At 36.1% G+C, this 57,671-nt stretch carries 57 protein-coding genes, 1 tRNA gene and 1 pseudogene (2 of these 59 only partly in view); 14 read left to right on the forward strand and 45 right to left on the reverse strand.

The window, feature by feature from the left end; genetic code table 11:
* The 3 genes in view from FC70_RS06455 to FC70_RS06465 are tightly spaced (at most 14 nt apart) and all read left to right on the forward strand, a layout consistent with a single transcriptional unit that may run on beyond the window.
* Positions 1-405, forward strand: partial view of a TetR/AcrR family transcriptional regulator gene (locus FC70_RS06455; RefSeq protein WP_057890174.1) — the 3' portion only. It extends 111 nt beyond the left edge of the window; only the last 405 of its 516 coding nucleotides appear in the window; its start codon lies beyond the left edge, outside the window; its stop codon occupies positions 403-405.
* Positions 406-419: 14 nt separating this feature from the next.
* Positions 420-1,475, forward strand: a complete 1,056-nt coding sequence (locus FC70_RS06460) for an ABC transporter permease (RefSeq protein WP_057890175.1) — start codon at positions 420-422, stop codon at positions 1,473-1,475.
* Positions 1,476-1,479: 4 nt separating this feature from the next.
* Positions 1,480-2,169, forward strand: a complete 690-nt coding sequence (locus FC70_RS06465; RefSeq protein WP_057890176.1) for an ABC transporter ATP-binding protein — start codon at positions 1,480-1,482, stop codon at positions 2,167-2,169.
* 157 nt (positions 2,170-2,326) lie between these two features.
* Here the strand turns inward: FC70_RS06465 and FC70_RS06470 are convergent, their stop codons facing one another.
* From FC70_RS06470 to FC70_RS06490, 5 genes are all read right to left on the reverse strand, one after another.
* The gene (locus tag FC70_RS06470; RefSeq protein WP_123827730.1) at positions 2,327-2,938 is read right to left on the reverse strand and encodes a hypothetical protein; all 612 of its coding nucleotides are present in this window, start codon (positions 2,936-2,938) and stop codon (positions 2,327-2,329) included.
* Between the two features lie 76 nt (positions 2,939-3,014).
* Positions 3,015-3,452, reverse strand: a complete 438-nt coding sequence (locus FC70_RS06475) for an SRPBCC family protein (RefSeq protein WP_057890178.1) — start codon at positions 3,450-3,452, stop codon at positions 3,015-3,017.
* 1 nt (position 3,453) lies between these two features.
* Positions 3,454-3,921 (reverse strand): RrF2 family transcriptional regulator, encoded by a 468-nt coding sequence (locus tag FC70_RS06480; protein ID WP_057890179.1) that lies wholly within the window; start codon positions 3,919-3,921, stop codon positions 3,454-3,456.
* A gap of 11 nt (positions 3,922-3,932) precedes the next feature.
* Entirely contained in the window at positions 3,933-4,502 is a 570-nt protein-coding gene (locus FC70_RS06485) for an NAD-dependent epimerase/dehydratase family protein (protein WP_057890180.1), read from the reverse strand.
* A gap of 105 nt (positions 4,503-4,607) precedes the next feature.
* Positions 4,608-4,979, reverse strand: a complete 372-nt coding sequence (locus tag FC70_RS06490; RefSeq protein ID WP_057890181.1) for a MerR family transcriptional regulator — start codon at positions 4,977-4,979, stop codon at positions 4,608-4,610.
* Positions 4,980-5,044: 65 nt separating this feature from the next.
* On the opposite strand from FC70_RS06490, the gene FC70_RS06495 reads away from it, so the two are divergent.
* The gene (locus tag FC70_RS06495) at positions 5,045-6,226 is read left to right on the forward strand and encodes an MFS transporter (protein ID WP_057890182.1); all 1,182 of its coding nucleotides are present in this window, start codon (positions 5,045-5,047) and stop codon (positions 6,224-6,226) included.
* A gap of 247 nt (positions 6,227-6,473) precedes the next feature.
* Complete coding sequence (locus tag FC70_RS06500; protein WP_057890183.1) at positions 6,474-7,235, forward strand: SDR family oxidoreductase; 762 nt, start codon at positions 6,474-6,476, stop codon at positions 7,233-7,235.
* Here FC70_RS06500 and FC70_RS06505 read toward each other — a convergent pair whose 3' ends face one another.
* The 5 genes and pseudogenes from FC70_RS06505 to FC70_RS06525 all read right to left on the reverse strand — a co-directional run bounded on the left by FC70_RS06505 (position 7,236) and on the right by FC70_RS06525 (position 13,056).
* Positions 7,236-7,823, reverse strand: a complete 588-nt coding sequence (locus FC70_RS06505; RefSeq protein ID WP_123827729.1) for a TetR/AcrR family transcriptional regulator C-terminal domain-containing protein — start codon at positions 7,821-7,823, stop codon at positions 7,236-7,238.
* 212 nt (positions 7,824-8,035) lie between these two features.
* Entirely contained in the window at positions 8,036-8,653 is a 618-nt protein-coding gene (locus FC70_RS06510) for a CadD family cadmium resistance transporter (RefSeq protein ID WP_057890185.1), read from the reverse strand.
* The gene (locus FC70_RS06515) at positions 8,650-9,024 is read right to left on the reverse strand and encodes an ArsR/SmtB family transcription factor (RefSeq protein ID WP_057890186.1); all 375 of its coding nucleotides are present in this window, start codon (positions 9,022-9,024) and stop codon (positions 8,650-8,652) included. The genes FC70_RS06510 and FC70_RS06515 overlap by 4 nt, the downstream gene beginning before the upstream one ends.
* Positions 9,025-9,217: 193 nt before the next feature.
* Positions 9,218-10,825 (reverse strand): annotated as a pseudogene (locus FC70_RS06520) (ABC transporter ATP-binding protein); the annotation flags it as partial.
* A gap of 494 nt (positions 10,826-11,319) precedes the next feature.
* Positions 11,320-13,056 carry an ABC transporter ATP-binding protein gene (locus FC70_RS06525; protein WP_057890188.1) on the reverse strand — a complete coding sequence of 579 codons (1,737 nt, stop codon included), beginning with the start codon at positions 13,054-13,056 and terminating at the stop codon, positions 11,320-11,322.
* A gap of 268 nt (positions 13,057-13,324) precedes the next feature.
* Between FC70_RS06525 and FC70_RS06530 the strand changes: the two genes are divergently transcribed.
* The gene (locus FC70_RS06530) at positions 13,325-13,975 is read left to right on the forward strand and encodes an NAD(P)H-binding protein (RefSeq protein ID WP_057890189.1); all 651 of its coding nucleotides are present in this window, start codon (positions 13,325-13,327) and stop codon (positions 13,973-13,975) included.
* Positions 13,976-14,037: 62 nt separating this feature from the next.
* Here FC70_RS06530 and FC70_RS06535 read toward each other — a convergent pair whose 3' ends face one another.
* The 7 genes from FC70_RS06535 to FC70_RS06565 form a co-directional block, all read right to left on the reverse strand.
* Positions 14,038-14,700, reverse strand: a complete 663-nt coding sequence (locus FC70_RS06535) for a Crp/Fnr family transcriptional regulator (RefSeq protein ID WP_057890190.1) — start codon at positions 14,698-14,700, stop codon at positions 14,038-14,040.
* A 15-nt stretch (positions 14,701-14,715) separates the two neighbouring features.
* On the reverse strand, positions 14,716-15,240 hold the full coding sequence (locus FC70_RS06540) for a hypothetical protein (protein WP_057890191.1): 525 nt from the start codon (positions 15,238-15,240) through the stop codon (positions 14,716-14,718).
* Positions 15,240-15,470: a heavy-metal-associated domain-containing protein gene (locus FC70_RS06545; RefSeq protein WP_057890192.1), complete on the reverse strand. Its 231-nt coding sequence runs from the start codon at positions 15,468-15,470 to the stop codon at positions 15,240-15,242. The genes FC70_RS06540 and FC70_RS06545 overlap by 1 nt, the downstream gene beginning before the upstream one ends.
* Before the next feature lie 16 nt (positions 15,471-15,486).
* Positions 15,487-17,370 carry a heavy metal translocating P-type ATPase gene (locus FC70_RS06550; protein ID WP_057890193.1) on the reverse strand — a complete coding sequence of 628 codons (1,884 nt, stop codon included), beginning with the start codon at positions 17,368-17,370 and terminating at the stop codon, positions 15,487-15,489.
* 85 nt (positions 17,371-17,455) lie between these two features.
* A complete protein-coding gene (locus tag FC70_RS06555) occupies positions 17,456-18,391 on the reverse strand; it encodes a 2-dehydropantoate 2-reductase (protein ID WP_057890194.1) in 936 nt (311 codons plus the stop codon).
* A 113-nt stretch (positions 18,392-18,504) separates the two neighbouring features.
* Positions 18,505-19,176: a YoaK family protein gene (locus FC70_RS06560; protein ID WP_057890195.1), complete on the reverse strand. Its 672-nt coding sequence runs from the start codon at positions 19,174-19,176 to the stop codon at positions 18,505-18,507.
* 97 nt (positions 19,177-19,273) lie between these two features.
* The gene (locus FC70_RS06565) at positions 19,274-21,067 is read right to left on the reverse strand and encodes a heavy metal translocating P-type ATPase (protein ID WP_057890196.1); all 1,794 of its coding nucleotides are present in this window, start codon (positions 21,065-21,067) and stop codon (positions 19,274-19,276) included.
* Positions 21,068-21,306: 239 nt separating this feature from the next.
* Here FC70_RS06565 and FC70_RS09395 point away from each other — a divergent pair, with 239 nt between their 5' ends.
* The 4 genes from FC70_RS09395 (at position 21,307) to FC70_RS06580 (ending at position 24,138) form a co-directional block, all read left to right on the forward strand.
* Positions 21,307-21,447, forward strand: a complete 141-nt coding sequence (locus FC70_RS09395) for a hypothetical protein (protein WP_169787475.1) — start codon at positions 21,307-21,309, stop codon at positions 21,445-21,447.
* Positions 21,448-21,615: 168 nt separating this feature from the next.
* Positions 21,616-22,947, forward strand: coding sequence for an FAD-dependent oxidoreductase (locus FC70_RS06570; RefSeq protein ID WP_083478664.1), 1,332 nt, complete (start codon positions 21,616-21,618; stop codon positions 22,945-22,947).
* Between the two features lie 68 nt (positions 22,948-23,015).
* A complete protein-coding gene (locus tag FC70_RS06575) occupies positions 23,016-23,495 on the forward strand; it encodes a MarR family winged helix-turn-helix transcriptional regulator (RefSeq protein WP_057890197.1) in 480 nt (159 codons plus the stop codon).
* Between the two features lie 139 nt (positions 23,496-23,634).
* Positions 23,635-24,138, forward strand: a complete 504-nt coding sequence (locus FC70_RS06580; protein ID WP_057890198.1) for a DUF2798 domain-containing protein — start codon at positions 23,635-23,637, stop codon at positions 24,136-24,138.
* A 125-nt stretch (positions 24,139-24,263) separates the two neighbouring features.
* Here the strand turns inward: FC70_RS06580 and FC70_RS06585 are convergent, their stop codons facing one another.
* From FC70_RS06585 to FC70_RS06600, 4 genes are all read right to left on the reverse strand, one after another.
* Positions 24,264-24,605 (reverse strand): MmcQ/YjbR family DNA-binding protein, encoded by a 342-nt coding sequence (locus FC70_RS06585; protein WP_057890199.1) that lies wholly within the window; start codon positions 24,603-24,605, stop codon positions 24,264-24,266.
* A gap of 80 nt (positions 24,606-24,685) precedes the next feature.
* The gene (locus tag FC70_RS06590; protein ID WP_057890200.1) at positions 24,686-25,147 is read right to left on the reverse strand and encodes a universal stress protein; all 462 of its coding nucleotides are present in this window, start codon (positions 25,145-25,147) and stop codon (positions 24,686-24,688) included.
* Positions 25,148-25,160: 13 nt separating this feature from the next.
* Positions 25,161-26,543 carry an Nramp family divalent metal transporter gene (locus FC70_RS06595; RefSeq protein ID WP_057890201.1) on the reverse strand — a complete coding sequence of 461 codons (1,383 nt, stop codon included), beginning with the start codon at positions 26,541-26,543 and terminating at the stop codon, positions 25,161-25,163.
* Between the two features lie 313 nt (positions 26,544-26,856).
* Entirely contained in the window at positions 26,857-28,791 is a 1,935-nt protein-coding gene (locus tag FC70_RS06600) for an elongation factor G (protein WP_057890202.1), read from the reverse strand.
* A gap of 133 nt (positions 28,792-28,924) precedes the next feature.
* On the opposite strand from FC70_RS06600, the gene FC70_RS06605 reads away from it, so the two are divergent.
* Together FC70_RS06605 and nhaC are read left to right on the forward strand one after the other, a co-directional pair.
* Positions 28,925-29,977, forward strand: coding sequence for an FUSC family protein (locus FC70_RS06605; RefSeq protein WP_057890203.1), 1,053 nt, complete (start codon positions 28,925-28,927; stop codon positions 29,975-29,977).
* A gap of 416 nt (positions 29,978-30,393) precedes the next feature.
* The gene (gene nhaC / locus FC70_RS06610) at positions 30,394-31,779 is read left to right on the forward strand and encodes a Na+/H+ antiporter NhaC (RefSeq protein WP_057890204.1); all 1,386 of its coding nucleotides are present in this window, start codon (positions 30,394-30,396) and stop codon (positions 31,777-31,779) included.
* Positions 31,780-31,851: 72 nt separating this feature from the next.
* Here the strand turns inward: nhaC and rlmH are convergent, their stop codons facing one another.
* The 7 genes from rlmH to yycF all read right to left on the reverse strand — a co-directional run bounded on the left by rlmH (position 31,852) and on the right by yycF (position 39,878).
* A complete protein-coding gene (gene rlmH / locus FC70_RS06615) occupies positions 31,852-32,331 on the reverse strand; it encodes a 23S rRNA (pseudouridine(1915)-N(3))-methyltransferase RlmH (RefSeq protein ID WP_057890205.1) in 480 nt (159 codons plus the stop codon).
* A gap of 635 nt (positions 32,332-32,966) precedes the next feature.
* Entirely contained in the window at positions 32,967-34,250 is a 1,284-nt protein-coding gene (locus tag FC70_RS06620) for a S1C family serine protease (protein ID WP_057890206.1), read from the reverse strand.
* Between the two features lie 87 nt (positions 34,251-34,337).
* Positions 34,338-35,144: an MBL fold metallo-hydrolase gene (locus FC70_RS06625; protein ID WP_057890207.1), complete on the reverse strand. Its 807-nt coding sequence runs from the start codon at positions 35,142-35,144 to the stop codon at positions 34,338-34,340.
* 14 nt (positions 35,145-35,158) lie between these two features.
* Entirely contained in the window at positions 35,159-35,995 is an 837-nt protein-coding gene (locus FC70_RS06630) for a two-component system regulatory protein YycI (protein ID WP_057890208.1), read from the reverse strand.
* 22 nt (positions 35,996-36,017) lie between these two features.
* Positions 36,018-37,322 (reverse strand): YycH family regulatory protein, encoded by a 1,305-nt coding sequence (locus tag FC70_RS06635; protein ID WP_057890209.1) that lies wholly within the window; start codon positions 37,320-37,322, stop codon positions 36,018-36,020.
* Complete coding sequence (walK, locus tag FC70_RS06640) at positions 37,303-39,162, reverse strand: cell wall metabolism sensor histidine kinase WalK (protein WP_057890210.1); 1,860 nt, start codon at positions 39,160-39,162, stop codon at positions 37,303-37,305. Before walK ends, FC70_RS06635 begins: the two co-directional genes overlap by 20 nt.
* Positions 39,163-39,176: 14 nt before the next feature.
* Positions 39,177-39,878 (reverse strand): response regulator YycF, encoded by a 702-nt coding sequence (gene yycF / locus FC70_RS06645; protein WP_057890211.1) that lies wholly within the window; start codon positions 39,876-39,878, stop codon positions 39,177-39,179.
* 277 nt (positions 39,879-40,155) lie between these two features.
* Between yycF and FC70_RS06650 the strand changes: the two genes are divergently transcribed.
* Positions 40,156-40,228, forward strand: a tRNA-Lys gene (locus FC70_RS06650).
* Positions 40,229-40,299: 71 nt separating this feature from the next.
* Here the strand turns inward: FC70_RS06650 and gloA2 are convergent.
* A complete protein-coding gene (gene gloA2 / locus FC70_RS06655) occupies positions 40,300-40,680 on the reverse strand; it encodes an SMU1112c/YaeR family gloxylase I-like metalloprotein (RefSeq protein WP_057890212.1) in 381 nt (126 codons plus the stop codon).
* A 133-nt stretch (positions 40,681-40,813) separates the two neighbouring features.
* Between gloA2 and FC70_RS06660 the strand changes: the two genes are divergently transcribed.
* Positions 40,814-41,275: a hypothetical protein gene (locus FC70_RS06660; RefSeq protein WP_057890213.1), complete on the forward strand. Its 462-nt coding sequence runs from the start codon at positions 40,814-40,816 to the stop codon at positions 41,273-41,275.
* Positions 41,276-41,357: 82 nt separating this feature from the next.
* Here FC70_RS06660 and FC70_RS06665 read toward each other — a convergent pair whose 3' ends face one another.
* The 16 genes from FC70_RS06665 to dnaN form a co-directional block, all read right to left on the reverse strand.
* Positions 41,358-42,116: a hypothetical protein gene (locus tag FC70_RS06665; protein ID WP_057890214.1), complete on the reverse strand. Its 759-nt coding sequence runs from the start codon at positions 42,114-42,116 to the stop codon at positions 41,358-41,360.
* A gap of 2 nt (positions 42,117-42,118) precedes the next feature.
* A complete protein-coding gene (locus FC70_RS06670) occupies positions 42,119-43,003 on the reverse strand; it encodes an ABC transporter ATP-binding protein (RefSeq protein ID WP_235804083.1) in 885 nt (294 codons plus the stop codon).
* Positions 43,004-43,346: 343 nt separating this feature from the next.
* Positions 43,347-44,522 carry an MDR family MFS transporter gene (locus FC70_RS06675; RefSeq protein ID WP_057890215.1) on the reverse strand — a complete coding sequence of 392 codons (1,176 nt, stop codon included), beginning with the start codon at positions 44,520-44,522 and terminating at the stop codon, positions 43,347-43,349.
* A 72-nt stretch (positions 44,523-44,594) separates the two neighbouring features.
* Positions 44,595-45,980, reverse strand: a complete 1,386-nt coding sequence (dnaB, locus tag FC70_RS06680; RefSeq protein ID WP_057890216.1) for a replicative DNA helicase — start codon at positions 45,978-45,980, stop codon at positions 44,595-44,597.
* An 18-nt stretch (positions 45,981-45,998) separates the two neighbouring features.
* Positions 45,999-46,451: a 50S ribosomal protein L9 gene (gene rplI / locus FC70_RS06685; protein WP_057890217.1), complete on the reverse strand. Its 453-nt coding sequence runs from the start codon at positions 46,449-46,451 to the stop codon at positions 45,999-46,001.
* Between the two features lie 6 nt (positions 46,452-46,457).
* Positions 46,458-48,482, reverse strand: coding sequence for a DHH family phosphoesterase (locus FC70_RS06690; protein ID WP_057890304.1), 2,025 nt, complete (start codon positions 48,480-48,482; stop codon positions 46,458-46,460).
* A gap of 144 nt (positions 48,483-48,626) precedes the next feature.
* Positions 48,627-49,451 carry an SPFH domain-containing protein gene (locus FC70_RS06695; RefSeq protein ID WP_057890218.1) on the reverse strand — a complete coding sequence of 275 codons (825 nt, stop codon included), beginning with the start codon at positions 49,449-49,451 and terminating at the stop codon, positions 48,627-48,629.
* 10 nt (positions 49,452-49,461) lie between these two features.
* Positions 49,462-49,788: a type II toxin-antitoxin system antitoxin gene (locus tag FC70_RS06700; protein ID WP_057890219.1), complete on the reverse strand. Its 327-nt coding sequence runs from the start codon at positions 49,786-49,788 to the stop codon at positions 49,462-49,464.
* A 126-nt stretch (positions 49,789-49,914) separates the two neighbouring features.
* A complete protein-coding gene (gene rpsR / locus FC70_RS06705) occupies positions 49,915-50,157 on the reverse strand; it encodes a 30S ribosomal protein S18 (RefSeq protein ID WP_057890220.1) in 243 nt (80 codons plus the stop codon).
* A 27-nt stretch (positions 50,158-50,184) separates the two neighbouring features.
* On the reverse strand, positions 50,185-50,703 hold the full coding sequence (ssb, locus tag FC70_RS06710) for a single-stranded DNA-binding protein (protein WP_057890221.1): 519 nt from the start codon (positions 50,701-50,703) through the stop codon (positions 50,185-50,187).
* Positions 50,704-50,743: 40 nt separating this feature from the next.
* On the reverse strand, positions 50,744-51,040 hold the full coding sequence (rpsF, locus tag FC70_RS06715) for a 30S ribosomal protein S6 (protein ID WP_057890222.1): 297 nt from the start codon (positions 51,038-51,040) through the stop codon (positions 50,744-50,746).
* Between the two features lie 199 nt (positions 51,041-51,239).
* Positions 51,240-53,720: a DNA gyrase subunit A gene (gene gyrA / locus FC70_RS06720; protein ID WP_235804088.1), complete on the reverse strand. Its 2,481-nt coding sequence runs from the start codon at positions 53,718-53,720 to the stop codon at positions 51,240-51,242.
* A gap of 82 nt (positions 53,721-53,802) precedes the next feature.
* Positions 53,803-55,746 (reverse strand): DNA topoisomerase (ATP-hydrolyzing) subunit B, encoded by a 1,944-nt coding sequence (gene gyrB / locus FC70_RS06725; protein ID WP_057890224.1) that lies wholly within the window; start codon positions 55,744-55,746, stop codon positions 53,803-53,805.
* A 47-nt stretch (positions 55,747-55,793) separates the two neighbouring features.
* Complete coding sequence (gene recF, locus FC70_RS06730; RefSeq protein ID WP_057890225.1) at positions 55,794-56,912, reverse strand: DNA replication/repair protein RecF; 1,119 nt, start codon at positions 56,910-56,912, stop codon at positions 55,794-55,796.
* Between the two features lie 8 nt (positions 56,913-56,920).
* Complete coding sequence (yaaA, locus tag FC70_RS06735; RefSeq protein WP_057890226.1) at positions 56,921-57,145, reverse strand: S4 domain-containing protein YaaA; 225 nt, start codon at positions 57,143-57,145, stop codon at positions 56,921-56,923.
* Between the two features lie 244 nt (positions 57,146-57,389).
* On the reverse strand, positions 57,390-57,671 hold the end of the coding sequence (dnaN, locus tag FC70_RS06740) for a DNA polymerase III subunit beta (RefSeq protein ID WP_057890227.1). 858 nt of this gene lie beyond the right edge of the window; 282 of the gene's 1,140 nt are visible here — the last part of the coding sequence; the start codon falls outside the window, past its right edge; the stop codon is at positions 57,390-57,392.

Here is a 57,671-nt window from a genome sequence, read left to right on the forward strand (position 1 = left end):
ATTGTCACTGAAGCCAAAATTGCTCGTGGAGCTTTTTATAAATACTTTACTGATTTAAATGATGCTTATTGTTATTTATTTGAAGTGGCTATGCAAGATATTCATACTGGATTTCCGAACCTCAATTATGATGAACCAGTTGCAATAGATAATTATATAAGTGCCACTAAAGCATTTATTGAGGGGATTAATAATTCAAAATATCAACCATTAATCTTGATGCATTTTAGTAATAATGAAAGTGTTTTAGGCACTCGCCCCAGCCACATCATTTCTGGAGCTTACGGAGCTAGTCATTGGGCTGTAGAAGTTTTATGTCATCAGACATTACGTGACGCTTTACTCGATAAAGAAAACGCTGAAATCCGCTTATCACAACTCACAGACGCTATCCGACAACTATAAAAGGAGTCCTTAATATGTTTTTAGCACTCAAAGAAATTCGTAAAGAAAAGCTTCGTTCGGGTCTAATTATTTCAATGATTGTGCTCATCAGCTATTTAATCTTCATTCTTACTAGTCTAGCTTTAGGCTTAGCTAGAGAAAATACGGATGCTATTGATTCTTGGGGCATTCAAAATATCACACTTGATGCCAACGCTAATGTCGATATGCGACAATCCCTCTTAACCGCTCCTCAAGTTGGAACGTTAACTGACAAAGAGGCCTATATTGGTCAAGCATCTGTGGTTGCCAAAGCTACCGGTCATGAACGTATTTCTAGTGTCTTTATTGGATTGGATAGCCATCAATTTGTTGCTAAAAAAATTAAATTAACTACTGGTCATATGCCCCAAACTAATCATGAAGTCGTTGTCGACACATCGTTTCAGGAGTCAGGTTACCAACTTGGAGATACTTTTAAGCTGAATGCCGATAATACTAATTATAAAATTGTTGGTTTTACCAAAAATGCCAAAATGAATGTTGCCCCGGTTATTTATGGACAATTAAGTACTTGGTCATCACTGAAAGGCACATCATCATCAACGATTGCTAGTGCGATTGTTTCAAAAAACATTAACTATCGAACTTCTAGTCATGCACTTAAAACCTATTCGATTTCCAAATTCATTAATAAGATGCCAGGTTATCAAGCTCAGAACTTAACCTTTGGACTAATGATTGGATTCCTAATGGGTATCTCCCTAATTGTGATTGCCGTCTTTTTATATATTCTTACAATGCAAAAGTTACCCAATTACGCCGTTTTAAGAGCGCAAGGAATTCCAAGTAAAATTTTAGTTGGGGCCACCGTTTCTCAATCATTAATTCTAGTCCTATCTGGACTAGTTATCAGTTCTATTTTAACCATTATCACTGCAATCTCAATGCCATCAGCTGTCCCAATGGCCTTTGATATTCCAATTTTAATTGTTGTTGGCGTTGGTTTAATGATTATGTCACTTATTGGCGGACTAATTCCCGTTCGTTCGGTATTACGAGTTGATCCTATTTCAGTTATCGGAGGTTAAAACTATGTCAGTTCTTTCAATTCAACATGTTAATCAATTTTTCGGCAGTGGCACCGCCCGTGTTCACGTATTACACGATGTAAATTTCGATGCTAAACCTGGTACCTTAAGTTTAATTATTGGTCCTTCTGGTTCAGGTAAAAGTACCTTTTTAACGATTGCCGGTGGTTTATTAACTCCCACTGATGGTGATGTTTTATTTGATGGTCAAAGCTATAAAGACACATCAAAAAAAGCACGCGAACAACTACGTCTTGATTCCATCGGGTTTATTTTGCAAGCTTATCACCTACTTCCATATTTAACGGTTGCTGATCAATTTAAATTAGTTGATAAAGTTAAAAAATTGCATAATTTAACACCCATGGAACTAAATGAATTATTAAACCAACTTGGAATTCAAGATTTAATTAACAAGTTTCCAAATGAGCTTTCAGGTGGACAGCAACAACGGGTAGCGATTGCCCGGGCACTCTATCCTGATCCAAAGATTTTACTTGCTGATGAGCCAACTGCTGCACTTGATACCGCTCGGGTAAAAGTGGTTGGTAACTTGTTCCAAGAATTAGCTCACACTCGCAACAAAGCCGTAGTTATTGTGACCCATGATATTCGATTAAAAGAATTTGCTGATCAAATTTATGAACTACGTGATGGAACCTTGACTAAACAATCCACCAAGGTATTTGTTTAAACTAAATTTAATCAAAAACGACCAACTTTAAAAGTTGATCGTTTTTTGTATATCCTTAACTACAGCTGCCATTACTTCAAGATAAGTATCTAAAAGTCCATCAAGCATCGACTAGGTTTTCACTTTAACCCAATAAAATCATACTTATAATTATTTATTAGTGATTTGAATAATATTTGGTATATTCGTCGGCATCATAATCTTCCGCGTCAGGATGGTTCCAGTTATCATAGTTAGTGCCATCAATTGACTTACCTGCAAGATCAAAATCCTTGTCATCTTCATCTCCAGGATAATCATCATGATCAATTTCGCGTCGTTGAATTTCTATATCATCTTCCAAGGCATCAAATTCGTTCGGATCTTGTAAAAGTTCCGGATCAATTTCATCATATTTCATTAATGCATTAAACACGATTGTAGACTGATCATAGGTCCATTCGCTTGTGTTTAATCCTTGCCGATTTAAATCACTCATTGCTTCATCTAGAAAATCATCAGTTTCATCATCATTTAATTTTTGATAATTCGTAGTTAGAAAAATAGATGGCAATACAATGCCAATTGATCCAGATATCGGTGCCAATTCGTTAGGTATCTGCAGTTTGTTACTTTGCGTTGTCTCATTATTAGATTCAGTTTCAGAAAATTTATTCTTACCACGAAAAAATTCATTCCAAGGCCGATAATTTTTTTGGCCACGAAGCCTTTTATCATGATAAGCCTGAATAAATAATGCTATCCCGCAAGTAATTATTATAACTGTCAAAATAGTATGCACAACTATCACCTCAGTGTAATTGCAACGCTTACATATACGTAAAGATATAACAATAAATACTTGCTTATACCTTGGTTAACACCCTATTACCAGTAATTAAAATACTACTATATAGTCCTACAGCAAGCTTACCTGCTACTTGCGTGATAATTGGACCAACAATAGGAACTAGTACATCAATATCAATGGTCCACGTCACCATTGTTCCACGTGAAACTTTTTCAAATTTCATCTCAGTAAAATCTTGTTTCACCGGTGGAAATGATTTCAGCACTCGATATTGAATTCTTTTATTCCGTTCAAACACCGTAATTTTTTCTTGATACCAGCCGACTAACATAAAAATATTACGTACAGCACCCACATTATAGTTATTACTATCCCGCCATTTAGAGCTGAACACCCAGGGCGCTTTAGAAAAATTATTGGATTGGGCCATCCAGTTAAACGTTTCTTCTATTGGTGCTTCAATTAGCTTGCTAATGATAATCCGTTTTGTCATTTTATTCACCTAACTGATGTAACCAGTCAATTGCTCCATTAGAAATGGCATATGTCTCTAATAATGATGACATTTGAATTTGATTAAGGGTTTCAATAAATGCTGCATCAGCATTCTGAAGTGCCACCATTATTTTATTTTCACCTTCACGAACATGCTTGGTATCATCAAATAGCTGATCTCCCACATGATTAAATTTAATTTCATCATGATTCACTTGAATTGCCTGGTAAACATTTCCAAAAGATATCTCTTCAATTTTACGATTAAGAATAAAACCGCCCTCTTTAGAGGCCTCAGAATTAATTACATCTGCAACCACTAATTTGCGAAGAATCTTTTTCAAATATGAATCCGATACTTGTAATATTTCTGCCAATAATGCGCTTTTAATCGGTTTATGGTCTGTTTGCAAAGCCAAAATTATGACCACATAGACCCCTTGTTCCGTACTTTGATTAAGTTTCATAGTTATTCCTTTTAGTATTTAAATAATTGCACTGCTATATTATTAACCACGTCATTTACATCAACTGGTTTCATGTTTTTAGCAAAAATCCCAAAGAATTTCAAGATTGGTACCATTTTAGTCATTGAGTCTTGACGACCATTACCATATATCAATGTCGGTTCAACATAGGCTAATGGAATCGAACTAGTTTTTAACAAGTTAATTGCTTCTGCTTTAATCTTCAAGAATGGCTTAGGTCCTAAAAGTCCACCGATCATCCCCATTGCTTTAACTTGTTTTTCTTCAGCTAATCGTTTCATTAATTCCACTGGGACCATATTTATGTCGCGTAGTATAATTAGGTCTTTCTCTGGGCGACCAATAAAGTTAACAATATAATCAATGTGGTCAGGCAAGGCCAACTTAACTGATTCATAGTCATTTACATCAACTGCAATGTTTTTAATTTGTGATTTTACCAACCTATTATTTCCTGATCGAGATAATACTAATACCTCTATCTCAGGGTTAGTTTCAATAATTTTTTCAGTAAAGTTACGGCCTAAATAGCCATTCCCACCTAATAATACAATATTCATCTCAATTACCTCTATCCGTCTATTTTTTAATATCTATGGATATTTTATTGTACACGGATAGTTCTGTCAAACAATTTGCATTGCCCATCAATAATAAGTAGCTAGTTACTTGTTATCTTGATCTGCTAGCATCTTCAATTTATCCTCTAAATATTCAATACTACTATCAATTGCCTGCTGCTTTTCATGTAATGCCGCAATTTTTGCTCGCATCAACGACATTCTTACATGAATCGTATCTAAGCCCTGCTCACGAAAAGTCGTATATTCTAAAATTTCATCTAATGAAAAACCACCCATTTTCATTCGGCGAACCATCGCAACATGTTCAAGGTCATCATCATTATACAACCGTAGATTGCGATTACCTCGTTGCGGTTTAACTAGTCCTTTTTGTTCATAGAAACGTAACGTATCTGGACTTAGCCCAGTCAACTGAGCGAAATCACCAATTGTATATATATTTTTGTTTGACATGGAGTCAACTCCATTCGGTAAGATTATAAATGTTGTTTTTTAACGGGAGAAAAGGGAGATTTAATTTGAAAAGTAAAGAATCATTATTCAGTCGCGATTTTTGGTTACTCGCAGCAGTTAATTTATTCGTCATGATTAGTTACTATAGTTTAATGGTGACGATTGGACCATATGCATTAACAAAATTTCACACTGCAACCAGTATTTCCGGGTTAATTGTTGGTGTCACAGTGATTGGCATTTTAATTGCCCGCTTTAGTTCCGGTTGGTTAACCCATCATTTTGATAATAAAATATTAATGATTGTTGGTGGAATTTTACTAGTTCCAACAACTTTATTATATCAAGTTCTAACGGGTGTGGGTATGCTTTTAATTGTTCGTTTATTTCAAGGACTTGCGATTGGTTTAATTAGCACAGTGACTAACACTGCTGTTGTACTGCTATTCCCCAAAAATCGAACTGGTGAAGGAATTGGCTTTTTCAGTTTAAGTACAATTTTAGCTACTGCCATCGGTCCTTTTCTTGGACTATTGCTACAAAATAATTTTGGTTATAATTTATTGTTTGCTTCTGAAATTATTCTATCCCTTATCGCTCTTGGCTTAACCTTCATGGTCAATCGTAAAAGTATTGCATTTCACTTTACTGATACTCATAGTCGCGTAAATATCCGTGATTTCGTTGAACCTAAAGCTTTACCAATTGCCATGGTAATTTTCATCGTTGGATTAAGTTACGCTGCCATTCAAGCTTATATGAGCTTTTATACAACCGCTATTGAACTAAGCGTTTATGCTAGTTACTTTTTCCTAGTATATGCCGTTGCCATCTTACTATCACGACCACTAACCGGTCGGATTGTCGATCGTCATGGTGCAAATTGGATTGTTATCCCCGCAGCGATTATTGAAATGGTAGGTTTAATCATTCTTGCAACTGCTCATAGTGGCATTGCATTAATGTTATCTGCCTTTTTAATCGGTCTCGGCTTTGGAAACTTCCAGTCAACTGCCCAAACGGTAGTAGCTAAATGCGTTCCGATTACCCGTCTATCACAAGCAACCTCAACTTATTTTATTTTCTTTGATTTAAGTCTAGGTCTCGGACCTTACTTATTAGGATTACTAGAGCCTAGTTTAGGTTATCGCTGGTTATTCGGCGCTATGGCACTGATAGTAATCTTTGGCTTACTAGTTTATCTATTTAAAGTTAAACCCGTCGACCACAGTCAAACTATCGAATAAAACTTAATCCACCAAACCCATATTTATTCCCCAATTTATGGCAAAAGAGCTAACAACCAAGGTTGTTAGCTCTTTTATTTTATTCAAACACAAATTGATTATGATAAAGTTCAGCATAAAAGCCATTTTCAGCAACCAACTCATGATGATTACCATCTTCGACACTTTACTAGTAACTGCTGATTGAAACTTATTGATAACCAAATTATGCTGGTTGTGAAATAAATAACAAAAGGGGTAAGTAATTATGAATAAAAAAGTTGCAATGGTTACTGGTTCCACCATGGGTATTGGCTTAAGTATCGCAAAACAATTATCCGAAGATGGCTTTAAAGTAGCCGTTACTGGGCTAACTCAAGAAAGTGCAAATGAGGTTGCTCAAACTATTCCCAATGCCAAAGGATACGAATTACACGTAGAAAACAAACAACAAGTATTTGATGTCGTTCAACATGTGGTAGCAGATCTTGGTCAACTGGATGTCATTGTTAATAATGCCGGTATCACTAAGGAAGTTACCGTGGCAGAAATGAGTGAAACTGATTTTGATCAATTATGGAACGTAAATGTAAAAGGCGTTTTATTTGGAATGCAAGCAGCGGCGGCTCAATTTAAGCAACAAAACTCCAAAGGAAAGATTATTAATGCTGCATCAATTGGAGCGTATTCAGTCGCTGAAAAACATGCTGGATATTCTGCCACAAAATTTGCGGTCCGTTCACTGACCCAAGGTGCTGCTAAAGAATTTGGTGCAGACAATATTACAGTTAATGCATATTGTCCCGGATACGTGATGACTCCTATGATGGAAAACATTCTCAATCAATATGCTCAACAAAATGGGACCACTGTCGAAGAAGAAATTGCTCGTGGATCACAAAGAATTGCCCTACAACGGCCAGCTACTCCTCAAGATATTTCTAATTTAGTTTCATTTTTAGCCAGTGACAAAGCGGATTACATTACTGGTCAAGCATACGTCGTTGATGGTGGTGTTATTTACAAATAGTTATTGCTTTCTTTTAACTCTCTGATTGGGTGAAACATGTCGTGAGACTAATAATAGTCTTGCGATTTTTTGTGGGGTTAAACTGGGGTCTTTTTGAATCCAATACTGTAAAACATCTAACAATCCACTAAGAATTAATTCATGCAAGATATCACTAGAAATGTTCAAATCATCATTAGTCGTAATGATTGTTGGAGCAATATAATCAGATAGTCGTTGTCTTACCAATAAAATAAATTTTGCATCGCCATTTGACCCCATTAATCGCTGATACATGGAGAAATTAGTTTCAATAATTTGTGCAAATTTTAAATAAAACCGTTCTTCTTGCTCCTGACTATAAATTTGAATCCAATTATTTGGCACACTTTTAAAACATTCAATTAATTCATCAATTAATGTATTTTCAATATATTCAATTAACGCTGGCACATCCTGAAAATGTAAATAAAATGTTGTTCGATTAATTTTTGCCATTCTCACAATCTCAGTAACTTTGATTGTACTAATGGGTTTTGATTTCATTAATATCAGAGTAGTCTCAATAATTTTGTTTTGTGTATCTGCATACATCTGTCGTTTTTGCATGATTTTCCCCAATCGAAATTCATTATTAATCACTAAAACTTTTCCTGCTCTTCTAAAATCAACATTTTTTCTTCAAAATATTTAATCCTTGCGTTCATTGCATGATTTTACCTACCATCAAGGTTAAACGAGTTAGAGTATTGTCCACTTCTTAATCATGAATTATGATATATTCCATCAAAGTCATCATGAAAATTTAATTAGCTGGTTTATTAGTGGAATATCAATTTAACAAGATAATTAATCGTACCACTTTGCAAAATTATCATAATTCCCAAGCCAATATAAATAATCGCCATAATCCAATCACCAAACTTAGCTAGAAAAGTTTTAACAAAACTAACTTGTGATGATTTATCACCAATCCAAACCAGTAAATAGATACAAATCGTGAAAACAACTATTGTAACAATTATTTGACTCATAGTTAGTGAAACAAAATAAGGTACAAATAATCCAATATTATCAGCCCCACAAGACGCCACCGTAATTAATGCAACCGTTGTAATAAGATTTTTATCCTGCCGATCTTCAATCTTTTGGCTGACCTCACTGGCCTCATCTTCATCACCAAAAATGTATTTCAGCCCAAAGATAATAGGAATGATTCCTAAAAATCCAAGCATCCATTTAGCCGGTACATAGTGTAAAACAAATGCAAAGAACACACTAATTGCAATTAAGGTATATGATCCTAAAAATTGGCCAATATATATTTGTCGACGATGCTTATCTGAGCGATATTTAGAAAACAAGAGCATCAGTATCACAACTAAATCAATTGCCGTCGAAGTATAGATAACAATATCAGTTAAAATTAATTCAATCACTGAGCAACCTCGCTAGAAATGGCAATTTTACCTGTATCTTCAGCTAGGCACCAAGCACGTTCAAGCAAGATTGCGGTACAGTCATCAACAATTTGATATTTAATAAAATTACCATCTCGATTTGGTTTGATGATATTTTGATTGACTAACATTTGCAATTGATTTGAAACTGCCTGAACTTTCATTTGCAATAAAGTCGCAATATCCCCAACAGATAAGTTAGGTTCTCTGACTAATGCATGTAATATTTTTAGCCTTGTATCATTTGACAAAACTTTAAACAGTGACACCACTGCCACAGCTTGATTTTCATTAATTAAATCGCGTTCAGCTAACGTAGGTTTTTCGGGACAACAATTTTCATATGTCATTTTAAAATTTCCTTTCTTTTCAACTATTACACTATAACATGTAATAGTTTGATAGTCGATTACTTTTTTAAAATAATTACCTAGGAAATATATCTTTGCATTATTAAAATCTAAAAATATCGCCAATCCAAGTTCAGGATTAGCGATATTTTTAGTTAGAGTTCAATTATTAACTGGTTTAGTTCGAACTCTTTTATTCAAACACAAATTGATTATGATAAAGTTCAGCATAAAAGCCATTTTCAGCAACCAACTCATGATGGTTACCTTCTTCAATCACTTGACCATCTTTTAATACAACAATCTTATCGGCATTTAAAATCGTTTTTAATCGATGAGCAATTACAAATGAAGTCCTGCCTTTAATCGCCGCATCCATTGCCCATTGAATTTGTTGTTCAGTCACAGTATCTACATTTGAAGTGGCTTCATCCAAAATAATAATTTCAGGATCACTCAAAATAGTCCGAGCAATTGAAACTTGTTGCTTCTGACCAACTGAAAAGGCAGATTCACTATCATCAACTTGGGTATTATATTGCTCTGGTAGCGACATAATGAAGTCATGAATATGCGTCATCTTAGTAACTTCAATGATTTCTTCATCAGTGGCATCTGGCTTTCCAAAGCGAATATTGTCAGCAATTGTTCCCGTAAATAACACAGATTCTTGTAAGACAATTCCGACTTTTGAGCGTAAACTATCTAAATCAAATTCACGAATATCAGTCCCATCATATTTAATCACACCTGAATCAACATCATAAAAGCGATTCATTAAATTCATCACAGTCGTTTTACCCGAACCAGTGGGTCCAACTAATGCCACCATTTGACCCTTTTCAACATCAATATTGACATCTTTTAAGATTGGTTTATTGGGTACATAACCGAAATCAACGTGCTCAATTTGAATTCCCGTGGTCATTTCACCGAATTGTTTACCCTTTTCAGGACGAACCTCTTCTTTTTCATCAAACAAGACATTCAAACGAGTAGCCCCAGTTACAGCTAATTGTAATTGACCAAATGATGATGAAATTTGCATAATAGGATTGTAATATTGTTGTGCATATTGAATAAAGGTCACAATCAATCCTAAGGCAGCTGCGGTCGATAATGAACTATCTTGCAAGGCAATTTTAGTTCCCATGAAAATAACTAACGCAGTGGTTAAGAGTGAAAAACCATTCATAATTGGGAAAATCATCCCTGACCAAGTTTGCGCAGCAAACGTTGATTTTTGGACTTTTTCATTTTGCTTAACAAATCCGTCAATCGCCACTTGTTGTTGACCTTCAACAATGATAGCTTTTTGGCCCGAAATTTTTTCATCCATATAAGCATTTAACTCACCAACTTCTTGTTGTTGCCGGTCAGTATACTTTTTCGCCTGAATAATAATAATTATGGCAGCAAAAATCGCCACCGGCGTCGTTGAAACCGTGACCCAAGCCAAACTAACATTCTCATGGAAAATCATAATTACGATCCCAATAAATAGGGCAAAGTTTGAAGCCACACTGACCGCTGCTTGATTTAAAGTATTTTGAATATTATCTAAATCGGAAGTAAAACGAGCTAAAATTTCACCATCAGCATGTGAATCAAAATATGAAATGGTTAAGCGTTCGATTTTAGCAAACAAACCTTTACGCATCCGATTAGTTGAATGAGCAATGATTCTTGTAAACAATAACGTATAAATTAATTGCGCAACCCCAGTCATGACATAGAATGCGAGTAATTTCCACATGGCGGCAAAGAAATCATTTTTATTCGGCGAAACCGAAACTGCCGCTTGATGTAAGCTGTGAATCGAGGTCCCCGATGGCAAACTAGATAACACGCTTTGTGCAACGTTACCATCAGTCAATGATTTCCAATTAGTTGGCATTGAAGCCATCTGTTGCAAGCTATGAATCGTTGTTCCTTGCGGTAAGGTTGAAATTAATTGTTGCGGTACATTCGCATCGGTTAACGATTTCCAACTAATTGCATGTCCCGTTGAAGCTGACATTTGTTGCGCAATTTGTTGCAATGCATCTTGTGATGAAGCTGCTCCACCAGCAATCTTCTTCAATGCTTTAATTGCATCAGCTGAATGTTGATGGGTAAAAAAATCTGTAACGTAAGTACTTAAATTAGTAATGGCATCCCCTAAAATGGCAGGTGATTTCACTTGTAAAAAGGTTGCTACCACAATAAAGATGGCAATTAAGAGGAACGAGAATTTATATTTTTTTAAATACAAATAGAAGAACTTAATTGCTCGTAATGTATCAGTCATATTCTCTAGTCCTCCTGTGCCTTTTGGGTGTCATAAATTTGTTGGTAAACTTCAGAACTCTGAACTAATTCATGATGGGTTCCTTGGGCAACTAGTTGACCTTCATCAAGCACCAGAATCTTGTCCGCATGAACTACCGATGAAATTTTTTGCGCAATAATAATGGTAGTCGTGCCTTTAAGTTCTTGATTAAGGGCTTCTTGAACCAGCTTTTCAGAACGTGCATCTAATGCCGATGTTGAATCATCTAAAATTAAGATATTAGGATTTTTAATTACTCCACGTGTAATCGATAACCGTTGCTTTTGACCACCAGAGAAGTTATTTCCCCGTTCTTCAACTTCAGCATCATATCGATCCGGCAAGCGATCAATAAATTCAGCCGCCTGAGCAATTTTAGCGGCTCGATTCAAGTCAGCTTCGGTCGCATCAGTTTTTCCTTGTTTTAAATTATCCTCAATCGTTCCTGAAAATAAAATAGCTTTTTGTAAAACAATTGAAATTGATTGCTTTAAGCTATTTTGCGAAACATGCTTCAAATCTTTGCCACCAATGGTAATTGTTCCTTCATTGGGATCAAATAGGCGTGGAATTAATTGAGCTAAGGTTGACTTACCTGAACCAGTGGCACCAACAATCCCAACCATTTCACCGTCTTTAATTTCGAAACTAATATTTTTTAAAGTCATGTCCTCATCATGAGGGTAAGCAAACGAAACATCATCAAACTTAATCGAACCAGTTAATTTTTCATCTGGTACATCGTCATATTTCATCGATGGTTCAGTCGCAAGTACTTCCTGGATCCGGCCAGCAGAGACAAAGCCACGTGATGCAAACATTGACATCATGCCACCCATAATGATTGCGAACATAATTTGCATCATATATTGGATAAATGACATGATTCCACCCAATTGGTCAGTAGCTACTGAAACTGAGTCTGTAATATAAGTTGAAATAAATAAGACGGCCCCAAAGACGGCTAATTGAGAAATAATCGTAAATGCAGGGATCATCGTTGAAAAGATATACCCAACCGCTAAATTATGACCAAACAATTCATCAGATTCTTTATCAAATTTACTAATTTGGTTTTTTTCTTGCACGAAGGACTTCACAACTCGTGAGCCCCGCAAATTATCTTTGGCAATCCCATTAATTTTATCCATTAAGGTTTGGAACGCCATAAAGTGAGGTCCCATTGCTTTCATGGAAAAAGCCGTGACTACAACAATTAAAACCACCATCAAAATAATAATCCACCATAATTGTGGCATGGTCATAATTGACAGCACAAAGGCTCCCACAAAGAGCATTGGCACTCTAATTAAGACTTGGAATACCATCATTAATAGCATCTGAACTTGATTCAAATCATTCGTCATTCGAACAACTAAGTTAGACGCACTAAATTTTTCCACATCTTCATATGAAAAGCTTTGGATTTTTCTAAAAGTTGATTCACGAATGTCAGCTGATACGGATTGTGCAATTTTAGCAGCGGCAATTGTATTTAAAACCGAACCAATTAACCCCATCACTGCAATTGCAATCAAACCAAACCCATAGGAACTAATTTGGTCAACCTTACCATTGGTTGAAAGTGTTGTATCCACCATTACTTTCATGATATTTTTTAAATATTGCGGTTGCCAGAGCGCTGCTGCCACCTGAATAATCATGGTGACGAGTGCTGCAAAGACCAGTAATTTATACTTACCAATCGCTTTAAAAACCATTTAACTTTCCTCCTGAAACATATAATCGTACGCACACAAACGACACCAACGTTGGGATATCCACTCACGTCGGCCAAAATTTTGCTTATTCTCCCAATCTTTACCGTTTTGAACGCCTTTTTCGCAAGTCTTATTACAACATAATAAGAGAAACAAGTAAACCAAAACTCATTAAGAGGTCGTTTACTATCCTCAAGTGGTTTGCCTTGACCTATCACTTGAACATGGTTTATCACTAGTATGTAATATACGAAAGGAAGTCTGCAAAATGAAAAATGTATTAATTTTAGGTGGTAATGGTCGGATTGCTCAGTTTGCCATTCAAGATTTATTAACTACTAATAATAAAGTTACCTTACTGGTTAGAGATGCTAATAAGGTCCCCGAAACGCTACAAAATAAAGTCAAAATTGTGGTTGGCGATGTTAATGATCTTAATTTATTAACTACTGCGATGAAAGATATCGATATTGTTTATTCAAACCTTGGTAGTCGTGATATCGTTCCCCTTGCACAAAATGTAATCAGCGCAATCAAATCAACTTCCGTACAACAATTGATTTGGGTATCAACCCTTGGCATCTATGATGAATTGCCTACCAAGTTTAATGAGTTTAACCATCACGCCCTTGGCAATGGTGGTGAACAAAGTTACTTATCTACGTATACCAAAGCCGCTAAGCTAATCGAACAAGCTGGTATAAACTACACCATTATTCGCCCAGCCTGGTTAACTGATAATAATGATCTTGATTATGAACTCACTGAGCGTGAGGATACATTCAAGGGTACCGTTGTTTCACGTCGTAGCGTTGGTGTTTTAATTGCTAAAATTATCAATCAACCCGAACCCTATCAAGGCCGCTCAATTGGAGTAAACAAGCCCAATACCGATGGCGACGAACCGATTAAATACTAAAATAAATAGCGACTATCATTAATGATAGTCGCTATTTTTAATTCATGTTGTGACGTGGCTTGTCACACGTCTTCCAGTGCATCAACATCTAAAATTCGGATTTGTTTATGATTCTTTTTAATAATTTTCTTTTGTTCGAGTAATTTTAATTTACGAGATAATGTTTCTGGGGTGGTTCCAATAAAGGTTGCTAAGTCCTTTAACTTAATTGGAATAACCACACTATCATTTTTAGCTACTTTATTTAGAGTTAATAAATAATTTGCTAAGCGTTCTTCAACTTTTTCCATCATCAAAAATTTTGATTGTTGTTCCATTTGTTTCATTTTTTCAGCATTAATCGATAATAACTTTAACGCTAACTCCGGTCGTTGCTTGAGTAACTCATGGAAATCAGAATACCTCAAAATACAAACTTCGGTCTTTTGTAGTGCCTCACCGTAAACACTATCATTTTGGGCACCTAATAGTGAATTTTCACCTTCATAATCTCCTGGTTCAGCAATTCGCATTAGTTGTTCGTGCCCATTAGATGATAATTGATATATTTTTAAATTTCCCCGGGCAACAATAACTAATTGTGCTTCTTCACTGGGATTAATAATTAATTCACCTTTGTTCAGCACACGATGAGAGACTAAGTCATTAATTTGCTGCTGATTATCATGATCCAATTCATCAAACAACGGCACTAGCGTGACACATAAATGGTCTTTTTTCGGCATCTGATCACCTCCTATTTACTCTTCTTCATCTTCCCTAACTTCATAGCCTAAAATTGCTTGCAAGTTAAAGATGCCACTCTTAAGTCGATCATACAACTTAACTAATACATTTTTCAGCGCATATTTGGTTTCTAGGTCGGCTAACGTAATTGCTTTCGTTACAAATAACAATTGGGTTCTAAAATCCATAATCACCGAACTAATAATTGTTTCAGCATCTTCAAATTTAAATTCCGGTTGTTCCTCTAACATTTTGAATTCATTAAACTCGTTAATCGTCGTCGGAATTGCTTCGCCTTCTTCAATCATCGTCTGATTTAAATCATCAAAAATACTATCTAAATCCCAAATCAAGAGATTAACTTCATTTTTAAAATCATAACTACTTGCCCCGCGTAAAAAATATTTAGCTTGAAATAATTTAATTCGTTGAACCATTAAATTAGAAATTACATGGGTCGTCATCGCTCCAGCGGTGGGACTATGATGGTCAATTTCACTTTGAATTTGTTCTTGTTGGTATTGTTCTTTTGTACTCATTAAATTAGCTCCTTTTCTTTAATCTCTAACACTTGGTAACCTAAATCTTCGACTACTTTTGCAACTGTTTGCGCACTATTTTGTTGCTCATTTAAATCTAATTTCACTTTACTAGCATTAAACAACACTTTTGAATTGGTCACACCGGGTATTTCAGCAACGGCTTTATTAATTTTAACCATACATGATGGACATGATAGTTCATCCAGTTTTAAAATTACTTTTTTCATCTTAATAACCTTCTTTTTATTTATTGTACTTAATTTTGGTTGATAAATAATTGATATCCGTCAAGTTTTTAGAAACTGATAGTAACCGCATGGCGTTGACAACGACGATTAAAATACTAATTTCATGAATCAACATGCCGCTTGCCATGTAAATAAAGCCTAACCACAAGCCAATAAATAGTAATAACACGGTCCCTAATGCAATTCCGATGTTTTCATACATATTACGGACCGTTCGTTGAGATAAACGATAGGATTCCACTAACTTGCCAAAATCAGACTTGAGTAATACGACGTCTGACGTCTCAATCGCAACATCGGTTCCATTACCCATCGCAATTCCAATCTCTGCGATTTTTAACGATGGACTATCATTAATGCCATCCCCAACAAATGCAACCTTATGACCATTAGCTTGAAGTTGCTTAATAAACTCAGCTTTATCAGCCGGTAATAAATTACCGTGAATTTCGTCAATCCTAGCTTCTTTTGCAATAATTTCACCACTAATTTGGGTATCACCGGTCAACATTACCATCCGTTTAATCCCTAATTTTCTTAATTTAATTAGTGACTCAGCCACTTCAGGTCGAATCACATCTTTAATCCCAATAATTAAGCGCACCACACCATCAATTGCGACTATTACCACCGTTTGATTATTCTGACTCAGATTATCTAATTGTTTTTCCATTACTTCAGAAACATTAATTTGTTGTTCACGCATCATTGCTTGATTACCAATTAACACTTTAACTTTATTTACGTTGGCTGCGACCCCACGACCTTTAATTACCATGAGTTCATTGACCATGAAATCGGTGGTGGGGGCCACAAATTTAACAATCGCATCGGCTAATGGATGACTAACTTTTTGTTCAACTGCAGCCACCATCTCAAGCGCCACTTTTTGTTCACCATTAAAGTTAACGACCGTCGTTACTGCTGGTCGTCCCACCGTTAAAGTTCCGGTTTTATCAAAAATCATCGTATCAACTTTTTTAAACGTGGACATGACTTGCCCACCCTTGATTAGTACGCCTTGTTTCGCTCCACGACCAATCCCAGCTACATTCGAGACTGGTACACCGATCACTAAGGCTCCCGGACAACCCAAGACCAAAATCGTAATTGCTAACTGCAGGTTTCGTGTAATCAATCCAACCACAATCGCTAGCAACAAAATTATGGGCGTGTAGTACTTCGAAAAATGGTCAATAAACTGTTCTTGCGTAGATTTATCGTCTTGAGCGTCTTCAACTAATTCGACAATTTTTCCAAAGACCGTATCTTCACCAACTCGCCCAGTTTTTACAATTACAGATCCATTTTCTAAGCTGGTTCCCGCAAAAACGCTGTCGCCAATTGACTTATTCATAAATTTCGATTCACCCGTCACAGCAGATTCATTAAAATAACCATCACCATATAAAATTTCACCATCAACCGGTGCTTGCATCCCCGCATTAACTTGAATTTGATCACCAATTTCAACCTCATCAATCTCAACTATTTGTGGTTGCTGATCAACGATTTTCAAGGCAGTTTTGGGGGTGATTTTAGCTAATTCTTTAATTGCTGATCTCGTTTTAGCTAACGTTTTTTGTTCTAAATAATTACCAAACAAAAATAAAAAGGTCACTACAGCTGCTTCAACCGGTTCATTGATTAATATCGCTCCAATGACAGCAATCGTAACCAATACATCAATACTAATGACCTTAATTTTCAGGGCCGAAATTGCTTGCATTCCAATTGGGACCACCCCGACAATTCCCGCAATAATCAACGCCCATTCCGTTCCGATATTGAGATTAATGAGCTTAAAAATTCCAGCCAAAATCAATAGCAGTCCATTAATCAAAGCAAAAATATTTTTATATTTTGTAATAAAACGCATAAAGACACCAATCCTTTCTTAAATTCATACCCATATCGTAAGGTAAAAGAACTCAGAAAGAATTGATGTCTATCAAGAAATCAAACTATTTTAAAACAATATTTTCTTTAACATGAATTAGTTGCGTCAAAAAATCACAGTAAGGAGTTGCGACCCCATATTTTTGGCCTTTACGTGAAATCGCCCCATTAATATAGTCAATTTCAGTCATCCGATGATTTCTAATTAAATCTTGATGCATTGATGGATAATGATCACCAATTGTTTGGCGATCATAACATTTTTCAATGAAAGCCACCGCATCATCTACATTTAGTTCGATGTTTTCGTGGGCTGCTACGGCGGCAAATTCTTTAACAATTGTGGTTACAATTTCATGCGCCTGATTGGTTTCACCAAAGGTTGCCATATCAACATCTAAGATCGTACATAAACCATTCATCGTTCCATTAACACAGGCTTTCAAATAAATTGTTGCATGGACATTGTCGGTAAACCGCGCATTTAATCCAGCTTCTGACAAGCAAGCTGCGATTTTTTTGGCTTCGATTTCTTGTCCTTCACCCAAGTTTTGTAAGTTAATACTACCGGAACCAAATGATTTCGAATGACCTGGTCCAACCAAACTAGCCGTCCACATGGTATTGCCAATAAAGATATTTTTAGCATCAATATACTTAGCAATAATATCTTCATGGCCAATCCCATTTAATAGACATAAAATGTCGGTATCATCGTTCATAATTGGTTTAATATCTTGAATCATTTGATCAAGTTGCATTGCTTTTGTAAATACAATTACTAAATCAACTGTTTGATCACTCGTAATTTCTTGCGGTGTAATAATTGGAATTTCTGCCGTAAACGTCTCCGCATCAATGGTCATTTTCAACCCATGTTCACGGATTGCTTGGATATGATCAACCCAATTATCAATTAAAATAACTTCATTTCCTGCTTGATGAAGCATATATCCAAATCGACTTCCTAAAGCACCAGCACCTGCAATTGCAATTTTCATAAGTTAATTCCTCCGTTTTATTTTCTCTTGTTAGAATATCATGAAATCAAACAAATAGGGTCAATTTTGATTACAACTGATTTATTTTGTCTTGTGTTTCACGTGAAACAGAATTAGCGCTTTTTAACAACTAACCAATAGTATGCCAAAATTACGGTTAAGATTCCCGCAGCAATCCAAATCGACCTGACTGTTACCACTTTTTGAATTAATGCGGACACTAATGCCCCCACAACAAAGCTGACTACCACTTTCGAATAAGTCGTTCCTTTATGCATATCATCCACACTATTGGCAATTATTCCGCGCGTGAATCCATTAACCATATTGCGAATATTCCCCGTTGTGAAAGTACTATTATAAGTATGCCCATCAATATGCGTAAAAGCTGATATTTGCATCGCCATCACAAAAGCCAATGGTGGAGTTACCAATAAATTAGATGCCACTGTCGGAATTAGTCCTACGATTAAGCAAACCACAATCTCTAAAACTAGTGGTATGACACGCCAATGGAACTTGGTTGGTTGTAATTTATAATTCATTACATTAGTGACCGCAATTCCTAACATAAAGGCAACCATCGTCATTATTTTAATAAACGCACTGCTAAAACGGCCATCAACCAAATCGCTCATAATAAAAATGACATTTCCAGTTTGACCAGCCGCCATTACCCCACCGCGTTGAATAAAGGTATAGGCATCGATAAAGCCACCGACAAAAGTTAAGCCAATCGCAATTTCTTGTAATTCGTAATTTTTAATTGTTGTATTTTTTTCCATTATTTAAGTCCTCATTTTAAAAATTGATAATACTAATTTACCACAAATAAATAGACCTACGCATTTCACAGCGTAAGTCATCTTAAATCATAAGTTTTTAATTTCCTTTAGCACGTAAAGCATACAAAATGGTTACCGTATCAACTAGTTCTTGTAACAAAGCACCAAAAATTACTGGAATCACCCCGAAACTGGCAATTAACATTAAAATTGTACAAATTAAAATCCCAATTAAAACTGCTTGACGAGCAATCTTCATTGTATACTTTGAAATTTGAATCACTTCTGGAATTTTTGATAAATCATCATTTAAAATCACTGCATCTGCAGATTCACTAGCGGCGGTTGCCCCACCTTTACCCATCGCAATTCCAACATCAGCGATTACTAACGATGGTGCATCATTGACCCCATCGCCGACCATCGCTAATGGGTGTTGTGTTGTTGGGATTTCATTTAACACTGCAATTTTTTCACTTGGTAATCGTTCCGCAAAGACTTGATCAATTCCGACCATTTTCGCAATTTTTTCGGCAATTGTCTGGCGATCACCAGAAATCATGACTAGGTTTTTAACACCAATATTTTTCAATTTAGTCATCGTTGTTGCGGCTTCTGGACGAACTTCATCAGCAAACGTGATACAGCCCAGATACTGACCATCAGCCGCGACATAAATTGCCGTATCATGAACTTGAGCAACCTGTTGATTAGCAACCAATTTGGAATTCCCGGCTTGAACTAACTGGCCATTCACCACGCCTTGAATCCCTTTACCTGGAATTTCTTTCATCTCAGTTACCATTGGTAATTCATCCGTAACCGCCTCGACTACCGATTGTGCCAAAATGTGATTTGAATGCTGTTCAACCGCCGCAGTTAAAAATAATAGTTTTTTTTCGTCAACACCATTAATTGGTAAAACCGCTTTAATTTGTAAATTTCCCTGCGTAATCGTACCAGTTTTATCAAACGCAATCGTTTTAAGTTTCGCTAATTTTTCAAGGGTTGTCCCTGATTTAACAATCACACCACTAACGCTGGCTTTACTCATCCCGGCCACTAAAGCAATTGGTGCCGCTAAGATTAGTGGACATGGCGAAGCTACTACTAAAACCTCTGCGAAGCGAACTGGATCACCAGATAGGTACCAAGCAATACCCGCAATCAAATACGCTAAAATGGTAAATGGAATCGCATATTGATCGGCCATTCGCACAAAATGTGCCGGATGTGATTCAGCCTGCTTAACAAGTTTAATAATTCCTTGATATTGACTTTCAGCAGCAATCTTATCAGCAACAATCGTTAGGGCTGATTCACCGTTGACTACACCTGATAAAATTTCATCATCGATTAGTTTTTCAATTGGTTTTGACTCACCAGTGATTGATGCCTCATCAACTAATGAGGACCCAGCAACCACGTGCCCGTCAATTGGTACCACTTCTCCGGGTTTAACCAATACGTAATCACCGATTTTAACCGCATCCATTTCAACATCGGTTAGTTCTTGATTTTGGTTAATTAAATGTGCCTTTCGCGGAGCTTTTTCCAATAAGGCTCGTAAATCAGCATTCGCTTTTGAGGCAGCATAATCTTCTAGGGCGTCGCCACCAACTAACATTAATAAGACAATTAACGCTGCCCAATATTCACCAATTGCTAGTGTCGCCACAATTGCGGTAATTGCCAATAAATCAACCCCAAAATTACCTGACCGAATAACTTTAATCATATCGACAACCATTAAAATCGTAATCACGGACCCAAGCAACGTCACGATAATTTGGGCCACACTTGGTAACCGTAAGCCAAATTCCAAAATTAATGCCATCAAACCAACTAACCCCACGGCAACTAGCCTTCGATATTGAATTAATTTTTTCATAGCGACCTCCCGTTGTGAATGTTTTGTTTAAGTCAATTGTAAGCGGTATCTTCGACTTGTACAAGCAAGATGCTGAGCTAAATTGTTAAATAAATTTGATATTAATTCGAATCGGAACTATTATAATGCTAGGAAGTGAAAATTTCATTTCCTCAAAGTGCTTCAAAAGCCGTCACTTTTCTTTTCCAATGGAGAGGCTAACCCAACTTTTGTCACACTCTACTAAAGAGGTGATTCTAATGGCAAAACTCAGCAAGGAAGAACGTAAAGCTTTGATCGAAAAAGCCACCCAAGAACGCGCTAAACATCCACAAGTCAAAAAGGGCTCTGGATTCGCAGAATTGGATAAAGAAGCCGCTAAACTAACCGCCGAAAACTAAGACGAGCTAACCGGCTCCATAAAAAACACACCTACTATTTGTGGGTGTGTTTTTGCGTTTAAATGTTAAACAAGCTATTTATTTTTAGTTTTTTGTTGACAAGCAACTAAATCAGGATTATTATGTTGACCGTCAACAAAATACTTAATTTAGAAAGAAGTCTTTAACATGAAAATAATGATTATTGGTGCCTCACACGCTGGCTATGAAACAGCGGAAGCAATTCACGAAACCTTACCCACTGCCAAAATTGATTGGTTTGATTTAGCAGCAATTCAAGAAAGCATTAACTGGTCTAAACAACGCGGTGAGGTTACTAATCCAACCGTTAACCAGATGTCTGATCAAGAATTAATTTCAAATAACATCCAGCTTCACAGTAACTTTGAGGCAATAAATTTAGATCCAAATAACCATCAAGTTACCTTCAAAAACCATCAATCTGATGACACTGAAACCTTTGGCTATGATAAATTAATTATCGCTACCGGATCACATGCCACCATATTACCAATTCCTGGTAATCATTTTTCCGGCATTGCCAACTTGCGTCATGGTCACCAACATGATTTAAAAGTGGCTATCAAAAAAGAAACTACAAAAAATGTCGTGGTCATCGGTGGTGGTTATATTGGTATGATGGCTACTAATTTACTCAGTCAAATGGGTAAAAATGTCACCATTATTGATACGAATAGTCGACCACTAGCAACATATTTAGATAGCGAATTAACTGATGTTTTATCAACTCACTTACAAGAAAAAAAGATTAATTTCATTGGTGATACTAAGGTTTCCGCTTTTATCGCTGACGATAACCAGCAAGTATCTGCCATTGAAACTGACCATGGTACATTCCCGGCTGATTTTGTCCTAGTTGCAGCAGGTACTCAGCCTAATACAGCATGGATAAATAATGCCATTAAAATTAACTCACGCGGCTTTATTAGCACTGATAATTATTCAAAAACTAGTGATGCTGATATTTTTGCGATTGGTGATTCAACGGAAATTTTATACAACCCAACGAATACTAAACTGAATATCTCACTTGCTTCAAATGCCGAACGCCAGGCTCGGGTTGCGGTGCGTAATTTAGTTGAAGCAACGACCCCACTTCACGGAGTTCAAGGCTCTAGTGGTTTATCGATCTTTGGTGAATATTTTGCTAGTACGGGGTTAAATACCTTAACGGCACAAAAAAATTCCATAGATATTAAATCAGTGTATGTGGAACAAAGTAATATCATGCCCGGTTTTTCAAGGGAACCTGAACATAAAGTCCGCTTCAAATTATTTTACGCGCCCGACTCAATGACCATTTTAGGGGCTGAAATTATGTCAGCGGTTAACGAAACACAGCAAATTAACGCGATTTCAATTGCGATTCAAATGAAAATGACCGTTAATCAGCTAGCTGACGCTGATTTATTTTTCCAACCAGGTTTAACAAATCTCTGGAATATTATGAACGTAGCTGCAATTAAGGCATTAAATTAAAAACTAATCAGCAGAACACCCTAAAATTGATTATAATATGATTATTAAGTCAAAATTGAGGTTATCACATGACACAAGATTACTATTCAGAAATCACTAGTCAATTACATCAAATTCGTGAACACAAACAAGATATCGTTGAAGAACATCGTAAAATGGCCCTTGAGTTAGTCGACCAGCATTTACAAGAAGTTGTCGATAATCTCTCTATCCTGAGTTTGCATATCTTATCTGCACTTGAGGAAAAGCCTTTAACGGGTATGGAACTATCTAAAATTCTCAATTCGACTCGTGGTGGCATTACCCGGGCCGCTAAAAAACTATTAGAATATCAACTAATTACCACTTCACAACCAACTAATGATCGTAAAAAAATATATTATCAACTTACTGAGCAAGGATCAACTTTGGCAATGGCCCATGATCAAATGCATCAAAAACTAGAAAGTGATTTTCGAAAGCAGATTTTAAATGACTTATCATTGGCTGATCAACGGGTTATCGCTAACTTTCTTGATAATTTTATTAACTTTAAACCAAAAAATTAAAATTTGTACTAGAAATTTTCTGAAAAATAATGTTAAGATATATATAACACGTGTGCGTATAAATGTTCAGCACAGGGAATAATATTCCCTGTGCTGATTTTTTTCGTTCTAGTGAATTTGAAAGGTAGGTTCTAATTTTTTGAAATTTCAACAACGTTTACCACAATCATTTAAAGAAACACTGTTATTTATCGCAGTGATTTCAATTATCTCCGTCAACATCATCGCTCCAATTATCACCGGTTTTGAAATCGGCTTCTCTTTTGATCACTGGGCACAATTAATTCATAAGATTCCAGTTTTATGGGTATTTATTGTTGCTTTAGTATTTTTAACCCAGAAACCCGCTCAATTTTTAGCCGGTAAATTCTTACGTGATCAACAAAATAGCTTTGAAGCCACAATGCTAGTTAATACAATCTGTAACGTCTTCTTGATGTCAGTATGTATGACTATTATCGGTACTTGGGTTGGTTCTGGTGCCATTTCAATGGATCCAATTATCCATTTCTTTATTAAATGGCCTCGTAACTTTACAATTGCCTTAATCATTGAAGCATTCGTTGCCCAACCAATCGCTAGAACTGTTATGTCTTGGATTCATACTGCTCCAAAGACTGTTTCTAACGCTAACGAAGCATAAATCATTCTATTTTTTAAATAAAATATTATCAGCAGCCATGTTATATGGCTGCTTTTTTGCTGCAATTTTAGTACCAAAAAAGCCCGACAATCGTCGAAATTCTCACTGAGATACTATTTACAATCTTACTTAGTTAACTCGTCACTTTCACTAATCATGTTAGCTAGTTCTTTACTAGTAACGTCTGTTTCGTTAATTTGTACACTAACCCAATGAGTTTTATTCATATGATATCCCGGAATTACTCCTCGCGTTTGAATTACTTCGGCAACGTGCTCCGGAGTCAATTTTAAATTAAGTAACAACTGCTGGTCTTTTTCTAAAATAATCGCAATCGTTTTATGATTACTAGTATGCCTAATTACCGCTGCTAATGATGAACTGGTTTGTTTACCATTACTAAATGGATAATCTTCGTATGCTACCGTTTGATTTAACACTAAATCAATTAATTCACGTTGATTCATAATATCTCCCCTAATTAATTTTAATTATACAAAAAAAGCCACAATAATGTGGCTTTTTGTTTCACATGAAACATTTAATTTTAACGCGCAATCATCGATGAAATTTTAGCATTTCTTGCCACATAAACCGCTTGTGATCCAAGATAATCTAAGAATCCATCTTTCGAATGGGCACCAATAATAATTAAGTCCGCATTAGTTTCAGGTATTAAATCCTGTACTAATACTGAACCAGCTTTACTACCATTACCAACAATCGTTTCAACTTTCACAACACCTTTTGAAATTGCGTACTCTTTATATCGGTCTAAATTAATTTGCAGTTTTGCTTCTTTGTCTCGGATAACCGGAATACTCATTGCATCAAAAGTTGATAAATCACCTAGTTCAAGAATTGAAGCAATTACTAATTTGGCATTATCTTCATTAGCTTGATGAATTGCATTTGCTAAAGCAACATATCCTTGCTCTGACTCATCAACCCCGACTAATACCGTTTTAAAATGTTTAGGTTCAATATTTAATGATAATTCGTGTGTCATCTTAGTCATCCTCCTATAATACACTGCCAATAATTTCAAAGACTAGTTGTAAGTTAAGTAGTGTTAAGACCGTGAAAACAATCCAGGCAACAATCGTCATCCATCTTGAATTGGCAAATTCACCCATGATTTTCTTTGAGCTAGTAAACACAATCAATGGTGCCATTGCAAATGGTAAGGCAACTGATAAAAAAACCTGTGAATAAACTAATAGTTGATCTAATTTAGCTTCATTCCCACCATATAATAGCGTGAAAAATACAACCGGAATCAAAGCAAATCCACGAGTAATTAAGCGTTGTAACCACATTGGAATTTGAAGTCGTAAGAACCCGTTCATAATAACTTCACCAGTTAAGGTTCCAGTAATGGTTGAATTTTGACCTGAAGCTAACAAAGCAACAGCAAATAATGTTGATAAAATTGGTGATGCTACTGCACCAGCAATCGATTTACTGCCCAAGGCATTATACATTGCACTGAAAGTTCCAACTGAATCGCCATGTCCAAAGAACATTGCAGCTCCTAAAACTAACAACATTGAGTTGATTACAAATGCTAATGATAACTGAATATTTGAATCCCACGTCATAAAACGAACGGCTTCTCTTAATTCTTGCTTATCATCACGATTTACTTTTCGTGTTTGAGAAATTGAAGAGTGCAAATATAAATTATGAGGCATTACGGTTGCCCCAATAATTCCTAATGACATCAACAATGGTGAATCAGCACCATGAATCCCTTTAGTGCTTACTGCTTGAAGTTGCGGTAAATAGCCACCAAAGATAGCTGCAACTTCTGGTGAAGCAGAGATTACTAGATAACTAAAAATAATTAAAATTGTCAAAATCAAAGTCACAACAATGGCTTCAATTTTTCTAAAACCAAATCTCATTAACAATAATAGCAATAATACATCTAGAGCTGTGGTCAAAACTGATGCAATCATCGACCAGCCAAATAATAAATGAAGTGCAATTGCACCCCCAATAACTTCAGCAATATCCGTTGCCATCAAGGCAAGCTCTGAAATTACCCATAAAACAATTCCACCCGATTTATTGGTTCTAGCTCGGGTTGCTTGTGCTAAATCTTCGTGCTTAACCATACCAAGCTTACCAGCCATATATTGAAGCATCATTGCAATTAATGATGATATTAATACAACCGATAGCAAAGTATATTGGTAAGTTGCCCCACCTTTAACGGAAGTTACCCAGTTACCTGGATCCATATAACCAACCGCTACCAATGCACCTGGTCCTGAAAATGCTAATAACTTACGCCAAAATGATCCGTCTTTTGGTGCAGAAATTGAACCATTTACATCACCTAAACTTGAGCTTTCTGCATCAAGTTTACTCACACCTTTTTTCTTCGTTTCGTCTGACATGACAAAACCTCCTACCACCATAGATTTGATGGACGAATACAGATTTCTAAATACTATATTAACTTGTCAAAACAGCTAAATAAATTTCATAAAGATTTTCGTCCAACCGACAACATCAGTTGAAAGCTTATGACTTTCATTTAACCATGGACTAGTTCACCATCCGTTAAACATTATATATGCTATCAAAAGTTTTGGCAACCCTAAAATTCTTTTTAATTTAGCTTAAATTTGAAAGGATTATCAGCTTTAGGTTCATTAAAGCATCATATAAATTGAACGTCAAAAAAAATCGATTAAAATCGATTTAATTTTAAATATTAATATAATCAACATGTGCTGCTGCGGGAACATCACTCCACTTAACCGGATAACCTGCACCATGAGCACAAAAAACAGAATCTGGTGTATTTTCAAGATCTGCCACTGGATCATATTCAAGCTTAGCTAATACATCGTCAGTATTATGGCACGGACGATATCCCGCAAACGAGCATTCAAATTGACCTTGACCATGCGTATAGTTATTAACTATTTGAGCATATTCTCTCATTTCAGCAACGGGGGCAGTCCCCGTCAATACAGTCATTCCACCCTCGATAGTCATTCCGGAATTGTCTAATAATCCATTCATCATTTGGACATCATTCATTGCTCGACCAACATGAGATTGCTCAATTTCCAATCTAAATTGATACCATGGTTCCAATAATTGTAAATCAGTAGATGATTTTAGCATCATTAATCCTTGGCGAACTGCTCGCCAAGTAGCTTCTCTAAAATCGCCACCAACCGAGTGTTTAATACTAGCTCGACCACTAATTAACGTAATTTTCATATCAGTAATTGGAAAGCCAGTTAATACACCTAGATGTTCTTTAGCACGGAGACTGGTCATCACTTGTTGCTGGAAATTATTACCCAGGAAATCAACACTACAATTTGTATCAAAGGTAATTCCACTGCCTAATTTTGCTGGTTCCATTAACAGGTGGACCTCCGCATAATGACGTAAGGGCTCAAAATGGCCAACCGCCTCCACCTTTTTAGTAATCGTTTCTTTATATAAAATACTACTTTCACCAAAACTTACATTCAATTGATACTGATTTAGCAAGTTTTGTTGTAAGATTTCTAATTGCACTTCACCCATAATTTGAATATGAATCTCTTGTAAATGTGTCGACCAAGCTACGTGTAGTTGTGGGTTTTCATCCTCAAGTTGTCGTAATGCAAATAAACAGTCTTTGACATCATTCCCATTTAAATTTAACGCGTAATTTAAGACAGGTTGCATTGTTAACGGCTGACTATTTTCTGCCATACCAAGGCCCTGACCCGGATAAGTAGCCGTCAACCCGGTAATGGCGCAAACGCCACCCGCGTTAACTTCTTGACTAATCGAAAACTTAGCCCCGTTATAAATTCGAAGCTGATTAGCTTTTTGACCATCAATTAAGACAGCCTTGTTTTTTAAAGTACCACCCATTACTCTGACCCAAGTCAATCGCTCACCTTGATCATCATGCGATATTTTGAATACTCGCGCTTTAAAATCATTAGGCACTTTTTTCTCAACACACCACCGATCTAGTCCAGACATGAAGTCGTTAACTCCATCTAATTTTAGAGCAGACCCAAAATATACTGGAAAAACTTCGCGCTGATTAATCATTTGTTGAATATCTTGATCCGCAAGTTCGCCAGTTTCCATATATTTATCAAACATATTATCATTATACAACGCAATTTCATCATAACTTGAAGCTAAATTTGTGGTATTAAACTCAATACACCCTTGTGACAAACTCACCTTTAAATCGCTTAAAACTTGATTTTTATCGGTACCATTAGCATCCATTTTATTGACAAAAATAAACGTCGGAATCTGATATTGCTTCAGTAAGCGCCATAAAGTTCGTGTATTACTTTGGACCCCATCAGTCGCCGAAATCACTAAAATTGCGTAATCCAATACATCTAGTACTTGTTCAGTTTGATTCGAAAAGTCCACATGACCCGGCGTATCAAGTAGCGTTATCGCACTTGCTTCAGTCTTAAAACTAGCTTGATGCGATGAAATTGTAATTCCGCGCTTTTTTTCAAGTACATCAGGGTCAAGAAAAGCATCGCCTTTATCCACACGGCCTAATTGGCGTGTTTCCCCGGTCTGATATAACATTGCTTCTGATAATGTCGTTTTACCAGCATCAACGTGAGCAACCGTTCCAATGACTATCTGTTTCATGATGGCTTTCGCTCCTTAAAATAAATCTTCGACCTAATATTACTTATTATAACGTTGAGATTGACATTAATCACTCATTCTTGCTATACTCTTTGACACTAGTTTTTTGGAGGGGATTTTAATTTACCAATTAATGCAACTTAGTCCAGGTGTGTTGCGACAAAAAATTACCAATGCACCAAAAAATAACAAAAAAAAATATGTCATTGCTTTATTATTGCGTGATTTTTGTTTACTTAGTTTTGCAATTGGCTATATTACCACATTTATTAGCGTTTTTGGTAATGAAAATAGTAGTGTAGCGGTGGCTAGCTTTTGTATGATCATTTCACTGCATTTTGTTGGTTTTGGCTTTCGCGCTAGTGACGGTGTTATCGCGCTAGCCATAGTCTTATTAATTATGTTTATCGGTAGTGTACTCTGGTTTGTTTTACCAACTGCCCTTGGTTTGGTTGCTAATCTGATTAGCATCTTACTAATCTTAATTTTAACAAGCTCACGACCCGAATTAGGTAATGCCGGCGTTTATGTTTTTAGTTATATTTTCATTACCGGTATGACCGTTACTGGCAGTTTAGTCATAACTAGAGGACTTGCAATCTTAACTGTGTTTATCATGCTTTCACTGATTTTACTTTTTAAACACAGTGCCAATGATTCTAAAATTAGATTACACCATTTATTTAAACAAATTAATTTACATTCAAAAACTACGCAATGGCACATTCGACTGGCTTTAGGCATTAGCATCGTTATTGCGATTAGCGATTGGAGTAATTTAAACCGTCCCGTCTGGCTTGGTTACGCATGTATGTCCATTTTATTACCACAGACCGGCAATTATTTAAAAAGGGCTCATCATCGATTAGCCGGAATTGTATTTGGTTCACTATTATTTATCATATGTACTAACTATTTACCTGAATCAATTTTATTTATTCTGGCCCCCGCGGCTGGTTTTTGCCTGGGTCTCACAATTAATTACTTTTTGCATAGTCTTTTAAACTGTTTCGGCGCGTTAACTTTAGCCACTAGTATTTACGGATTATCATTATCTGGTTCCATCAGAATTTGGGATAACTTTATCGGTATTAGTATCGCATTAATCTTTGCTGCTTTATTTGAAATAATCCTTAAAATATATCAAAAAAATCATTCATTACCGCTAACTAATCAGTCGATCTGACTCCTAACAGATAAAAATCAAAAACTTATAACTTGACTTTTAATAGGACCTGTCGTAAATTAATAACAATTATTAAACAAATGTCATTCAAACTAAGTAGTGCATTATCTGTGTGTCAGAAAGTCGGTGGTTGCTGCGAACCGATCAGGGTAATGTTTTCGAAATACTGAATGCTTGTTTCGGCTATAACAGGTCCGTTATCTCCTGTCAGAGTGGTTTGCTATCCTAATATTAGCGGACTAACTGGGTGGTACCGCGGTTTCCTGATCGTCCCTATTTCGCATATGCGAAGTAGGGATTTTTTTGTAGACTGAGGAGGAGACCAACTATGAAACAAAAGAGCTGTGGCGGATTATTACGATATTATTTTTTGCTGAATTAACCAATCAAATTTATCAAAAAAGGATGTCTAAAAAATGACAAAAAAGAAAATTAGTTTACTTGAAGCCAGTTTAGTTTTAATAACGATGTTAACCATCATGGGTAGTGGCGTGATTATTTTCCATTTATCACCCCAAACCCCTGTTCTAACCGTAATTGCTCTATTAATGCTTTGGGCACGAATCCGTCACTTCAGCTGGGACGAAATTCACAGTGGAATTGAAGACGGCCTTAAAAGTGGGATTATTCCAATTATTATCTTTATTTTAGTTGGTGCTTTAATTAGTACTTGGATGGCTGCCGGGGTAATTCCCACCATGATGGTTTGGGGATTTCAGATTGTTAACGTTCACTGGTTTATTCCTTCAATTTTCGTCGTCTGTGCTTTAGTTGGAAGTGCCATTGGGAGTGCTTTTACCGTTATTTCAACGGTTGGGATTGCGTTCTTTGGAATTGGCGCGACACTAGGACTTGATACCACGGTGGTTGCCGCAGCAATTATTTCTGGGGCCATCTTTGGGGATAAATCATCGCCCTTATCACAATCGACAAATTTAACCGCCGCCGTCACTGAAACTGATCTATTTGATCACATCAAAAATCTAATGTGGTCAACGATTCCCGCGTTTATTGGGGCATTAATCTTATACGCAATTATCGGTCATACATCACAAGACGCTTCACTCACCAAAATCCATACGACCGTTGCCATTTTAAAAGCTAATTCACATATCAGTTTATTAGCATTGATTCCAATCATTCTAATTTTTGTTTGTGCACGTCTTAAAATGCCCGCAATCCCAACACTACTTTTAAATATCAGCGTTTCAATTGGACTAATATTTTGGCATAACGTCCACACTTCACTACAAACTATTGCTAGTATCATTGAAAATGGTTTTGTCGCTCATACTGGTGACAAAAGCATCGACGCCTTATTATCACGTGGTGGCATTAGCAGTATGCTCAGTACCGTTGCATTAATTATTTTAACCTTAACGCTTGGTGGTTTGTTAATGCGCCTGGGGCTAATTGAAAGTGTCATGAGTCCGTTAACTAAACATCTCCGGACACCGGGACAGTTAATCAGTACGGTCATCGCTTCTGCAATTGGGGTAAATCTCTTTATTGGTGAGGAATTTCTCTCTGTAATTTTACCTGGTAAAGCATTCAAGCCAACCTTTGAAAAATCTGATTTAAGTAACTTAGCTCTTGGTCGAGCACTAGAAGATGGTGGGACCGTGATTAACTACTTAATTCCATGGGGGGTTGCTGGCGTTTTTGCCGCTAATACCCTTGGCGTCCCAACGCTCAGTTATTTACCATTTTGTTTCTTCAGTATCTTATCACCAATTTTCTCAATCATCAGTGCATTTAGTGGGATTGGGCTTAAACATAAAACCAAAGAAAAGATTGCTTAACTAAACAAAACAGCGCTGACTATTAAAATAATCAGCGCTGTTTTTTTGAGATTTAATTGAGTACTACTTAAGTTACTTATGATAAGGACTTCCCTCATTAATCATAAACGCACGATATATCTGTTCAGTTAAAACCAAGCGCATAAGCTGGTGAGGTAACGTAAACTTACCAAATGAAATCTGTGCATTGGATCGTTTCATAACGGCAGCATCTAAGCCTAATGATCCACCAATTACAAACGTAATATCTGAATGGCCATACGTTACCAATTGCGTAAGTTCTTTTGAGAAATCTTCTGAAGAACGTTCTTTGCCTTCAATTGCTAAGGCATAGACATATTCTTTATCTTTTATTTTTCCTAAAATCCGAGCACCCTCTTTAGCCTTTACATTATCCATCTCTGACTGACTAAGAGATTCAGGTGCTTTTTCATCCGGAACTTCAACAATCGTAAACTTACCGAAGCGTCCAAGTCGTTTCGCATATTCGGCAATTCCGTCTTTAAAGTACTTTTCTTTAAGTTTTCCAACGCCAATTATTTTAATGTTCATAACTACCTCTTTTTCCACAAGTTATCCACAGACTTTTCCACAGGCAAACTTCACAAATGCATAAAAAAAGTTCAAATAATCTTCAAACTCTATTGACACCGTTATTTTATACAAAAATGTTATCCACAGTTTTGCACAGAAACAAGCGTTCGTGCGTTGCGCTTACAAACTCTGGTATAACAACGTTTAAACTGTTCGTTTTGGCTTTTATATTAGTTATCCACAGCTAACTAATGTCATTGTGGATAACTTTTACACCATTGCTGAATGCCTATTTTTCAGCGTTTATAATTTCTTAATAATTATAACAGAAGTTATCCACATAGTTTTCCACATTCAAAATTTAATCACCATCTTTTGCATATTCAACTATGAACTACCTCATTTTTATTACGACATTTTGTTCGGAAAAATTTTAAGTCACTACCCTTAAATCGCTAAATATTCAATATAATTCTATTTATTGTTCGTATTTTATTAAATATATACTGCACTTGTGTTGGATTATTAATTTATCCCGGATTTTAAAATGTATATTCTTTTCTAAGCCTTATGTACCAACATTTCACAATGTTCGTATTTTAACTAAAAAATCTCCAGATAGCTTTTCACTATCCAGAGATTATTATTTATACTTAGGAACTACTACTGTCGCTGCTACTTAACGATGAAGTCGACTCCGATAATTTAATCGTGGCGGTCTGTTTGTCACCATTGTGATAATAGGTTACCGCAACCGAGTCACCAACCTTGTGATCATATAAAACATCTTTTAATGAGGCTTCATCCGTTACTTTTTTACCATCTAACTTAGTAATTACATCGTACTTTTCAAGTCCTGCATTACCAGCCGCTGATGGCGATAAGATTGACATCACTACTATTCCGCTTGTAATACTAGTAGGTAATTTTAAAACTGAAGCTTGTTGCGCACTAGTTACTTGATCTAAACTAACCAAGCTAATACCTAGAGCCGGACGCGTAATTTTACCATCTTTAACCAGTTTATTAATAACCGAGACAACTTCGTTACTTGGAATTGAAAAGCCCATGCCTTCAACACTTGTTCCTGAATCATCGGTCGTTAATTTCATCGAATTAATTCCGACCACTTGCCCAGCCAGATTAATTAGCGGCCCACCAGAATTACCAGGATTAATCGCTGTATCAGTTTGAATAACGGTAGCATTTCCAGTCGTGTTACCTGAATTATCTTGGACTTGAACCGTCCGCTTCTTCGCAGAAATAATTCCTTGTGTAACCGATGATGCATATTGTGATCCTAATGGTGAACCAATTGCCAAGACTGTTTGACCGGCATCAATTTCATTTGAGTTGGCAAAACTAGCGACGGCCGTAACGTTTTTAGAACTAATTTTAAGTACCGCTAAATCAGTTGCCGAATCCGTTCCAACGATTGTGGCCGTAACCTTTTTACCATTACTTAGAATTACTTGAATGGCTGATGACCCCGTGACTACATGGTTATTAGTCACAATATAGGCAGTATTGCCATCCTTCTTATAAATAACCCCTGAACCTTCGCTCGCGGCTTCTAATGAGCTATCTGAACTACTGCTACTTGAATCAGTCGTATATAAACTGTTTGAACTACTTGCTTCAGCTTGTAAATTTTCAACCGAGACTACGGCTGCCTTAACTGATTTATATGCTTTGGTTGATTGGCTCGTTCCCGTAACCTTACTTTGATTAACCTTAGTTCCACCTTTTTTATTAGAACTTGATGGCACTGAAAGTAAACTGCTAACGTGACCATTAGTAAGTAAGGAACCAATTTCATAAGCAGCACCGCCACCAACTAACCCGGCAAATAACCCAATTAAACCAACTATCCACCATAAATTGAGTTTGAACCGCTTTTTCTTCTTCGGTGTTTCTCCATCATTATTATTTTGCATGTTATCCTCCCAAATCCTCATTACTTCACAGGATAGCAAATAAATTTGAATAATTTATGAACTACGCCCTACGTAATTTGAACTTGCCTATAACGAGCTTAATTTAGTTGCTTGATCAGGTTCCGTATCATGAAGATAAAAGTCATGTTCAACACCAAAATCATGTTCTTGTAACATCGTTGAAACGGTTAAATGTGCTAGTGAACGTAAATTATTTTCTGGACTTCGATGACCCAAATAAATTTGTTTCGTCTGATTACCCACCACCGACATAATTGCATTAGCGCCATCTTCATTAGATAAATGACCTTCATCGCTTAGAATTCGTTGTTTCAATGGCCATGAGTATGAACCCGCCCGCAGCATCTGAATATCATGGTTACATTCCATTAAATACGTATCCGCATTTCGAATCGTCCCGGCAACTTTATCAGACACATAGCCCGTATCGGTTAAAATACATAACGTTTTTCCGTCATGATGCACTTGATAAAACATTGGTTCCGCAGCATCATGTGAAACCGTGAAACTTTCAATATCCATATCACCAAAATCTAGCGTGGTATCAGCACCAAAAATATTTTTTTGTTCAAAGGGGATTTTACCGACTTTTTTTGCCATCGCATCCCAAGTTCCTTCGTTGGCATACACATCCATCCCGTACTTACGGGCTAAAACACCCACGCCATGAACATGATCTGAATGTTCATGCGTAACAAACAGTGCATCGACATCTTCGATATTCCGACCTACTGAACTCATTAGTTCTTTGATTTTTTTACCACTCAAGCCAGCATCAATTAAGATTTTATGTTCTGGGGTTTCTAAATACGTCACATTACCAGAACTACCACTAGCTAAAATACTATATTGTAATTGATCAACTGCTTGCACGTTAAACTATCTCCTTAGTTCGCTTCTTCTGTTACTTCACTAATCGTACTAGCATCCGTCTTACTTAAGGTCCCAGTAAAGGCATTAATTCGTTTAATTTCAATGCTATCACTATTTTTCGCTTGAATTGCCACCATCCACGTTGGAATATAAACAGCATTGTCATCATCTAATGCCAACAAGCGTGTATAACCTAATTTAGTCCATTTAACTTTAGAATTGTCGGGTATTTCATCATGTTGATATAAATATAAAACGGCCTTCCGCTCACTGACCAGTCGTTCTTTTTCTCGTAATGTTTTAACGTCATTTAAATATGACTGGGTGTAACTAATAATTTGATTTTCTGAGTTAACTTTAAATCTAATTTGTCCTTCCGTTCCACCGAAATTCAATCCAGGACCTTTTTGAACATAGATAACATCGTTTTCATATTCAGACGACAAATCGGCCGCATAAACATATTGGGAACCGAATAAAATCTTATTCTTATCAGCGACAATCTTATTCAGTGTTTTGTCTGGATGTTTAACATTAATTTTAACTGGCTGATTAAAATTACTCGTCAACACACCATTATTATAACTAGCTGACTGACCCTTTAAAGTATTTAACTTATCTTGAAGAATACCACTTCCAGACGTTGAAATATAATATCCTGATTGTCTGGTTGTCGATAGTTTACCCGCATCAATACCATCATTTTTCATTTCACTAATAATTGACTCATCCTTCGTTGATTGGACCACACTAATAGTAAATTCATTATTTGAAATATATGAATATCCTAAGAAAATATCCAACGCAATAAAGGCGACTAAAAAAATCCATTGTATTCGCCTAAAATTCATACTCGGTTCCCTCCTTTCCGACTTAACTATTATTAATATCGGTATATTTAACCCATTCATTATGATACTTAATGTAATAAGTAGCTTCTAAATCAACCACCATTGCTGAGGTTTCACTAGCCTTCCACTCATACTCTAAGCGAATCCCTTTAATATCTTTTTCTTTGATTCCTTTAGCTTCAAGCTCTTTAATCACGTCAGCCGTTGGTGGTAACTCTTGACTACCTAACTTGTTTGGTACAGGAACTTGTAAACTAAATAATGAAAATGTATATCGCTGAACGTTGTTGCTGGAGTATGAGACGGTTAAACTACCATAATTATTCGAATTAAAAATTGGAATTCCACCAACATAATCCCGATAAGTGACGACATTTTTACTAGTATCTAAACTTTCAAATCTTGTATTATCCAATGGAACCCCAATACTAATTAATTTTTTAAAACTATCCGTTAGTAATTGCGAGTCCGAGAAGTTCTCTTCTTTCGAAACAAAATTTTCATACGTTACCATGCTCGTACTATTATCAACACTCATGCGCTTGTCAGTACCATCAGTATAGGTAGTGACGTTGTCTTCCGTATGCATTGAGACTGATGCATTTTGATTAGCATTCATCAAGGTCGACATAAAAGTATTCCCAGTTTGTTTGCTCAGTAAATAGCTATAAGTAGGTACTTTGATTGATTTTAGATATTGAACAGTCAAACCCTTATTTAAAATCATCATCTTGATCGGATAGCGTTCAGCAGACTCCCCTGTAATTTCACGTAAGGTCTTCATATCACTAAACTTAGTAACCTTAGCTTGATAAACTTTAAACCCTTTATCATTTAACAAATAAACATACTTGGGGTCATGGCGTGGAATAACAATTCGTTTCACTTTATTTATCGAACGTGAGCTAAGTGACTGGCTATATACGCGATTGAATATACCAATTGAAACCGCGTCATTATAACTCATAACTACCGAATCTTTTGCATTTAAATAGTGTAAATATTTACTTTGACTTTTAGTTGATACTTGATCAACTTTACCTAATTTCCATTCCTTTAAAATTTGCTGTGCCGAAACCACTAAATTACGTTGCTTGGGATACATTAAATTTTGTGAACCATCCGCATTATTCTTAATAACTTGCGTTGGCAAAAAAACATCACTTAAGAAACGGTTCGTAACTTTTGATGAACTTGAAGTATCTTGATCCGTAGTTCGGTTATACCGAGACGGATTGGTCCATGTCGCCCATGACAAAACCAGACTAATAATGATGGTAATAGTTAATATAATCGGTAACCAATTACTACGAATTTTCCGAATCATCGTCCCATTCATCTCCTTCATAAGGTACATAAGGTAGTGAAATATAGAAGTTTGAACCTCTACCCTCAATACTATCAACCCAAATTTGACCACCAAGCAAGTTAATTACTTCTTTTGAAATTGCCAATCCTAACCCTGTTCCACCTTGTTTTCTCGAACGTGCCTTATCAACCCGGAAGAAACGGTCAAAGACATGCGCAATATCTTTACGGGGGATTCCTAATCCTTGATCAGAAATCGTTAAAATAACATGATTATGTGTCTCAAGTAAACGGACCGTAATCGTTCCCCCATCAGGAGAATATTTAATAGCGTTATTCATTAAATTATCAACTACTTGGGTGAATTTATCGGTATCTAAATCTACCCAGAGATCTTTAGTTGTAATTTTTCGGTCAATTTTATAGGTTTTACTTGGTTGATCATCACTATTTAAAATCATATCAAAGCGATTTAAAATATAATTAATTAACTCATTTAAATTAACGTATTCAAAGTTAAGCTTGGAAGTTCCGGCGTCCATTCGTGACAAACTCAATAAATCATTTATCATCCGAATCATGCGTTCCGTTTCGTCTTGCACAACCGCCAAAAAGTTAGGCGCTAGTTCTGGATCTTCCCACGCACCATCACTTAACGCTTCAACATAGCTACGCACACTTGTTAATGGTGTCCGTAATTCGTGTGAAACATTAGAAACGAATTGACGACGTTCTTGTTCTTCATGTTGCTGTTCCGTAATATCGTGCAATACACAAACTAGTCCACTAATAAACCCAGATTCACGCTGAATTAGTGAGAAATATGCATGTAAAATTAGTTCGTTAGCATCCGTTGACAAATCAATAATGATTTCTTCTTCACTTTCTAGCAATTCGCGAATCGTATAATCCTGCCGAATGTGAAGCACGTCTAAAATTGACATTCCAACCGATTCTTCAGATGAAGAACTTAATAAATCAACCGCGGTTTCGTTAATAATGGTCACATTACCACGACGATCTGTAGCTAACACTCCATCAGACATGTGGCGCAAAACGCCATCTAATCGACGACGGTCAGCTTCAGTAGAATCTTGTGCTTCTTCAACCCGGACTGATAAGTTATTAACTGCCCCAGCTAATTGGCCAAGTTCATCATTACCATACACCTTAACGTGACCTGAAAAATCACCACGTGCAATTCGAATCGATTGCTTTTTCATCTCATCAATCGGTACTGATATTGCCCGGGAAATAACAATGGCCACCAATAAACCTAACGCAATCGCGACAATCGCAGCTGACAAACTCAACAAAGTGATTTTATTAATACTGGCATAAACACTTTCTAAGTTAGCCCGAATGTACAGTGACCCCACCACGCTACTATTAGTTGAACTATTAAGTAATGGCAATGACGACACGTAGTAACGTGCATTAGTTTTATCATCATAAACATTTTGATCATATGAGCGATTATTAGAAATAGTTTTCTTAATATCCTCATTTGTCGTTTTTTGACCAACGATTGATTGATTATTAACACTACTCGTTCCGCGAATGATACCCTTACTATCTACGACTCGAATTTCAGTAATATTAACATTATTGACATCTGACAAGATTGCCTTAATTTTTTTATTAGCACTCTTCCTGTTAGTATTCGACAATTGTTCAGAAATTGAATTTTCAATATACGCCGGTAGTTCAATTTGTTGTTTAAATGTATTTAAGTTTTGACGTTCCAATTGACGCACAAAAACCGCTCCGATAATTTCGATCGTGATTAACAAAACCAGAGCGAATACCAAAGCGATTTTAAAATGAATCGATTGAAAGAATTTAATCTTACTGTTCAATTGTTCGATTACTCCTAATCATTTTCAGGATTGTTTAAATAATAGCCAACCCCACGACGGGTAATAAGCCACGTTGGATGACTTGCATTATCTTCGACTTTTTCACGTAAACGGCGAACCGTCACATCGACTGTTCGAACATCACCAAAATAATCATAACCCCAAACGGTTTGCAATAAATGTTCACGGGTCATAACTTGGCCGATATGTTGAGCTAAATAATGTAGTAATTCAAACTCACGATGAGTTAAATCAATACTATCACCACGTTTACTTACGGTGTATGCATCCGGATGAATGGTTAAATCACCAACTTCAATATCCGCATTTTCATCAGGAACTGCAGATTCAACCGCTTCTTGCCGACGTAAATTAGCTTTCACCCGCGCCACTAGTTCTCGATTTGAGAATGGTTTCGTGACATAATCATCCGCCCCTAATTCAAGACCTAAAACTTTGTCTAGTTCTGAATCTTTAGCCGTTACCATAATGATCGGCGTTGTCTTCTTAGCTCGAACTTGCTTAGCAACTTCTAAACCATCAATTTTTGGTAACATTAAATCAAGGACAATTAAATCTGGAGCTTCATCTTCAACTTTTTGAATGGCTTCTTCGCCGTCATAAGCTACGACAACATCATAGCCTTCTTTTTCTAAATTAAATTTAATTATATCTGAAATTGGCTTTTCATCATCAACCACTAAAACTTTCTTCATATTGCTAACCCCTCCAGAGGTATGGATTTATATTTTATCTTCATATATGGACAGCCAAATTAACCAATTTTATGAACTGCCGCCTTGTGAATTATTATACCACAATTGTTAAATCACATATTTTCAGCTTATTTTTTAAGTCAGTTGGTCACAATCACTGGTTTTTTTTATGAAAATCGCTAAATAAACGCGTTTTATTAACTTTTATTGCAAATAGTATTGACGTCACTACAAAATTCATGATATTATATCTGAGTTGAAAAAATTTAACACTTATGGGCAGCTAGCTCAGCTGGCAGAGCAACGGACTCTTAATCCGTGGGTCCAGGGTTCGATCCCCTGGCTGCCCATTTACCTATATTAGCTTGTTATCACGATGCGTGTTGGTCGCCGTGGTTGCAAGCTTTTTTTGTCGCATTAATTATTCATGTAATTCAAGTGGTAACCCCTCTGGATCAAAGAAAAAGGTCATTTTTTCACCTGTAAAATCATCCGTTCTAATTGGTTCGCACTTAATTCCTTTAGAGTCTAATTCAGCTACATAAGCTTCAATATTTTCAACTTTAAAAGCCAAATGACGTAAACCAGTCGCCTCTGGATAATTGGGCCTGGCGGGCGCATCAGCTTTAACAAATATTTCTAACTTAACAGTTCCGTTTTTAACATCCAACATCACATCTTGTTTATCTGAGCGTGAAACTTCACGTACAATTTCAAATCCTAATTTGGTTACATAAAATTCTTTTGCTTTTGCTAAATTACTTACGATAATCGCAATATGATCAATTTGATTAAAATTCATTACGCCCTCCTGTTTATTTCCTATATGCTATAATTAGCCTAAATTTTGGTATTTAGGGCAATTATAATTGTCGTCTAAATAATACCATTATTCCCTATTCAGTCACTCATAAACGGCTTACGGAGGCTTTTAAATGGCGTATCAGGTTAATTTTAAAGATGCTAGTACTATCGGCCTTGAAATATCACCAGTTGCAGAAGCATTGGCAGGCTTACGTGCCAATGAAGCGCGCTACTTTTGGAATAAATATAAACATAACTTTATCACAACGCCTGCAGCAGATGCTCCCGATATTTTAACTTGGATTGAAACTATTTTAAAAGAACGTGATATGACCTTCCCTTACAAACCACTCGAAGTTAGTGAATTAGAAGTTGATGGCGTTAAGTGGTCATTTGTTTTTTATGAAAATGGTTTAGAAGTAAACACTCTCTATAGTCTTGATCCTAATGGTAAACGTGCCGTTGGCTTTAAGCTCACCGACGGGATGGATATCCCCAAAGAATTTGATGGTAAATTTAAGTTCGCCCGTCAAAAGTCAAAACTAGCTGGTACCATTCGCGGTTCATTTTTCGTAATTAAAGGTGAATATTAAAAAAGGCTGCCAATGGCATCCTTTTTTGTTTCACATGAAACATTTAATCTCAGATACATTAATTTTTACATATATTCTAAAATCAATATTCCATTTTTTTAAATGCTCGATTAGAACATAAATAAATAATTAACGCATATATACAGAAGAGTAATACAATCATGAATAGTGAAGTTCCAAAGCCTAACTGTACTAATAATCCCGAATAACCATTAGGAAGAAAATATTTTAACCCTTTTAAACTTGGGGCAATAAAAGAAATTAAGGCAAACACAATACCAATTAACATTGTTAGACCATCACTTAGTTTAATCGAAATAGCTACTGAAATTAAAATACATAGTTGTGTTACTGCAAAAATACCAATTATAGAAATAATAGCGTCTTGTAAATCAACTAACTGCGTTGGCAAAAATGTACCTGAAGTATAATCCATATGAATCAAATGTAAATAATAAGTGATTAGACTAGCTACAAAAGTCAAAATAAAGTAAATAAAATAAACACCAATAACTGAAGCAATTTTAGCATTCAATATTTTCGAACGTTTAATATCTTTGAAAAGAAACATTTTTCCAGATTTAATTTCGTCGTGAAAACAAGTGACCACTAAATAAATAAAGGCAATAATTGGCAATGTCAATTGATATTGCACAGATTCAACTGCACCAAAAAATTCAAGAAAACTCAGTGAACCTTTTGGTGCACTTAATTGCATGAAATTAGTACTAAAAAAATCAACTAGCAACAACAATAATGGGAAAGCACTAAAACCTACACATAACCAAGTTTCTTTTCTTTTAAGAACAGTTTTAAAAACGGGTCTGAATAAATAATTCATAACTATCCCTCCGTAAAGTAACTTTCTAGTTCATCTTTGGCCGAGTAAATTTTTTCAATTAATTTTTTAGATGATAATTGCTCAAGAATATCATTTAATTTTCCTTTATCAAGTGTTAATGGTAATTCCAGTTCTTGCTTGTTTACTTCGAGTTGATACTTTGTTGCTATACTTGCAATAATTTGTTGTGCTTGGGCTACCTGCATATCTAATCGAATTATTAAGAAATTTTTTTTGTCGTCAAATTGGGTTTTGAGCCTGCCTGAATCAATAAAAATATATCGATTGCACAGGTCTTCCAACTCATTTAATTGATGGCTAGAAATAATCATTGATGTATGTTTAGTAGCTGACCATTGCTGTAAAATTTCAATTAGTTTTTTTACCCCCAGAGGATCTAAGCCCACAAAGGGTTCATCCAAAATCATAAATTCAGGTTCTGCAATCAACGACAATGCAAGGGACAAACGTTGCTTCATTCCAAAAGAAAAATCTACAGGTTTACGATCTTTGGCATTCCATAAATCAACAAGTTCTAAAATATCTTTGATGTTATTTACATATTTTTCTTTTTTATGAATTTCTAAAAAAAACATTAAATTCTCATAAACCGTTAAATGTGGATAAAAAATAGGCTCAATCATTATGCCAAACTTATCAAGAATATTGTTATTTTTCGAGATATCAATACCTTTAAATTTTAATGTCCCCGTTGTTGGTTTTTGTGCTTTTGCCATTAATTTTAATAATGTACTTTTTCCAGAACCATTTTTACCAATCAAGCCAACAATATCTCCGGTTTCAATTGAAAAATTAATATCTTTCAGTGAATAAAAAGAATTAGCTTTATACTTTTTACTAATGTTCTGGGCTTCAATTATTTTCATATTATAACCCTCTCATTTTTTAACAATAGTTAGTATAAAAATCCCAAAAATCATCTGATAACCGCTAATTAAATAAGATTAATTTATACATATATTCTATTTATACTCACACTATTAAGAACTTTAATTCCGATTAAAAAATTATAATAACTTTCACACCATCCATTAAATCAAAATCATGGTGAATTAAATTCAACATACTTTGTAAATCTTTTCACAAACACATATTAGCTCTGTATTTAAAATTATGCAAGTACTTATTATTGGATAAGAAAAAAGCAATTAATTCAAAGTGAATTAGTTGCCTCAATTTTACTTTTTAATAAGTTTCACATGAAACATTTTAATAACTTGTTAACTGTTTTTTCTTCCAAGTAACAACTACCATAATACATATATCAACAGCAATAATCGCTCCAGCACATACAATAAATAAAATTTTATACGATGAGCCTTCAATAATTAATCCACCAAATAATGGTCCTAACGCTTTACCAATTGAGGAAAAAGCATTCATTAATCCTTGATACTTTCCCTTAACATCTTGTGGCGATAACATATTAACGACTGCAGGCATCGTTGGAAAAGCTGTTACTTCACCGACCGTTAAAATAACCATTGCTAACACGAATGCCGTATAAGAATGCGCAAAAATTAACACGAAAAACGAAATCGCACAGAACAAAATTCCGATATAAATTTGATTATATGGATTTTTCAAAAAGCGTGTAATCCGACTCATTATCACTTGAATTATCACAATTAATCCCGCATTAATCGTCCACAGAAAACTATATTGCGCCAGCGATACTCCAGAATCAGTAACATAAACTGACATGTTACTAACCCACTGCTCATACATAATCCACACAATTGCTAAGGAAATGAAAAAGGTCCACATTACAATTAAATTTGGTTTCGGAATTGGAATTTTCTCAACCACATCTTTTTGTCGTAATCCTTTGGCAGGCCTAACAATTCGAAAATGTTTAAACGCTACAAATAAATAAGCTACATATAAAATGGCCGTCAACGCAAATAATGGTGAAACATTACCACGATAAATAAACCCAACCACCGAAGTTCCTAAAACAATTCCTAAATTATTAGCAAAATAAAGCATATTAAATACATGCCGACCATCAATGCTTCTAATTAACGTTCCTAGCGAGTTAATCAAGGTTGTCAGCCAACCATTAAAGAAACCAACGACTGCTAGTAGAATCGGATAAACAGGCCATCCATTCCAAAAAATTAAGCTACTCATGGCTAAAATATCGATAATCAACCCCATAATAATTAATTTTCTTGGATCAGCACTATCAAAAAGCATGCCACTCAAATAACTACCAATTACATTGGTACCTGAATAGATCAACAATACAAACCCAATTATCGTTAGCGATTCATGGAGTTGATTATGCAAATAAATCGTGGTTAGTGGCCAAATAAAACTAGTTCCTAAACTACTAATAAACGAACCAATTACTAACCAACGAAGGCGAATCTCATTTTTCAAGTTCTTGTACTCCTTTTTTGTATACTAACAGTTAAAACCCCAACTCGTAGACTTTACGAATTAGGGTTTATTTTAATGCCCATCCGGGGCATACGAAATCGACGAAAATTTATTATATGATTTTACAAATAGCAACCGAACCGTTCCACGAGCACCACTACGGTTTTTTTCGATAATAACTTCAACTTCACCAACGTTTTCATCATTATCACGCGGATCAGCATTACTATCATCGGCATCATTGTCACGATCGTAATAATCTTCTCGATATAAGAAACCAACAATATCGGCATCTTGTTCAATTGATCCAGATTCACGAATATCAGACAAGACTGGTCGTTTATCTTGCCGTTGTTCCACGCCACGAGATAGCTGTGATAATGCAATCACTGGTACGTGTAACTCTTTAGCTAATTTCTTAAGTTGCCGAGAAATATCAGAAACTTCTTGTTGACGGTTTTCATGATTAGTTCCTTCAATTAATTGTAAATAATCAATTACAATCAGTCCAATACCACCTTGTTCCTTAGCTAAACGACGACATTTTGCTCGTATTTCTGCTACTTTAATTCCTGCAGTATCATCAATAAATATTTTTGTTTTCGATAGGCTACCCATTGCAACCATCAAATTATCCCATTCTTGCGGCGTTAAATTCCCCGTTCTAAAATGATTGGCGTCAATACTTCCTTCAGCACATAACATCCGGCTAACAAGCGATTGTGCTCCCATTTCCAAACTGAAAATAGCGACTGCGGTATCATTTTTAGTTCCGACATTTTGTGCAATGTTCAACGCAAATGCTGTTTTACCAACGGCCGGTCGCGCTGCCAGAATAATCAATTCATCCTCATGTAGTCCGGTAGTCATTTTATCAAGTTCTGTAAATCCGGTCGATAACCCCGTGACATCTGAATCATCAGTCGCCAAACGATTTAATTCTTTCAGATTATCACTTAGGACATCGCGAATATTTTTAAAACCTTCTTTACTATTCGATTCTGAAACATTCATAATTGAACGTTCAGCTTCATCTAATAAATCAGAAACCTCTTCTTCACCCACGTAACTTCGGGTAACAATCGTCGTTGCGGTTTTAATTAATTTTCGTAAAACTGATTTTTCTTGAACAATTTTGGCATAGTAAACCACATTGGCTGCCGTTGGTACCGTCTCCGCTAATTCAACGATATAGCTAACGCCACCAATATCATCAACTTGATTTGATTTTTGTAATTCTTCACGAATTGTTAAAACATCAATTGGTTTATCCCGATCATTTAAATCAACCATTTTATCAAAAATTATTTGATGCGCACGTTTAAAAAAGTCATCAGAAGTTACATACTCCATTGACTCAACAAGTGCATCATTACTTAAAAAGATCGCCCCGAGGACGGCCTTTTCTGCTTCAATATTTTGTGGTTGCGTTTGATCAATTAACACGTCATTATTCATTTTTATAATCCTTAAGTCTTATTTCTCTGTCACATGAACCCGAATTGAGGCAACAATATTAGCAAATAACTTAACCGGCACATTGGTATAACCCATTGTCCGGATGGCATCGTTCATTTCCATTTTACGTTTATCTATTTTAATTCCATATTGTTCTTCAAGACCTTGCGCAATTTGCTTACTTGGAATTGAACCAAAAAGACGGCCATCAGTGCCAGCTTTGGCTTTCAATTCAACTACCGTCTTATCATTTTCCAGCTTTAGTTTTGTCTGTTCTGCTTCCGCAATTAATTCTGCATGTTTCTTATCTTCTGCATGTTTTTGACCAGCTAACGCACTAATGGCCGCTTTATTGGCTTGCTTAGCCTTACCATTCTTGATTAAAAAATTTTGAGCATAGCCATCTGGAACATCCTTAACTTCGCCACGTTTACCGCGACCCTTAACATCTTCTAAAAAAATAACTTTCATAATTAATTATTCCTCGTTTTCATCTTCATTTTCTGGTTTATTTAAAATTTCAATTAAATCAGCACGTACTTCTGCGACCGTTTTATCATTAATTTGTGTAGCTGCATTTGATAAATGACCACCACCACCCATGGCTTCCATAATTACTTGCACATTAAAGTCGCCAACCGATCGGGCTGAAATCCCAACCGAGTGATCATCACGCAAAGTAATCACAAATGATGCATCAATTCCGTCCATCGTTAACAATGAATCTGCGGCTTGTGCCGTCGTAACTGAATCATAAATTACATCGTTTTCCCCAGCACTTAACGCCATGGTTTGATTCAAAATTTCAACTCTTGAAATTAGATAATTACGTTGCATATAACTATCAACATTTTCCTTCATTAACTCTTGAATCAATAATCCATCAGCACCTGCTGAACGCAAGTAACTAGCTGCATCAAAGGTTCGGGTCCCCGCACGTAACGTAAATGATTTAGTATCAACTTGAATCCCGGTCAACATCGCGGTTGCCTCTAATTTGTTAATTCCCTCTGAATCACGAGGTTGATATTCAATCATTTCAGCAATTAGTTCACAAGTTGATGATGCATAAGGCTCAATATACACCAAAATGGGGTTTTCTGGAAATTCTTCACCACGTCGATGATGATCGATAATCATTACTCGACTCTTTAATCGTTCAAATAGTGATTCCGACATTGAAATTTTAGGCTTCGAATGATCAACCATAATTAATAAACTATGATCGGTCGCTTTCTCTAATGCCTGATCTACTGTAATGATGTGGTCTTGTATATCTTGGTAACCATCTTCGTCGACCTTTTCCAATAATTTCGCCACATCTGAATGGATATGGTCATTATCCAATACAATCCAACATTCTTGATTATTCATTTTCGCAATTCTTTGAATCCCTAAACAAGCTCCAATTGAATCCATATCTGGAATTCGATGTCCTTGAACAAAAATTTGATCCGATTCGGTCATTAATTCTTGTAACGCTTGGCTAATCATCCGTGCTCGAACACGAGTCCGTTTTTCCATTGGATTAGTTTTACCACCATAAAAACGAGCTTGCTTATCCGCCGCTTTAACGACGACTTGATCACCACCACGACCAAGCGCCAAGTCAAGATTACTTTGTGCTAACTTGGATAATTTGTTTAAATCATTATCCCCATAAGCTACGCCGACACTTAAAGTTACTGGTGAATTTTGTTTAGTTGTATTTTCGCGAATTACATCTAAAATTGAAAATTTATTTTGTTCGACAATATCTAATGAACTTTGATGTCCTAAAATCAAATAATAATCGTCATCAATTGTTTTAATAAATAACCCATATTTTTCAGCCCATTCATTTAATTCTGAGGTGATGTAATTACGTAAATTCGATATATCTGAATCACTCATCCCTTGGCTAATTTCAGCATAATTGTCTAAATAAATATTACCTAAAACTAATTTATCATCTTCATATAATGATTCGATTTCAATATATTTAGTTACATCCATTAAATATGCAATATTAAAATCGGCCTGAACTAGTAGCGTAAACTGTTTTCCTGCCCATTCAATTGTGTGATAATCTTCGTCATCCCAATGTGCTTTGATTTTTTTAAATAATTCAGGTTCAACGGCTTCTAATTGATTACCAATTAAATCTTCATCGCCAAAAAAATGTGCCAAATAAGGATTAATCCATTCAACTTTATCTTTATCATCAAACACCAAAATACCAATTGGCATTTCTAACAAGGCTTGTTGTTCGCCCGTTTTTATTCGATAGGCCAAATCATTCAAATATTCATGCGTATCGGTTGCCATTTTTTGTAATAATTCAATTGAAAAATAAAGCCCAATCACAATTAGGACAAGCATAATTAGACCGTAAATCCAGCCCATCAGGAATGCAAATATGATTCCTAATCCTGATACCACAAATAAAAACAGCGCCAATGATCGCACGTTAGTATTTTTGATAAATATTTCAATATTTTCTCGATCAAAGAAGTCCTTCATAGTTGCTCCAATCATGCATAAATCTTTTATTTAACGTTTATTTTAGTAATTTCATTTTATCACATTTTATAAAAGTGATTTGAAGTATTTAAATCCACTAAAAAAGAGGTAGTTCAAATAACTTTCGAACCACCTCAATAGAGACTATGCTTTTTTGATTCCTTTGCCCAATAATTTACCAACAACGGGTAACTTTCCAAATTCACTAACATTGTCATTTGGCGCAACAACTAAATTAGTTGCTGACTTAGCTAAATCAGAAAAGGCATTAATCGATTGATTTTGGAAATATTTATCATCGGCATTACTTAACCCTGCCTGAATCGTATCAATTCGATAACGTTCTGCATCGGCACGAGTTTGAGTAGCATCTGCTTCCGCTTTGGCGGTGGCCATTAAAGCATCATTCTTCGCTTTCGTCGTTAATTCAATCGACTTAGCTTCACCTTCAGCTTTGGCAATTGTAGCAACACGTTCACGATCAGCCGTTAATTGTTTATCCATGGCTTCTTGAATAGCTTTCGATGGGGTTAATTCATCAATATTAATCCGGTCAACATTAATTCCATACGTATTTGTTAAATCACCAATCGCTAAGGCCAACTCTTGATTAATCTTAGCTGTTGATCCTAAAGCTTCATTTAAGTCCATACGGCCAATAATATCACGTAAATGACCACGAACTAATTGGGCCATTGATTCAACCGAATCAGTATTCTCATATTGATACTTAACCCCATCAGTTACATGAAAGTTTAACGTTAAACTAGCTGAAACATCCGCATTATCCTTCGTAATAATTGAATAATTTGGTAATGATAACGGCTCCATTGCTAAACTAACTTTGCGAATTTTTTGAATAAAAGGAATATATAAATGGAGCCCTGATTCAACGCTGCTACGATACTTGCCTAACGTTTCAACCAAACCTTGATTATTTTGTGGTACGATCTTTAATCCAAATGGCATAATAGCCCTCCTATATTTTACGTAATGTCAGTATATTACCAACGGCATCAACAATCGCATACTGTGCGGCTTCTTCGGCCAATGAATTATCACTCGTCAAATAACGATAATAAATTCCCCTGACTTGAACCAAACCAGTATTTTGATCGATATCCTTGCCATTAACTACTTGCCCGGTTATTTGCCGTTGCTCAAAGCTTTTTCCTTTGACCGACTCTTCCAAAATATGTTCAATATGTGCATTAATGCTCCGATTCTTTTGTTGTGCAGTCTCAGACAAATGATCATATAAATCTTGATCAAGTCGTAATAAAAACTTTTTTTTATCTTCGGCCAATTGACATCACCTTCCTGATATCATTTTGATATTAACTTTATCATATTATATTGATCCAAGATATGCAACCGTTATCATGTTTTATCACAAAAAAAATAACCCATAAATGAGTTATTTTTTTGATTATTAATCTTCTGCAACGAATGGTAATAATCCCATAATACGTGAACGTTTGATTGCTTGTGTCAAACGACGTTGGTTTTTGGCGCTAACACCAGAAACACGACGTGGCAAAATCTTACCGCGTTCCGAAATGAAACGCTTAAGCAAATCAGTGTTTTTGTAATCGATGTATTCGATATGGTTGGCAGCAATGTAATCTACCTTACGGCGACGACGTGCGCCACCTCTTCTTTGTTGTTGAGCCATTGAAGTTTCCTCCTCATTCTAAATTAATTAAAATGGTAGGTCATCATCGGAAATGTCGATTGATTGACCATTGCTAGCGAATGGATCGTTAGCTGCTGCACTAGAATTATTATTGCTAGCACTGCTTGGTGAACCAAACGGATTATCGTTTGCTGACGAACCTTGGGGGGTAGATGCATGATTATCAAAATTCGAATTGCCGGCTGGGGCTGAATTTTGATTTTGTGAACGAGGTTCAAGTAGTGAAAAGTTTTCTACAACTACTTCAGTTACATAAACCCTTTGTCCCTGTTGGTTTTCGTAGTTACGGGTTTGAATCCGTCCTTCGATACCAACTAAAGATCCTTTATGTGTGAAATTAGCGAAATTCTCTGCAGCTTTTCTCCAAATTACACAGTTAATGAAGTCAGCTTCACGTTCACCAGCTTGGTTCGTGAACTGACGGTTAACTGCAAGTGAGAAAGTTCCCACTGCAGTTCCACTAGTTGTGTATCGCAACTCAGTATCTTTAGTTAAACGTCCAACAAGTACGGCACGATTAATCATAGCTAAATACTCCCTTCTAAAGTTATCTTTCGACTAAATATTATCCTTCACGTTTAATAATCATGTGACGAAGAATATCTTCGCTGATCTTAGCTAAACGATCGAATTCGTTTAAAGCTGCGTCGTCATTTGCTGTCAAATTAATAATGTGGTAAGTTCCTTCATTATAATTTGCGATTTCGTATGCAAATCGACGAGTAGACCAGTCTTTTGAATCAACGATAGTAGCACCGTTGTCTGTGACGATCTTGTCAAAACGTTCAACAAGAGCAGTTTTAGCTGCATCATCAAGATCAGGACGAACGATGTACGTAATTTCATAACGTGTTGCTTCCATTGACTGTTACACCTCCTTATGGACTATTGGTCCCACTTCCAATTGAGTGGGACAAGGAAAGTAAAACGTAAAAAACGTATACTCACAAACAAAAATTATAGCATGCTACAACAAATAAAACAAGGACATAAAAATCCTGAATTACGATACATATACTAGATACGCACATAACTCAGGATTTTCATTTAATTATTTATTTTTATTCTTCGGTTGATGATTCATCTGTGTTAGCTGGTGCTTCAACGGCAGTTTCAATACTGTCAGTTGTTGCTTCAGCCTCATCTTCAGGAACATCAACTTCTTTAGCAACTTTCGTCATCGTTGCCACATGAGTTTCATCGTCCATTTTAATTAAATGAACTCCCAATGTTGCTCGTCCCGTTTGAGATACATTCGCAACATCAAAGCGGATGATAACCCCTTTATCAGTTACCAACATGATATCTTCATCACCAGTAACTGTCGTCATCCCAGCTAATGGTCCGTTCTTTTCAGTCACGTTAGCGGTCTTAATCCCTTTACCACCACGACCTTTAATTGGATATTCACTGGCACTCGTTTGCTTACCAAATCCTTTTTCACTAATAATAAAGACTTTACTATCAGCTTCAAGAATATCAACACCAATTACATAATCATTTTCACGTAAACGAATTCCACGAACTCCAGAAGCGGAACGTCCCATTGAACGAACATCAGCACCCTTAAAGCTAACTGCGTAGCCTAAATGAGTTCCGATAATCATGTTTTGGTCTTCAGAGATAATTGAAACGCCAATTAACGAATCATCTTCTTTAAGGGTAATTGACTTCAAACCATTATTCCGAATATGGGTAAATTCAGAAACCGGCGTCCGTTTAACCGTTCCCTTTAAGGTTGTGAAGAATAAGAAGTTATCGTCATTGTTAGTTTCACGAGCGATGTTAACAACGGCTGAAATTTTTTCTTCCGAATCAATTCCGAGTAAATTAATGATTGGAATTCCCTTAGCTGTTCGGCCGTATTCAGGAATTTCATAACCCTTCATTGAGAACACCTTACCAGTATTGGTAAAGAAGAGCAGCATATCATGTGTTGACGTTGAAATCATTTGTTCAATGAAATCATCATCATGGACACCCATGCCTTGAACGCCACGACCACCACGATTTTGAGTTTTAAACTCATCAACTGGAAGTCGTTTAATGTAACCATTATGAGTCAACGAAACGATTACGTCTTCTTCTTCAATCAAGTCTTCATCTTCAATACTGGTAACATCTCCAACTTGTAATTCAGTTCGACGAGGATCGCCAAATTTTTCTTGAATTTCAAGAAGTTCTTGATAAATAACTTTTTGGATTCGTTCAGAATGTTCCAAAATATCTTTAAAATCAGTAATTGAATCCATTAACGCATTGTATTCATCTTCAATTTTATTACGTTCCAAACCAGTCAAACGAACTAAACGCATATCAAGAATTGCTTGGGCTTGACGTTCAGATAATGAATAATTTTCAATTAATTGATTTTTAGCAATTTCACTCGTTTGTGAACCACGAATAATCGCAATAATTGCATCAATATGATCTAAGGCGATTCGCAATCCTTCGAGAATATGTGCTCGCGCTTGTGCCTTTTTCAAGTCAAATTCAGTCCGACGACGAACAACTTGTTCTTGATGTTCAAGATAATATTCAAGAATTTGTTTTAAACTAAGAACTTTTGGCGTTCCTTTAACGATGGCCAACATGTTAAAACTAAATGATGTTTGCAATAACGTTAATTTATATAAATTATTTAAAACGACTTCGGCACTAACATCGCGACGAACATCAATGGCAATCCGCATACCTTCACGATCAGATTCATCGTTGGCATCCGTAATTCCTTCAATCCGCTTGTCACGAGCTAATTCAGCAATTCGTTCAATCAATTTAGCTTTATTAACCATGTAAGGTAATTCAGTCACAACAATTCGTTGCTTACCATTTTTTAGTTCTTCGATATCGACTTTAGCCCGGACAATAATGCTTCCGCGCCCAGTTTCATAAGCCTTACGAATCCCTGACTTACCCATCACAATTCCACCAGTTGGGAAATCAGGACCCGGAACGGCTTCCATCAAGTCAGCCGTAGTTGCCTCAGGATTATCCATTAAAATATGGATTGCGCCAATTACTTCAGCCAAATTATGGGTTGGAATATTAGTTGCCATCCCAACCGCAATTCCAGAAGCTCCATTAACTAATAAGTTAGGAAAACGAGCTGGCAAAATTGATGGTTCTCGTTCAGTACCATCATAATTATCAACAAAATCAACAGTATCTTTATTAATATCACGAACCATTTCCATCGCGATTTTACTCATTCGCGCTTCGGTATAACGCATGGCAGCAGCGCCATCACCATCGACGGAACCAAAGTTACCATGACCATCAACAAGCATGTTCCGATAACTAAAATCTTGTGCCATCCGGACCATTGATTCATAAATTGCTGAATCCCCATGAGGATGATACTTACCCATAACGTCACCGACGATACGCGCCGATTTTTTATAAGGTTTATCTGGTGTAACACCTAATTCGTTCATTCCATACAAAATCCGACGATGGACGGGTTTTAAGCCATCACGAACATCTGGTAACGCACGCGCCACAATAACACTCATCGCGTAATCTAAAAATGATGTTCGCATCTGTGACGATAGATTCACATCGGTTATCTTTGTTCCTGAAATATCTTTTTCAGCCACGATTGTTCCTCCCTTTTAAAACGATTTATAAATCTAAGTTTTCTACGAATGTCGCATTTTCTTCAATAAATTCACGTCGTGGTTGAACTTTATCACCCATTAACATTGAGAAAACTTGATCGGCTTCAATCGCGTCATCTAAACTAACTCGTAATAATCGACGTCTGGTGGGATCCATTGTCGTTTCCCATAACTGTTCGGCATCCATTTCACCAAGTCCCTTATACCGTTGAATTGCTGGCTTGGGTGATGGTTGTAAAGTTCCTAAAATCGTTGCTAATTCTTCATCAGAATCAATATATTGGATAAATTTACCTTGGCGCACTTGATACAATGGTGGCTGCGCAATATAAACATAGCCAGCTTCAACCATTGGTCGCATAAAGCGATAGAACAAGGTCAATAGTAGTGTCCGAATATGAGCGCCATCGACATCGGCATCGGTCATAATTACCAATTTATGATAATTAGCTTTCCCAACATCAAATTCATTTCCAAACCCAGTTCCTAAAGCTGTAAATAATGAACGAATTTCTTCATTAGCTAAAATTCGATCTAAACTGGCTTTTTCAACATTCAAAATTTTTCCACGAATTGGTAAAATAGCTTGCGTTAAGCGTGAACGTCCCTGCTTGGCAGAACCACCAGCAGAGTCCCCTTCGACAATAAATAGTTCCGAAATGGCTGGATCTTTACTAGTATTATCTGCTAACTTACCAGGTAAATTACTGATTTCAAGACCACTCTTTTTACGCGTAACTTCACGGGCATGTTTCGCAGCAATCCGCGCTTTTGATGCTAAAATTCCTTTTTCAACAATCTTTTTCGCAACATCGGGATTTTCCATCATAAAACGACTAAAGGTTTCACTAAATAAGTGATCAGTTGCTGTTCTAGCATCAGAATTACCTAATTTAGTCTTGGTTTGACCTTCAAATTGAGGATCCGGATGCTTAATTGAAACAACAGCCGTTAAACCTTCACGAACATCATCACCGGATAATGAATCTTCGTTTTCTTTCAAAATCCCTTTTTTCTTACCATAATCATTAATTACGCGGGTTAGTGCCGTCTTAAACCCAGTTTCATGAGTTCCACCTTCGTAAGTATTAATATTATTCGTAAAAGTTAACAAGTTATTATGAAAATCATCCGTATATTGAAGGGAAACTTCAACCGTAATCCCTTTTTCTTCAGCTTCTAAATAAATGGGTGGTTCAAATAAAACTTCTTTATTAGCATTCAAATATTCAACATAATGCTTAATTCCACCTTCATAGTGGAACGATTCAGTTGATGGTTCGTCAGGACGATTATCGGTAATACTAATTTTAAGACCCTTATTCAAAAAGGCTAGTTCCCGAATTCTGGTCGTCAAAACCTTAATATCGAACGTCGTGGTTTCACGGAAAATGTCAGGATCTGGAACAAAATGAACAATCGTTCCATGTTCATCTTCAGGACGAGTACCAATGACTTTAATTGGTGTTACTACTTTACCGTAAGCAAAATCAACGTAATATTCTTTCCCATTACGAATAACTTTGGCATCTAATTTAGTTGAGAGCGCATTAACAACTGAGGCCCCAACCCCATGCAGCCCACCAGAAACTTTATATCCGCCGCCGCCAAATTTACCACCGGCATGTAAAATCGTAAAGACCGTTTCCAACGCTGATTTACCAGTTTTAGCTTGTACATCAACTGGAATTCCCCGACCATTATCAGTTACGGTAATACTATTATCTTTTTCAACGGTAACGGTAATGTGATTGGCAAACCCAGCTAAGGCTTCATCAATCCCATTATCAACAATTTCCCAAACTAAATGGTGAAGTCCTTGTGAAGAAGTCGTACCAATATACATACCTGGTCGCTTACGAACCGCTTCAAGTCCTTCTAAAACTTGAATTTGGCTGGCATCATATTCTTTAGCTAATTCTGCTTTTGTTTCCTTTTCAGTACTCATGTATGACCCTCCTACTGTGTTCCAAATTTCCCATAAAACCTATATTTTTAGTCTTCGTTCAATAGAATCCCTTGTTCAATTTCAAAAATCTTCGGTTCTTTAATTAATTGTCGCGCAACCCCGCTTAAACTAGTTGTGGTCAAAAAAGTTTGAACCTTATCTTGAATCGCGGTTAATAAATGGGTTTGCCGTTCATCATCTAATTCTGATAAAACATCATCTAATAATAATAGCGGATACTCACCCGTTTGGGCTTTCATTAAATCAATTTCAGCGAGCTTAACCGATAAGGCGGTTGTGCGTTGCTGTCCCTGGGACCCATACGTTTGGACATTATTGTCATTCACCAAAAATTTAAGATCATCGCGCTGCGGGCCGTATAAAGTACTACCTAGTTCAATCTCACGACTTTCATTCTTAGTTAACAAGGCTAGTAATTGTTCATAAACACTTTCGACCGTGGCATCGTCTGCAACGGTTAATTGTGACGCATAATGAAACGTTAATTTCTCTTTTCCCTGTGAAATCTCATCATGAATTACTTGCGCCCAGCCTTCTAATTGCTGAAGAAAATTAACCCGGGCCACCATAATTTCAGCCCCATAAGCGGCTAATTGATCTGATAATACTTGTAAAAAAATCCGATCAGTTTGTTTTCGTTGTTGTAACTGCTTTAAATATTGATTCCGTTGCTTCAAAATCGTGCGATATTGCCCGGAATTATATAAATATTTATTACTCATTTGACCAAATTCCATATCCATAAACCGGCGCCGCATTGCGGGTGCGCCTTTAACTAAGGATAAATCTTCGGGTGCAAATAAAATAACGTTTAATTGACCAATATATTGTGATAATTTTGCCTGTTCTAAATGATTAACTTTGGCTTTTTTTCCCTTTGAGTTAAACAGTAATTCTAACGGAACGGTGCCATTTGTTTTTTTAACCCGACCACTAATAAAAGCGTCACTTCCCTGCCATTTAATTAGTTCTTTATCATTAGCAGTTCGATGACTCTTGGTCAGAGCTAAGACATAAATTGATTCTAGCAAATTTGTTTTACCTTGAGCATTTTCACCAATCATGACGTTAATTCCAGGTGAAAATTCAACCTGTAAATCATCATAATTACGAAAATTTCGTAAATGTAAATCAGTTAAAATCATTCGTCTGCCTACTTATCTTTGATTACAAATGAACCAAATCCTGGAACTTCGACAGCGTCATCAGTATATAACTTACGGCCACGTCGTTGATCTTGTTCACCATTTACATAAACTTCATTATCAATTAAAAACCATTTTGCAGCACCACCGGTTGGGATAATTCCTTCTTCTTTAAGAAGTTGGCCAACAGTAATAAATGGTTGATCATTATAGACAATTACAGGTTCTTCCAAATTATTCACCTACTTTTTTTATTCACCTTTCATTATACCTGTTAAATTAGGTAAAAACAATCCGATGACCGCTAATTTTGCGTTTATAGCGATTACAGCTCGTTTTGATATTTTTGACCAAAACGCCTTAAAATCGCTAATTTTATGTTTTATCGTTAAATTCAAAATTAGATATTTAAATTTAACTTCACGACAAACTAAAAACGACCCCTCAAATGAGGAGTCGTTTTGGTAACTAAAATTATTAATATGTTCGTACTGGGGTAATTAATTGAATAAAATTGTCTTCATTTTCAGTTGGTACTAACGTAAATGGTCGTAGCGCTGAAGTGAACGAAATTTTAATTTCACTTTGACCAAAGGAACGTAACGCATCTTTCATATAATCTGGATTAAATGAAATTTCAACTGGTTGCCCCGCAACTGTTGAGACACTAATTTGTTCTTCAACATTTCCGACATCAGGTGAGTTACCACTGATTTCAGCAAGTTGTTCTTCAGGTTGGATATTTAATTTAACCACATT

Origin of the sequence: Paucilactobacillus oligofermentans DSM 15707 = LMG 22743, assembly GCF_001434315.1 — a bacterium.
In the GTDB taxonomy this organism is placed as follows: domain Bacteria; phylum Bacillota; class Bacilli; order Lactobacillales; family Lactobacillaceae; genus Paucilactobacillus; species Paucilactobacillus oligofermentans.

What these genes read in the sequence shown, in the direction of transcription:
- gyrB (WP_057890224.1), bottom strand. Translation starts at nt 55,746, where the DNA reads ATGAGTACTGAAAAGGAAACAAAAGCAGAATTAGCTAAAGAATATGAT.
- gyrA (WP_235804088.1), bottom strand. Translation starts at nt 53,720, where the DNA reads ATGCGAACATCATTTTTAGATTACGCGATGAGTGTTATTGTGGCGCGT.
- FC70_RS06560 (WP_057890195.1), bottom strand. Translation starts at nt 19,176, where the DNA reads ATGGAAAAAAATACAACAATTAAAAATTACGAATTACAAGAAATTGCG.
- recF (WP_057890225.1), bottom strand. Translation starts at nt 56,912, where the DNA reads ATGATTTTAACTGATTTACATTTACGAAATTTTCGTAATTATGATGAT.
- FC70_RS06500 (WP_057890183.1), top strand. Translation starts at nt 6,474, where the DNA reads ATGAATAAAAAAGTTGCAATGGTTACTGGTTCCACCATGGGTATTGGC.
- FC70_RS06620 (WP_057890206.1), bottom strand. Translation starts at nt 34,250, where the DNA reads ATGCAAAATAATAATGATGGAGAAACACCGAAGAAGAAAAAGCGGTTC.
- FC70_RS06635 (WP_057890209.1), bottom strand. Translation starts at nt 37,322, where the DNA reads ATGATTCGGAAAATTCGTAGTAATTGGTTACCGATTATATTAACTATT.
- FC70_RS06690 (WP_057890304.1), bottom strand. Translation starts at nt 48,482, where the DNA reads ATGAAGGACTTCTTTGATCGAGAAAATATTGAAATATTTATCAAAAAT.
- FC70_RS06535 (WP_057890190.1), bottom strand. Translation starts at nt 14,700, where the DNA reads ATGCCGAAAAAAGACCATTTATGTGTCACGCTAGTGCCGTTGTTTGAT.
- FC70_RS06485 (WP_057890180.1), bottom strand. Translation starts at nt 4,502, where the DNA reads ATGAATATTGTATTATTAGGTGGGAATGGCTATTTAGGCCGTAACTTT.
- FC70_RS06555 (WP_057890194.1), bottom strand. Translation starts at nt 18,391, where the DNA reads ATGAAAATTGCAATTGCAGGTGCTGGTGCTTTAGGAAGTCGATTTGGA.
- FC70_RS06515 (WP_057890186.1), bottom strand. Translation starts at nt 9,024, where the DNA reads ATGACATATGAAAATTGTTGTCCCGAAAAACCTACGTTAGCTGAACGC.
- FC70_RS06460 (WP_057890175.1), top strand. Translation starts at nt 420, where the DNA reads ATGTTTTTAGCACTCAAAGAAATTCGTAAAGAAAAGCTTCGTTCGGGT.
- yycF (WP_057890211.1), bottom strand. Translation starts at nt 39,878, where the DNA reads ATGAAGAAAGTTTTAGTGGTTGATGATGAAAAGCCAATTTCAGATATA.
- FC70_RS06525 (WP_057890188.1), bottom strand. Translation starts at nt 13,056, where the DNA reads ATGGTTTTTAAAGCGATTGGTAAGTATAAATTACTGGTCTTTGCAGCA.
- FC70_RS06465 (WP_057890176.1), top strand. Translation starts at nt 1,480, where the DNA reads ATGTCAGTTCTTTCAATTCAACATGTTAATCAATTTTTCGGCAGTGGC.
- FC70_RS06480 (WP_057890179.1), bottom strand. Translation starts at nt 3,921, where the DNA reads ATGAAACTTAATCAAAGTACGGAACAAGGGGTCTATGTGGTCATAATT.
- FC70_RS09395 (WP_169787475.1), top strand. Translation starts at nt 21,307, where the DNA reads ATGGCAAAACTCAGCAAGGAAGAACGTAAAGCTTTGATCGAAAAAGCC.
- nhaC (WP_057890204.1), top strand. Translation starts at nt 30,394, where the DNA reads ATGACAAAAAAGAAAATTAGTTTACTTGAAGCCAGTTTAGTTTTAATA.
- FC70_RS06660 (WP_057890213.1), top strand. Translation starts at nt 40,814, where the DNA reads ATGGCGTATCAGGTTAATTTTAAAGATGCTAGTACTATCGGCCTTGAA.
- FC70_RS06490 (WP_057890181.1), bottom strand. Translation starts at nt 4,979, where the DNA reads ATGTCAAACAAAAATATATATACAATTGGTGATTTCGCTCAGTTGACT.
- FC70_RS06530 (WP_057890189.1), top strand. Translation starts at nt 13,325, where the DNA reads ATGAAAAATGTATTAATTTTAGGTGGTAATGGTCGGATTGCTCAGTTT.
- FC70_RS06570 (WP_083478664.1), top strand. Translation starts at nt 21,616, where the DNA reads ATGAAAATAATGATTATTGGTGCCTCACACGCTGGCTATGAAACAGCG.
- FC70_RS06545 (WP_057890192.1), bottom strand. Translation starts at nt 15,470, where the DNA reads ATGAAAAAAGTAATTTTAAAACTGGATGAACTATCATGTCCATCATGT.
- FC70_RS06540 (WP_057890191.1), bottom strand. Translation starts at nt 15,240, where the DNA reads ATGAGTACAAAAGAACAATACCAACAAGAACAAATTCAAAGTGAAATT.
- FC70_RS06600 (WP_057890202.1), bottom strand. Translation starts at nt 28,791, where the DNA reads ATGAAACAGATAGTCATTGGAACGGTTGCTCACGTTGATGCTGGTAAA.
- FC70_RS06575 (WP_057890197.1), top strand. Translation starts at nt 23,016, where the DNA reads ATGACACAAGATTACTATTCAGAAATCACTAGTCAATTACATCAAATT.
- FC70_RS06565 (WP_057890196.1), bottom strand. Translation starts at nt 21,067, where the DNA reads ATGAAAAAATTAATTCAATATCGAAGGCTAGTTGCCGTGGGGTTAGTT.
- rlmH (WP_057890205.1), bottom strand. Translation starts at nt 32,331, where the DNA reads ATGAACATTAAAATAATTGGCGTTGGAAAACTTAAAGAAAAGTACTTT.
- FC70_RS06475 (WP_057890178.1), bottom strand. Translation starts at nt 3,452, where the DNA reads ATGACAAAACGGATTATCATTAGCAAGCTAATTGAAGCACCAATAGAA.
- FC70_RS06550 (WP_057890193.1), bottom strand. Translation starts at nt 17,370, where the DNA reads ATGCGTTTTATTACAAAATATAAAAATATTTTTGCTTTGATTAATGGA.
- FC70_RS06630 (WP_057890208.1), bottom strand. Translation starts at nt 35,995, where the DNA reads ATGAATTTTAGGCGAATACAATGGATTTTTTTAGTCGCCTTTATTGCG.
- FC70_RS06665 (WP_057890214.1), bottom strand. Translation starts at nt 42,116, where the DNA reads ATGAATTATTTATTCAGACCCGTTTTTAAAACTGTTCTTAAAAGAAAA.
- dnaB (WP_057890216.1), bottom strand. Translation starts at nt 45,980, where the DNA reads ATGAATAATGACGTGTTAATTGATCAAACGCAACCACAAAATATTGAA.
- FC70_RS06585 (WP_057890199.1), bottom strand. Translation starts at nt 24,605, where the DNA reads ATGAATCAACGTGAATTAATTGATTTAGTGTTAAATCAAACGGTAGCA.
- rpsR (WP_057890220.1), bottom strand. Translation starts at nt 50,157, where the DNA reads ATGGCTCAACAACAAAGAAGAGGTGGCGCACGTCGTCGCCGTAAGGTA.
- FC70_RS06695 (WP_057890218.1), bottom strand. Translation starts at nt 49,451, where the DNA reads ATGCCATTTGGATTAAAGATCGTACCACAAAATAATCAAGGTTTGGTT.
- FC70_RS06670 (WP_235804083.1), bottom strand. Translation starts at nt 43,003, where the DNA reads ATGAAAATAATTGAAGCCCAGAACATTAGTAAAAAGTATAAAGCTAAT.
- FC70_RS06505 (WP_123827729.1), bottom strand. Translation starts at nt 7,823, where the DNA reads ATGCAAAAACGACAGATGTATGCAGATACACAAAACAAAATTATTGAG.
- ssb (WP_057890221.1), bottom strand. Translation starts at nt 50,703, where the DNA reads ATGATTAATCGTGCCGTACTTGTTGGACGTTTAACTAAAGATACTGAG.
- FC70_RS06605 (WP_057890203.1), top strand. Translation starts at nt 28,925, where the DNA reads ATGCAACTTAGTCCAGGTGTGTTGCGACAAAAAATTACCAATGCACCA.
- FC70_RS06595 (WP_057890201.1), bottom strand. Translation starts at nt 26,543, where the DNA reads ATGTCAGACGAAACGAAGAAAAAAGGTGTGAGTAAACTTGATGCAGAA.
- FC70_RS06590 (WP_057890200.1), bottom strand. Translation starts at nt 25,147, where the DNA reads ATGACACACGAATTATCATTAAATATTGAACCTAAACATTTTAAAACG.
- rplI (WP_057890217.1), bottom strand. Translation starts at nt 46,451, where the DNA reads ATGAAAGTTATTTTTTTAGAAGATGTTAAGGGTCGCGGTAAACGTGGC.
- gloA2 (WP_057890212.1), bottom strand. Translation starts at nt 40,680, where the DNA reads ATGAATTTTAATCAAATTGATCATATTGCGATTATCGTAAGTAATTTA.
- rpsF (WP_057890222.1), bottom strand. Translation starts at nt 51,040, where the DNA reads ATGGAAGCAACACGTTATGAAATTACGTACATCGTTCGTCCTGATCTT.